General features: G+C 50.4%; 30 protein-coding genes (1 of these 30 only partly in view). 16 read left to right on the plus strand and 14 right to left on the minus strand.

Annotated elements, in window-relative coordinates:
• A protein-coding gene (locus C2M17_RS15665; RefSeq protein ID WP_105201637.1) for a hypothetical protein crosses the window boundary here: on the plus strand, positions 1-1,698 show its 3' portion. The gene continues 183 nt to the left of window position 1, outside the view; 1,698 of the gene's 1,881 nt are visible here — the last part of the coding sequence; its start codon lies off the left edge, out of view; the stop codon is at positions 1,696-1,698.
• Positions 1,699-1,742: 44 nt separating this feature from the next.
• Here C2M17_RS15665 and C2M17_RS15670 read toward each other — a convergent pair whose 3' ends face one another.
• On the minus strand, positions 1,743-2,771 hold the full coding sequence (locus C2M17_RS15670) for an NADP-dependent oxidoreductase (RefSeq protein WP_105201638.1): 1,029 nt from the start codon (positions 2,769-2,771) through the stop codon (positions 1,743-1,745).
• 206 nt (positions 2,772-2,977) lie between these two features.
• Between C2M17_RS15670 and C2M17_RS15675 the strand changes: the two genes are divergently transcribed.
• The 3 genes from C2M17_RS15675 (at position 2,978) to C2M17_RS15685 (ending at position 5,316) form a co-directional block, all read left to right on the plus strand.
• Positions 2,978-3,886 (plus strand): histone deacetylase family protein, encoded by a 909-nt coding sequence (locus tag C2M17_RS15675; protein ID WP_105201639.1) that lies wholly within the window; start codon positions 2,978-2,980, stop codon positions 3,884-3,886.
• Positions 3,887-4,048: 162 nt separating this feature from the next.
• Positions 4,049-4,789 carry a ferredoxin--NADP reductase gene (locus C2M17_RS15680; protein WP_105201640.1) on the plus strand — a complete coding sequence of 247 codons (741 nt, stop codon included), beginning with the start codon at positions 4,049-4,051 and terminating at the stop codon, positions 4,787-4,789.
• 23 nt (positions 4,790-4,812) lie between these two features.
• Entirely contained in the window at positions 4,813-5,316 is a 504-nt protein-coding gene (locus C2M17_RS15685) for a nuclear transport factor 2 family protein (protein WP_158681438.1), read from the plus strand.
• Between the two features lie 75 nt (positions 5,317-5,391).
• Here C2M17_RS15685 and C2M17_RS15690 read toward each other — a convergent pair whose 3' ends face one another.
• The gene (locus tag C2M17_RS15690) at positions 5,392-6,318 is read right to left on the minus strand and encodes a tetratricopeptide repeat protein (RefSeq protein WP_105201642.1); all 927 of its coding nucleotides are present in this window, start codon (positions 6,316-6,318) and stop codon (positions 5,392-5,394) included.
• An 812-nt stretch (positions 6,319-7,130) separates the two neighbouring features.
• Here C2M17_RS15690 and C2M17_RS15695 point away from each other — a divergent pair.
• The 3 genes from C2M17_RS15695 (at position 7,131) to C2M17_RS15705 (ending at position 10,876) form a co-directional block, all read left to right on the plus strand.
• Complete coding sequence (locus C2M17_RS15695; RefSeq protein ID WP_158677880.1) at positions 7,131-9,359, plus strand: bifunctional diguanylate cyclase/phosphodiesterase; 2,229 nt, start codon at positions 7,131-7,133, stop codon at positions 9,357-9,359.
• 21 nt (positions 9,360-9,380) lie between these two features.
• Complete coding sequence (locus C2M17_RS15700; RefSeq protein WP_105201644.1) at positions 9,381-9,677, plus strand: hypothetical protein; 297 nt, start codon at positions 9,381-9,383, stop codon at positions 9,675-9,677.
• Positions 9,678-9,793: 116 nt separating this feature from the next.
• Positions 9,794-10,876: a leucine-rich repeat domain-containing protein gene (locus tag C2M17_RS15705; protein ID WP_158684054.1), complete on the plus strand. Its 1,083-nt coding sequence runs from the start codon at positions 9,794-9,796 to the stop codon at positions 10,874-10,876.
• A gap of 12 nt (positions 10,877-10,888) precedes the next feature.
• Here C2M17_RS15705 and C2M17_RS15710 read toward each other — a convergent pair whose 3' ends face one another.
• Positions 10,889-11,587 carry a Crp/Fnr family transcriptional regulator gene (locus C2M17_RS15710; protein ID WP_158684055.1) on the minus strand — a complete coding sequence of 233 codons (699 nt, stop codon included), beginning with the start codon at positions 11,585-11,587 and terminating at the stop codon, positions 10,889-10,891.
• Positions 11,588-11,814: 227 nt separating this feature from the next.
• Here C2M17_RS15710 and C2M17_RS15715 point away from each other — a divergent pair, with 227 nt between their 5' ends.
• Positions 11,815-13,689: a TonB-dependent receptor gene (locus C2M17_RS15715; RefSeq protein WP_105201647.1), complete on the plus strand. Its 1,875-nt coding sequence runs from the start codon at positions 11,815-11,817 to the stop codon at positions 13,687-13,689.
• Between the two features lie 22 nt (positions 13,690-13,711).
• On the opposite strand, the gene C2M17_RS15720 is transcribed toward C2M17_RS15715, so the two are convergent.
• The 8 genes from C2M17_RS15720 to C2M17_RS15755 all read right to left on the minus strand — a co-directional run bounded on the left by C2M17_RS15720 (position 13,712) and on the right by C2M17_RS15755 (position 27,675).
• Positions 13,712-14,569: a LamG domain-containing protein gene (locus C2M17_RS15720; protein ID WP_105189242.1), complete on the minus strand. Its 858-nt coding sequence runs from the start codon at positions 14,567-14,569 to the stop codon at positions 13,712-13,714.
• Positions 14,559-16,016, minus strand: coding sequence for a sensor histidine kinase (locus C2M17_RS15725; protein ID WP_105201648.1), 1,458 nt, complete (start codon positions 16,014-16,016; stop codon positions 14,559-14,561). Before C2M17_RS15725 ends, C2M17_RS15720 begins: the two co-directional genes overlap by 11 nt.
• A gap of 108 nt (positions 16,017-16,124) precedes the next feature.
• Positions 16,125-16,607 carry a hypothetical protein gene (locus C2M17_RS15730; RefSeq protein ID WP_105201649.1) on the minus strand — a complete coding sequence of 161 codons (483 nt, stop codon included), beginning with the start codon at positions 16,605-16,607 and terminating at the stop codon, positions 16,125-16,127.
• 56 nt (positions 16,608-16,663) lie between these two features.
• Positions 16,664-20,926 (minus strand): carboxypeptidase regulatory-like domain-containing protein, encoded by a 4,263-nt coding sequence (locus tag C2M17_RS15735; protein ID WP_158684056.1) that lies wholly within the window; start codon positions 20,924-20,926, stop codon positions 16,664-16,666.
• Between the two features lie 26 nt (positions 20,927-20,952).
• A complete protein-coding gene (locus C2M17_RS15740) occupies positions 20,953-21,171 on the minus strand; it encodes a hypothetical protein (RefSeq protein WP_105201651.1) in 219 nt (72 codons plus the stop codon).
• A gap of 303 nt (positions 21,172-21,474) precedes the next feature.
• On the minus strand, positions 21,475-22,077 hold the full coding sequence (locus C2M17_RS15745) for a hypothetical protein (RefSeq protein WP_105201652.1): 603 nt from the start codon (positions 22,075-22,077) through the stop codon (positions 21,475-21,477).
• A 58-nt stretch (positions 22,078-22,135) separates the two neighbouring features.
• Entirely contained in the window at positions 22,136-26,761 is a 4,626-nt protein-coding gene (locus tag C2M17_RS15750; RefSeq protein WP_158684057.1) for a carboxypeptidase regulatory-like domain-containing protein, read from the minus strand.
• Positions 26,762-27,060: 299 nt separating this feature from the next.
• The gene (locus tag C2M17_RS15755) at positions 27,061-27,675 is read right to left on the minus strand and encodes a response regulator transcription factor (RefSeq protein ID WP_105201654.1); all 615 of its coding nucleotides are present in this window, start codon (positions 27,673-27,675) and stop codon (positions 27,061-27,063) included.
• 329 nt (positions 27,676-28,004) lie between these two features.
• On the opposite strand from C2M17_RS15755, the gene nirK reads away from it, so the two are divergent.
• From nirK to C2M17_RS15795, 8 genes are all read left to right on the plus strand, one after another.
• Positions 28,005-29,405, plus strand: a complete 1,401-nt coding sequence (gene nirK, locus C2M17_RS15760) for a copper-containing nitrite reductase (protein ID WP_105201655.1) — start codon at positions 28,005-28,007, stop codon at positions 29,403-29,405.
• A gap of 13 nt (positions 29,406-29,418) precedes the next feature.
• Entirely contained in the window at positions 29,419-30,213 is a 795-nt protein-coding gene (locus C2M17_RS15765; RefSeq protein ID WP_105201656.1) for a formylglycine-generating enzyme family protein, read from the plus strand.
• On the plus strand, positions 30,197-30,787 hold the full coding sequence (locus C2M17_RS15770; protein WP_105201657.1) for an SCO family protein: 591 nt from the start codon (positions 30,197-30,199) through the stop codon (positions 30,785-30,787). The genes C2M17_RS15765 and C2M17_RS15770 overlap by 17 nt, the downstream gene beginning before the upstream one ends.
• Positions 30,788-30,969: 182 nt before the next feature.
• The gene (locus C2M17_RS15775; protein WP_105201658.1) at positions 30,970-31,920 is read left to right on the plus strand and encodes an HlyD family secretion protein; all 951 of its coding nucleotides are present in this window, start codon (positions 30,970-30,972) and stop codon (positions 31,918-31,920) included.
• A 13-nt stretch (positions 31,921-31,933) separates the two neighbouring features.
• Positions 31,934-32,860: an ABC transporter ATP-binding protein gene (locus C2M17_RS15780; RefSeq protein ID WP_105201659.1), complete on the plus strand. Its 927-nt coding sequence runs from the start codon at positions 31,934-31,936 to the stop codon at positions 32,858-32,860.
• Positions 32,857-33,969: an ABC transporter permease gene (locus tag C2M17_RS15785; RefSeq protein WP_105201660.1), complete on the plus strand. Its 1,113-nt coding sequence runs from the start codon at positions 32,857-32,859 to the stop codon at positions 33,967-33,969. Before C2M17_RS15780 ends, C2M17_RS15785 begins: the two co-directional genes overlap by 4 nt.
• 140 nt (positions 33,970-34,109) lie before the next feature.
• Entirely contained in the window at positions 34,110-34,814 is a 705-nt protein-coding gene (locus C2M17_RS15790; RefSeq protein WP_105201661.1) for a tellurite resistance TerB family protein, read from the plus strand.
• A gap of 297 nt (positions 34,815-35,111) precedes the next feature.
• Entirely contained in the window at positions 35,112-36,983 is a 1,872-nt protein-coding gene (locus C2M17_RS15795; protein WP_105201662.1) for a S8 family serine peptidase, read from the plus strand.
• Between the two features lie 94 nt (positions 36,984-37,077).
• On the opposite strand, the gene C2M17_RS15800 is transcribed toward C2M17_RS15795, so the two are convergent.
• From C2M17_RS15800 to C2M17_RS15810, 3 genes are all read right to left on the minus strand, one after another.
• Positions 37,078-39,618, minus strand: coding sequence for a TonB-dependent receptor plug domain-containing protein (locus C2M17_RS15800; RefSeq protein ID WP_105201663.1), 2,541 nt, complete (start codon positions 39,616-39,618; stop codon positions 37,078-37,080).
• Between the two features lie 649 nt (positions 39,619-40,267).
• Complete coding sequence (locus C2M17_RS15805) at positions 40,268-41,242, minus strand: transposase (protein ID WP_105201664.1); 975 nt, start codon at positions 41,240-41,242, stop codon at positions 40,268-40,270.
• Positions 41,243-41,497: 255 nt separating this feature from the next.
• Positions 41,498-42,287, minus strand: a 790-nt coding sequence (locus C2M17_RS15810) for an HlyD family efflux transporter periplasmic adaptor subunit (RefSeq protein ID WP_105201230.1), incomplete at its 5' end; no start/stop codon positions are given.

Here is a 42,287-nt window from a genome sequence, read left to right on the forward strand (position 1 = left end):
GCCGATGGCGACACCATCTCGGTTTCGGTAGCAGATAAACCTGCGTGGTTAAACACAGAGGTAGCAAATTCGCAGCTCACTTTAACCTTAGCTCCAGGCTTTTTTGATATTGGCGAACACGCAGTTACTTTACAAGTAAGCGATGGCAAGGCCAGTGTCGATTATCAACTGACATTAACCGTAGGGGATAACCCAGATAAATGGCAAGACATTGCGCTTGGAGATGGGGTACTCGAAGGTTTATGGACTAACCCTGCTAACGGCAGTTCTTTAGCATTCACCGAAAGCAACAACGGGGTTATGACCGATGCCAATGGTGATATCCATCATTTTTCCTATGAAGTGAGTGACACAGGTTTTACTACAGATATAAAAAAATATGCCTGCCTATCATGCACAGAATATGACTGGTTGGAGTTCGAAGTTGTTGCTCAAGAGCAGGATAAGATTCGTGTGGTGCTGAGCACGGGTGAAACAGAAACCGTTATGAATTTAAATAAAACGGTTCACCCTGAGTTACAACCGAGCTATTTCTTCATCGACGAGCCATCAAGCTATTATGGGGTCGGCCAGCTTACGCCAAGCACCAATAAGGCCAGCCTGCCTGTATTCTTTGCAAGAATAAAAGGGAAAGACTTCAATAGCACGACTATCAATACCCAAATAGAAGGTAATCGGCTGGTTATTCCTGCTCTTTCAGAGGATTTTTCGAGGTCATTCTATGATATCGATTATAACTATGTGGAATTATTTTTTACTCATCATATAGACGGTATTAAAGTACTGGCGCAAACGGAGCAAGGCTTAGCCATTGAGTTACTGCACTACAATGATTTAAAGGCAGAATCTCAAGGTGTCAGCTTGCTTAATCCGAATGAGCTAGAAGACGCACTTATGCCGCAGGCGGATGTGCTCATTTATAGCAAGGTAGATAAGATCTCTGCGCCAGCGCTAGCGACTGGTGCTAGTTACTCGGGACGCTTTATTACAGAGGCGACCACAATTGGTGAAGAAGAGTATTTGATTGGTGGTACGGTCCTGACATTGGAGTCGGCGAGCAAGGCTAAAACGCAAATTTACAGCCCTAAAACCAAGCAAAGTGAGGAACGCACTGTCACACTGACTCAAGGCGCGGATATCCTGGCTGTAAATGATGGAACAACGACCACGGAATACAGCTTCTTTAGTAATGGAGAGAGAACCTGGGCAGCTCGGTATTTTGCAGAGTCAGAAAGTTATATTGCCTACCCCTTTATGGAAGTGGATACCAACCTGGCATCGGCTAACACGCTGAGCGATGTTATCGGCATATACCAGCATCAGGATGCATTCACTAGCTTGGATAGCAAAGACACCACTAATTATATGTGGTTGCACAGCGACGGCTTTGGCAATTATAGCGAGCTCTTTAATTATCAGCCAAGCGTGAATGATTTCTACAGTGGACGAGACCTATGGAAGCTTGATGAGCAAGGCAGAATTCAGTTTATCTCAAACTATTATTGCCCTACTGCTACAAACTATGATGAATGTTATACCGAGACGCTGGCGACTCCGGAGGCGGTGTATTTTATGCGTTCGCTACGTCCGCTGCACAGCGAAGGTGGTCAGATCCTCTTTAGTTACAGCTTTGCCGTAAAAAGTGGTGCAAGTGACTACTCATATCAGAGCCTAAGGCTGCTCAATAAAGTTGAGTAAATAGAAGAAAAAAGCCGAGCAGAAGCTCGGCTTTTCTTTGCTGATTAAAGCGGTTCGTTAACTTTAACGACCATTTTACCGAAGTTGCGCCCATTGAGTACGTCGTTCAATCCCGCCGGCGCATTTTCAAGGCCTTCTATCATATGCTCCTTGTACTTGATCTTGCCCTCGCTCACCCACTGTTGCATATCCTTGGCGAACTCGTCATAACGGTGGCCGTAATCATCGTAAATGATAAAGCCTTTTACCGTCACGCGCGTTACCTGCAAAAATGACATCAACTGGTATGAGCGGTCCGGCCCTGCCGGCAGCTCGTCACTATTGTACTGGGAAATATTGCCGCACAAAGGAATGCGGGCGCAGGGGTTTAATAACGGTAATACCGCATCGAACACCTTACCGCCAACGTTTTCAAAATACACATCTATGCCCTTGTCACAGACGGCGGCTAATTGCTCAGCAAAATCATCCGCCTTATGGTCGATACAGGCATCAAAGCCAAGCTCTTCAACCACGTAGCGACATTTTTCTTCGCCACCGGCAATGCCCACCACCTTGGCGCCTTTAATTTTTGCAATCTGACCCACGTTCGAGCCCACCGCACCGCTGGCCGCCGCGACCACCACGGTTTCGCCTGGCTGAGGATTGCCGATATCCAGCAAGCCCATATAGGCGGTAAAGCCGGGCATACCCAAGACACCCAAGGCCCAGGATGGCTTACTGGGATTTTTACCCAGGTTAATCGCCATCTCGCCTGTGCTGATGGCATAGTCCTGCCAGCCGTTAATCGACAGCACCCAGTCACCGACGGCATAACCATCCAGGTTAGACTCCACTACTTGCGCCACCGTGCCACCGAACATCACCCCGCCAAGAGCAACCGGCTCGGCGTAAGACTTGGCATCACTCATGCGCCCACGCATATAAGGGTCGAGCGAGAGATAAACGGTACGCAGCAGCATTTCCCCTTGTTTTGGGCTCGGGATCTCCCCTTGGTGCAAACGAAAGTTTTCGGCTGTGGGTTCCCCGACCGGGCGTGAGTTCAACAGGATTTGACGATTAACTGTATTCATTAATAATTCCTAAACATTTTTGAATGGTTACTCAAGTATAATTGGGATCGTCACTCGGCTTTCAAGACGGCAAAGCGTTGCAAAGTGTAATTCTAGGTAATAAAGCGTTATTAGCCCTAACAAGTCGAGGCGCGCCAGTGAAGAAACCTGGGCAAAGGCGTTCATCATTCGGTAGACTCTTTACAAAAGTCCCGTTGTCGAATCTCATGAGCTTTAACCCGCATTTGCCCCTGGTTTATCACCCAAATTACTCATTCAGCTTTGATCCCAACCATAGGTTCGTAATGAGCAAATTTGCGCGCCTGTATAAGCATGTGAAGGAGTTGGGCTTAGTGCGAAACAACCTGCATCAGCCGGAAATAGGCTATCCGGACGATCTCGCCCTGGTTCACTGCGACACCTATATCGACGATCTGTGGCACAATCGTCTCGATGCCAAGGCCATGCGGCGCATCGGTTTACCCTGGTCACCCAGCTTAATGGCCCGTACCTTTACCGCCCCGCTGGGAACACTGAAAACAGCCCGCCTGGCACTTAAAAATGGGCTTGCCTGTCATCTCGCCGGGGGTACCCATCATGCGCATTATGATTTCGGCTCCGGCTACTGCATGGTCAACGACCTGGCCTTCACCGCCCAAACCCTGATCCAATCGGGCGAGGTGACCAATGTACTTATCTTTGACCTGGATGTACATCAGGGCGATGGCACCGCAGCGCTTTTGCAACATCAGCCCTATGCCTACACCTGTTCAATCCACTGTGAGAAGAACTTCCCGTTTCGGAAATGTGCCAGCGATCTCGACATAGGCCTGGCCAATAATATGGGCGATGAGGAATATTTGGGCATAGTCGATGACACCCTCAGCCATTTATTGCACAGCTTAAACCCGGATTTAGTGCTCTACGATGCCGGCGTCGATATCTGGCAAGAGGATGGCCTGGGCAAGTTGGATATCAGTTGGCAGGGCATAGCACGTCGGGATCACCTGGTTCTCAAACGCTGCCTGGAGCACAATACCCCGGTAGCAACCGTAATAGGCGGTGGCTATGACAAGGATCATGCCCGCTTAGCGGCGCGTCACGGTATCGTTATTGAACAAGCGATGCGTTTTTAAGTGTGGGTACCTTGTCATCACCTCGCCCGTTCCACCCCATGCGTAAGTAATTCAGCGCGATACTGAGGGTTTGGGAGGCATTAACATAATGATTGTTCATTGACTTTATCCCATTGTATTGCCAGATTTAAGTTATTGAAGCTAAAGGCTTTGGAGCAAACAATGGCAAACTGGTTAGAGGCAAAAGTAAAACGGCTGATCTGGTGGAATGAAAAGCTATTTAGTTTAGTGGTTACTGCGGATATTGAACCATTTACGGCCGGACAATACACCAAGCTGGCGCTGCAAATCGGCGATGAGCGCGTAGCAAGAGCTTATTCCTTTGTTAATCCACCGAGCTCAAAGAACCTGGAGTTTTACCTGATCAAGCTGGATGATGGCGCCCTTTCCGCAGCCCTGGCACGCTTAGAGCCCGGTGACAGCGTGCAAATTGCCGCCAAGAGCAATGGCTTTTTCACCCTGGATGAGGTGCCAAGTGCCGAGCAGCTGTGGATGTTAAGCACGGGCACCGCCATCGGCCCGTTTTTATCTATGCTGCAAGAGCAACGGGTATGGCAACAATTTCAACATCTGGTACTGGTACACTGTGTTCGTCACAGCAAGGATCTCAGCTATAAAGAGATGATCCTGGAATTACAGGAGCAATACCCACAATTACACTATGTGCCCGTGGTCACCCGCGAGAGCGAAGCCACGCCACTGAAACAGCGCATTCCGCAACTGATTACAAGTGGCGAACTTTTTGCGCACGTTCAGCTTGAAGCCACCCCGGATGTGGCACAGTTTATGATTTGCGGTAATCCCGACATGGTCAAAGAAACCAGTCAATGTTTAATGGATTTAGGCTACAATCGCAACCGCCGCCGAAGCCCGGGGCAAATAACCGTAGAGCAATACTGGTAGTAACCAAAGGACTAACACCCACTATGAAAACCCATATTGTCGCTATCTTGGCAGCCCTGCTTTGGCAACCGGCACTGGCCAATGACAGCGCAGAACCGCTGAGCGCCCAAGCAAGCGAGCTGGTTGAGAATCAACTCGAGCAGCAAACCGCAAAGCAATTAAGCAAGGCACAACAACAGGCCGTTGCCGTGGTCGATGCCCTGCTGAGCGCTTACAACGACAAGGATATCGATACCTTTATTAGCTATTTTGCCGAAGACATTTCCTTTTATATGTTCCCGGATCAGCTGATGTTTAGTGGCAAGGAACAGTTAATCGCCCGCTATGGCGCCATGTTTAAAAGCCTGCAATGCGTAAAAAGCACACCCATTAAACGCATAGTTCATGGTAAATACGTGATAGATCAGGAGCTTTCCGAGTCATGCTCCAAAGACCCCGAGGTGGTGGATAAGCGTGGCGAAGTGGTTGCCAGCTATGAAATCAATAATGCCAAGGTAACCAAGGTCTTGTTTTTTAGAGGTAAATAACTACCGCTCAGCAAGCACTCTTACAGAAAAAAAGGCGGCCATTGGCCGCCGTTTTTATATTTAAATCTATTTCGATTAGCCGTTAACTATGTCGTTAAAGCTGGCATTATCGTGCAGGCTGGCAAAAGCGCTTTCGTGAAGCAGCTCATTGCGTAGATTTGGCGAGTATTCCAGGGCCATACGTATATCCGCCAGGGCATCGCTGTGCTTATGCAGCAAAGAGTATGCACAGGCGCGCTGCCAATAGGCGTAACCATAGTCTGAGTCGATATCCAAAGCCAGATTACACAACATAATGGCCTGCTGAGTATCGCCTAACTCCAATAAAGCATCCGCCTTGTAGGCGATGGCTTCAACGTCTTCGGGCTTACGGGAAAGGATTTCGTCATAGATTTCCACCTTAGTGCCGTAATCACTTTCAAGATTGGCGCGCATCCACAAGGAGTGGATTTCATTGGTAATGGTGATCTTTTTCTGATTATTGAGTATGGCTTCAGAGCGTTCACGCAACTGACTTTCTAACCCGGCCAGTCGCGATTCATACTCTTCCGTAATCGCTTTTACCCGGGTGTTAACTATATCTTCTACCTTGTTTTTCACATCACGCAATGAATTCCAGCCCACCAATACCAGGATGGATACTGTGGCGGTAATAAGAATAAAGAGGTTATTCATTGTATCTGTGGTGTAGCCAAGGGCGCGGTCGGCGGTGTCCAACTGAGCATGAGCTATTTTTTCCACGTATTCGGCGCGCAATGCCTGCTGATCTTTGCGAACCGCCTGCAGTTCATCGAGAATATAACGTTCGATCAAGGGGCGGTACATGGGCCCATCCAACTGTGAAACCGATTGCTGCGCCTGAGCTTGTTGCTCTTGAGAAAGTCCTTTCGCTTGTTGCTCGGGGAGCGTAACCGGCTCCTGCTCGGCCTGTGCCCACGCATTTTGCGCCGTTGAAACACTCAAAATAACACCAAATAGCAGGTAACTCGCCCATTTCAGCATGCTTAGATCCTTTTTCTCTTATTTTTGCAGCCCCTATGATGCCAGCTTGGCAACGCCTAGGCAAAAAAAAGCCAGCTACAAATGTAGCTGGCTAACCTGCTTAACAACAATAAAGGTTCAAGGAACATTAACAGGAGTGAATGGCCATAGTATTCCTCACACACTGAACCCATACTTAATTTATCTTATTGTTAGTTATATTTTTTTTGCTGCTAGATTCGTCAGTATTTTTAGGCATAATAGGTAACACTTGTGTAACTTTAAAGCAGTGTTCTCGTCAACTTATAAGATTTGGTTAACGCAACAATTGCGGCTCCCTCGGATTGAGCGGCTTTCAAGACAAAAGTTAAAGATACATGGGGACGAGCCCGAGCGTGAATAAACTTTATCCTGGTGAGGCAAGACTCTGATATACAGGGCAAGTCTCCTTAACCTTTTGGATAAGAGCAAATCTGGCAGGATCGACACCAGACACAATTATGTGGCTTTATTGGATAATCGGTTTGCAACTGGGAAAATGTGGGCTTTACTTCCTAATAAGGCCGTTTTCAGCACGGTACACAAGAACACAAGAACACAAGAACACAAATAATAATAACGCGGTTACCAACAGGAAGTGTATATAAACGCGAAATTCACCTAGCTTATAGGGTATTGATAAGGGTAAGGACTTGCCAGATCATGCTGATTTAGGATTATAAATGTTTGATATAAGCAAAATTTACAAAGGTAAGATTTTTTTGTTTGCAGTGGCCATATCGGCTTTATCAACCTTATCTATGATACTGTTTTATAAGCTTTTTGCGCAAAATATGAACAACACCGCCAAGGTGCTTTTTTTGCTCAGCTCACAACTGCTGGTAACCTTCGCCTTGTTGCTGCTGGTGTTCAAGAAGGTTAACAAGCATGCAGGCGTTATCAAGCAGCTACTCAACTCCATTAACGATGTAGTGCTGATCAAGGACTATCAGGGCAACTTCCAGTTTTGCAACGACACCATGGCCAAGCTTTACAACAGCTCGCCGGAGCAAATGCTTGGCAAAGACGACTTTTACTTTATAAACAATAAAGAGCAGGCCGACTTCTTCAAAGAAAATGTTCAGGCCATTATGCGCCGCTTTGAAATAGAAGAAGTGTACGAGTCGACCACAGATGCAAATACCGGAGAAATCCGGCACTTTCACTCCATAAAGGTGCCATTTCGCGACGTTCGTGACCGACTTCATATTGCCGTTATCGCCAAAGACATCACAGAGATCACCCGCTTAAAAGAAGAAGCGGATCGCAACAAAAAGCGCTTAGAGCATGTGTTGGACGTTTCCGAAGAAGGGCTGTGGGAATGGAACGTACAGACCAATCAGGTGCTGCATAATCGCCAGTGGGAACTGATCACCGGCATTGAACATAGCGACAGTTCATTTAAGGAATTTGAGCAATGTATCGTCCCTGAAGACCGTCCCATGGTTGCCAAGGTGCTGAAAACTCTGATGCGCAACCACAAGTCCTACAGCATCGAATTTCGCATGAGAAAGCCCAACGGCGAGGTGATCTGGATATGGGATCGAGGACGTGTGGCCGAATTCGACGACAATAACGAGCCACTGTGGCTGGTAGGCCTGGCACTGGATATTACCGAAGAGAAAAGAAATCAGGATAAGATAGTCAACCTCGCCTATTATGATCAGCTCACCGGTTTACTCAATCGCACACGATTGGAAACAGAGTTAGAAAAAGCAATAAAATCAAACCAGGAAACAGACAGTTATAGTGCATTACTGTTTCTCGATCTGGATCGTTTTAAATTATTAAACGACAGTTTTGGCCACCATATCGGTGATCAGCTACTCAAGGTAGTGGCCGAGCGTCTAAAGCATATCAATCAGGGCCAGGGGATTATTTCCCGCTTTGGTGGCGATGAATTTGTGATTGTCCTTCCCCAGCTCAACAAGGTTCAAGGTGAAGCATTGCGCATCGCAGAACATTATGCCGAACTGGTACTTAAAGAAATTTCCAAATCAATATCCTTGGCCAGCGACATACAAAATATAGATATCGACTACTCGATCACCGGCAGCATTGGCGGTGTGGTGTTTACCGCCGATGATCTGTGCACCATGAAATTGCTGCAGCTGGCAGATATGGCCTTGTATCGCACCAAGGCCAGCGGTGGTCAAAAGGCGATGATCTTCGATACCAATATGCAGGATGAACTGCGTCAGATCAGTGAACTGCAAAAAGCCATGCATGACTCCATCGCCAATCGTGATTTTTGCATTTATCTGCAGCCCAAGTTCGATATGAAAGCCACCCTGATTGGCGCCGAAGCCCTAATTCGCTGGCAGCACCCTACCTTAGGTTTGCTCTCTCCTGATGTATTTATGCACATGGCCGAAGAAAGCAATCTGATCGTGCCCATGGGCGCCATAGTGCTCGAGCGCGCCTGCCAGCAACTTGAGCAATGGCAGCGCCATGACCACAGCAAACACCTGCATATAGCGGTTAATCTTAGCGCTAAAGAGATCTGGCGCGCCCACTTTGTCGAAGACTTTATTAAGGTGGTGCAGCAATACCAGATTGACCACAGCAAGCTGATCGTTGAAGTGACCGAGTCCGTGCTTATTCGTGATATCAATGATGCCACAGACAAGCTCAATAAACTCAGAAAGTTTGGTGTCTCCATCGCCCTTGATGACTTTGGCACCGGCTACTCATCATTGAGTTATTTGCGCTCGCTGCCCATAGATGAAATTAAAATCGACCGCTCCTTTGTGCAAGACATGGTCACAGATGAACATGCCCACCTGGTGGTGAAATCCATTATCGATTTGGCGAATAACTTTAATCTCACCGTGGTCGCTGAAGGTGTTGAAACGCAAGAACATTTTAATTTACTGAAAAGCTACCAGGTCGACTCTTACCAGGGTTACTATTTCAGTAAGCCGATATCTGCAACTGAGCTTGAACGCTTGTTTATCACCTCTGATGCCAAGGTTGAGCAAGGTAACAGCTCACAGCTGGGTTCGGCGATAATAACAGACTAATAAATAAACGGAACTTATGCCATGACCGAATTATCAGCAGCAAGGCAGCACAACGCAGACGATAACTGGCTGGATGCCGAAGTCTGCTACATCGAATTGGAAGGTGGCTTTTTTGGCCTGCTCACCAACGACGGTAAACGCCTGCTGCCATTAAATCTGCCCAAGGCATTCTGCAAACCAGGCGCCAAGGTCAAACTGCGCGGTCACGAGCAGCGCGAGATAATGACCATACAGCAGTGGGGCACCCCCTTTCACCTTACCCAGATTGAATTTATTGACCCAGAGAGCAACGCCAAGCTACATAACCCCCTGATGTAAAAAACGTTGCAAACGCTGACTTGCTCGGCCCAGATGCGCTACAATGGGCCGGCGGCACGCCCCAAGGGCTATGACGCAAGGAACCGAGTTAAGCCACACAGATCATGGATGAAAAAATGAAATCACGCCGATTAAGTAAACCCCTGGTGTTTGTTTTAGTGCCCTTATTGGCCATTGTTTTACCTGGCCTTGTCACCTACACCTATACCCCTTACACGCTAACAATCAAGGATGTCATCCTAGATCGCACCAGTGGCACTTTGGTCAAATACCAGGGCGAATACGGCCCACGCACCCCCTGGTCGGATTATGTTGCAGTACGTATTCCCAGTAATCTCGATGGGGTGAGTATCACCCGCATCGCGCCGTCTGCGTTTGAGCGTATCCGGCTATCCAAGGTCATTATTGCCGATTCGGTCACCCACATCGGCAAGCGCGCCTTTTGGGACAGCAAACTCAGCAGCGTTCGCCTGCCCGCAGCCCTGACACACATTGGCGAAGATGCCTTTAGATTTAATGAGTTAGTAAGCGTAGATTTACCGGACACGCTGAGCAGGATTGACGCCGGGGCGTTCGAGTACAATCAGCTGACCCAGGTTAATCTGCCCGACTCGCTGAGTCATTTGGGGGCGGATGCTTTTCGGGTCAACAAGCTCACTTCGGTCGCTATTCCCGCGGCGGTGACACGAATTGATGAAGGCACCTTTGAGCACAATACCCTCACGGCCATCACCCTGCCAAAAACACTGGAGCATATTCACTATTCCGCGTTTCGCTATAACCGAATTGAAAAGGTAAACGGCAAGATCACACATGGCTTTATTTATGGGGAAGAGTCTAACCGCACCTTGATTGCCTATGGCGGCGAGCGTAAGGCCATTACCCTGGCCGATTCGGTCACCAGCATAGCCCCTCATGTCTTTGATTGCCAACACCTAACGGCCGTCACCCTGCCAGACTCGCTGATCCATATAGGCACCAGCGCCTTTGATAGTAACGAGCTCACCGAGGTGATCCTGCCCGACTCCGTTACCTCGATTGGCAGTTATGCGTTTTGGGGGAATCCTACGGCCGAGATAACTGCTCCGGCAGCGCTGAAAAGTATGGGCACCGACGCGTTAAAAACGCGCCTGCACCCAAGTTGGGACTATATGGATGAGCTCAGAAGAAGTCTATGCATAGTTGATGAGCCAGCCTAACCAATACGCCCTTTACTCATTGGCCAGGGCGTATAACTCATCGATATCACTGATGTAGATCTTTTTACGCTTAACCTCGAGTACGCCCTCTTGCTTTAAGCGGGTGAACTCGCGGCAGACCGCCTCAGAGGACACACCCAGTAAATTAGCAATATCGGCACGACTCATGGGTAACTCAAAACACAGGGTCGGCACCCTTGAGCTGCCCAGGCGCGAGGAAAGGTTCAGCAATAAGGAAGCGACGGCCGACTTAATGCTTTTGGTCGGCAGTTGACGCAGGTGCTGATCGGCGGAAAACTCCTGGCTGATAAGACTTAGCATGGTCAGCAATACATCGGAGTTGGCAACCGAGTCCTGTAGCAGACGAGCAAAAGGAATTTCGCACACTCGCGAGTCCTGCAACGCCGACACCGAATAAAAGTGTTGCTGCTGTGCCAAACCGCCAACGCCAATAACATCGCCGGGAAAATACAGCCCGGTGAGCACTTCCTTGCCCGAGGTCGTTAGTCGATAACTTTTGAATGCACCGGATTGCACCAGGTAAAGCGCTTTAAATTCATCCTCTTGGCGGAACAAGTGCTGCTCGGCGTCAAGGGATTTGCTGCCCTTTACCAGCTCGCTTAGGCGCACCTGAGGTGTCTTCTGAGCGGCCTTGGCCTGCTTGCCTAAGCCCAGCTTAGGTGCCAACAGGTTAAAAATACTTCCTTGCATAGCCAGCTCCAAATTCACAGTGTTCAATGGCATGTTGTGATCAATCATGGGTGCCTCGCTACATTCAATTCGCTGTTCGTGTCTTGCATGCTGCTAATTTAGCCAATTCAATGGGGCGCTCGCTATGCGTAGATGTACCTATGGGGGATCGGAAACTACTTATATTGACGTAAAAGTGAACATGGTAGCGTGCCTTATCAGTTGTTTTTTAGGTCGAGGCCTTGCCCATGAAGTTAATACGCACCGCACTCACCCCTTTAGTTTTATCCGCTCTAGGATTTGTCACTGTGGCTGCCCACGCCGATGGCATGGAGCATATTGAGGTGCTCAGCAGCACCTCGAACTTTTATCAATCCAGTCTGAAGTTAATCGAGGTCCAGCACATCGACCCGCAGCAAGCCCAGGGCTCGCCATTGCAATTGTCAGAATTGCTGGCGCAGGAACCGACCATTTCCCTCAACGGTCAGGGCGGCATGATGCAAATGTACAGCATGCGCGGCTTTTCCCGCTGGCGAGTGCAAACCCTGGTAGAAGGCATTCCCATTTATGGCGATCGTCGCGCCGGCAGCGCCGCCGAGTTTATCGACCCGGCGTTAATTAGACAGGTGCAGGTCATTCCTGGCGCCGCTTCAACCTACTATGGCTCCGGAGCCATGGGCGGTGCCGTGGATATCAAACTGAACCGCGTCGAGGCTCAACAATTGGATGCCCAATGGCAAAGCAATAACCAGGCGCAACATCTGGCCTGGCAAGGGAGCAAGGAAGGCATTTCCTGGGGACTGTCGACCCGCACAGCCGATGAAGGCGAAAGCGCCGATGGCAACAGCATCTACAACGGCTACGAAAATCACAATGTGTTTTTAAGTGCCGACCTTGAGCTTCCCTACCTCACGCGTGCCTGGGTGCTCTATAGCGAAGGCAACAATCTGGGTAAGGCCAGTGCTTCGCCACTGAGCAAGAAACGCACCCTCTACCCACGAAATGATCATCTCTTAGCCAAGGCGGAGTTTGATTTTGACCAGATTTATGCCGATGTCTATGTGCACAATGCCCATCTCGATACCTATATTGAGCGCCCCAACAAGCGCATCAATAGCCTGAGTAATTCATCCTTGGATTATGGGGCGGCACTTTACGGCTATCAATATTTTGGCGATTGGGAGGGCAAATGGCGTTTGTCCTTCGATGCCAGAACCCAGGTGCAAGCCACAGAAAATGAGCTTGATTTAGCCTCGGGCCTAACCAGCAGCGACACCGTGCTGGACGCCAGCCAGTACCAGGGCGCCCTTGTGTACGATGCGACCCGTAGCCTGGATAACATCGACCTGTTGCTTGGTGGCCGCCTCGATTACAGTAAAACCAAGGCACAACAAGGGAGCCGCAACGACACCAATGTCAGTGGCTTTGCCGGTATTAGCTGGGCACTCACGCCCGAATTAGCGGCGAAGTTTATCACCAGTACGGCCTTTCGCCAGCCGGCGTTGACGGAAAGCTATTTTTTTGGTGAACCCCCCCGCGGCCGCGTGGAAGGCAATCTCGACCTTGAGCCGGAGCAAAGCCTGGGCTTTGAAGCCAAGCTATCCTACCAACAATCGGATTTTAATTGGAGCCTTAGCGCCTTTTCCCAGCACATTGACGACTATATCGAGCGCATCGATATCGATGCCGATACGCGTCGCTATATCAATGTTGGCTCCGGGAAAATTAAAGGACTGGCATACAAGGCGGCATTTCAGGTAACCGACAACTTCTCCCTCGGCCTCGGTGGTCAGTGGCTTAACGGCGAGGATGAACAGGGTCGCCCCCTTGCCGACATTGGCGCCGGCGAACATAAACTCACTTCGACCTACCAGGGCGACCGTTGGCAATGGGATCTGGGTGTAACATTACGCAGTGCCAAGGACGAGGTGGGGCCCTCCGAGTTACCCCTGCCCAGCCATACCTTGCTTTCGACCAAGCTGACCTATCAGCTCAATGAACGAACCAAGGTACGTCTGTGGCTCGACAATGCCGGTGATCGCCTCTATCGCGTCAGCGCCGATGACAGTGCACCCTACGCGCCGGGGCGAAACGTGGGCATTGCCATCAGCTACCAGTTTTAAGCGCTATCGGGGCAGTTAGGTGCTAGTTTTCGCCCAACTGCTGTGCCGCCAGCTTGTCTTTATTAAACAATGCGTTGACTTCTTTATCCGTTAAAATTAGTTCCGACATAAAAAAGTCGTCGATAACGCCGGCAAAGGCATGCTTGCCTTGGGTGGCATGTTGCTTGGGGATCCCTCCTAAAAACACATCATTGACGATAGAGCTAACGCTAATGTTGGCGTCTTGGGCGGCATCAAGCTCGCCGTTAATAAACAGCCGCGCTTGTTTACCATTATGCACCACAGCAACGTGCGTCCACTGGCCGTTTACCAGGCGAGTGTTGCTTTTAACCACTGATTTTGGCTGGTATCCGGAGCTTGAGTAGATCAGTAACTCTACGCGTTTGTCTACCACCCTGAGCTTGTTACTTTGTACATCGCCATACCAGCCACCATACAAGGGATAAATTTGCTTGTCTTCCAGGGCCAGGGGCTTGAGCCACATGGCGATACTGATGCCACCATTTTCAAAGGTCACCTCACGCCAACGCGTAGTCGACAGCGGCTTACCAATTTTACAGCAGATATCCACGCCCATATGAGCGTCCTGATGCACCGAGAAGTCTAGACCCTTGCCGGTTTTACCGGCACTGCGCACGGCGCCGTGCAAGGTCCCTGGCCAAAAGCTGGCAAAGTCATCCAGTACTTGGTCGCCCTCGCCCTCAAAGGAATAATAGCTGGAGTGACCGTGTAAATTGACCTGCAACACCTTGGATAATTCGTCTTCAACCTGTGTTTGTTCAACTCGCTGCAGCTGAGAAAACGCTAAGGCCGCTATGATGATAAAAATGGCGCACAGCAGCAGGGTCACTCGCAGCGCAAAGCTCATTTTAAACGTCATAAGCCACCTCCTCGCCAACGGCAGGCAAGGTCAAAGTAAAGTCGCATCCGCCCTGAGCATTGGCCTGATACTTCAAGGTACCATTGTGCGCCTTGGCAATCGCCAAGCTGATTGACAGCCCCACGCCCATACCTTGCTTCTTACTGGTATAAAAGGGTTCAAAAAGATGCTCGACGTCCTCGCCGCTCACCCCCACGCCCTCATCGTGAATGCACAACTCCACCTCATTATTCTCGCTGTTAAGGCAGGTAGAAATAACCACCTGAGCGCCCGGGTGACTGGCCTCAATGGCGTTTTTAATCAGGTTAATGCTCACCTGTTGCAACTGAACCGGATCGCCCTCGACATACAAGGGCGACGGATTGAATTCGAGTACCAGGCTCACCTGGTTACTGTTGGCCGTGGTCTCCACCATGTCGCTCACCTCGCGAAGCATGGTATTCACATCCAGCCGCTGCATATCCATGGCCCGCAATTTCACAAAGTTGCGGATCCGTTGCAGCACCTTGCCACTGCGCAGCGCCTGCTCGGAAATTTTCTTTAAGGTAGTCGCTAACCATTGCTGCAGCTCAGCCTGCTGCTCGGGACGGGCGTTGTCGATACGGCGGGTGGCACTTTGGGCATAACTGGCAATGGCGGTTAGAGGCTGATTGATTTCATGGGTGATGGTGCTGACCATCTCACCCATGCTGTTGAGCCTGTCGAGGTGGGCGATTTGGTCGCGACTGGCCAATAGTTTTTGCTCTGCTTCTTGGCGTCTTTGCAGCTCATCGCCAAGACGTAATTGCATGCCGTTGAGGGCGCTCACCACGGTTTGCAGCTCATCCGGAGCGTTTCTTTCCTTCGCATCTCTATCCAGAACTAAGGGTGGTATAGGCTTATCAAAGGTCAGGTTTTGTGCAAAGTCACTGATTTTACTGAGATGACGGGTGACCAGGTATTGAAACAGATAGAGGATAAAACCGGCCACCAAAAAGGTTTTAATGCCATTACTGATAACAATAAAATACACTCGGTCGGTGAGGCGGCTATATAACTCATCCAGACCCACCACGATTTGCAAAATCCCCAGGGGCGGCTCTTGCTCCCTGCCATGCTGATACAAGACAAAACGTTCATCGATAATTTCATTGGACATCACCTCACCGGCACGCCATTTCACCCTGTCGGTGGTAACAATACTGATACGCTCGATCCCAGGCAGTTTAACCAGTCCATCAAGTTGCAGCTGGAGCAACTGTATATTGCGGTCTTGCACATTGAGGGCAATGCTTTCAAGCTGACTGTCTTTGATTTGATGGATCTCGGCATTGATCTCCGCCACCCCCTGAGTGTATTCCAAGTACAGTTGCAGCGCCGACGATATTAGAGTGATCGCCGAGCTAAACAGGATGATATAGAGGATCAGCCGCCTGACCGTTCTATGCCGGGAAGAAAAGGTACGCATGGTATGAGTCCTCAACTGACTACCCCCCTTAGCCTGCGCCAAGGCGGTGTATTACTCTCTTTACCATACCTTAAATGGCGCAAACAGCCACTATAAACACAGCGACAATTAATTGTTTCCTTTATCCTTTTGGTCCTTTTTCTGCTTGCTGATGGCGTTTTCTACCGGCAGTCGGCCAATGGGCATCACCTTAACGGGCTTGGCGTTTGCGCACTCTTGCTGACGCTCCTCGGCGCTGATATCACGTAGCGATTTTGATTCGCCCTTGGCCGCATTAGCAGCTACTTTAGCCTTGGCAGGCTGTGTTTGGTTCGGCTTTTGTTGCTCAGTCATAGACGTTTTCTGTTCATTGAGTTTGCGCTCCACGGGCAATTGATGCAAAGGGATCACCCTGGTTTCGCCCTCACACTCCGGATTAGAAGCCCCTTGTTCAGGCTGTGCTTCCTTTTCAGGTTTGACATTAGTTGTCACCTTAGGAGGCTTGCTTTGGTTGGTGTCAACTTCGCCGTTATGGGCAAAAACGGGTGCGCTTACATTGAGGGTCATGAACGCAGTCATGCCAATTAATAATCCGGGCTTAAAGGTTTTCATAATAACTGTCTCCTAAAGCAAATAAGGCGCCGAAACTCGGCGCCTTAGGGTTAGTTTTACGCTTTTCTGCGAACCAGAGTTAACGTTGCTAGCATGAACAGTAGGTGGAACAGTGAACCACTGCTGCCCTTCTGCTTGTCGTTATCGGTTATTTTGACCGTGGTAACCACCTCGGCGTTCAATAACGTCTCATCGTCGGCACTGAGCAGGATATTAAACGACTCCATGGTTTCTACCTCGGCGTCATCCACCAGCTTAACGGTGAAGGACTTCGCCTCCCCATCTTGGTCATCCCAGTACAGCATGCCCGACGCAGGTTGATAATCCGCCAGCGCTTTAGCTGTGCCATCAAGACTTTGATAGTTCAGTGCCACGGCGCCATCGCTGCCGCCGGTACGTTGTACCGTCACCACGACTTGATTGTCACCTTCATTAACTTCATAGGCGCTCACCGCAAAGCCAAACTCGCCCAACACGGGTTCGTTCACATTCAGGGTTACGGCAATTTCGTGGGCCGCGTAGGCGGTATCGTCTTGCAGTAACAAGGTGGTCTGGTAGACACCCGGAGCCAAGGCGGCCGCATCGGCACCCAAGGTCAGGGCCTGTTGCTCGCCGACATTTAACGCTCCACCATCTTCGGAGTAGGTGAACCAGCTTGCTTGCGGCTGTGCACACACCTGTTGCTGCCCCGAGGCAAGGCTAAAGGTGCGCGACATTACCAGGTCCATGGCATGCAAGGTGCCATCACAATCGAGGTCTAGACCCGCTTGCGAAAAGCTATTCATACCATCTACACGCGTTGCCCCAACCAGGCTTAGTTCGTTGTGCAAATCAACAACGTACAGATCTAAGATCTGATCGGCCTTGTCACTGCCTACCCCATTCTCGCCATTGGCGCTGACATACAGATGACCAACATTCGGGTTGTAGGCCAAACCAAAGGCAGGTAGACCAAGGTCGTATTCGGCGCTGACGCTGCCATCGAAGTTCACGCGATACAATTTCTGTGCATTGTAGCTACTGACCAGTAACTGATCGGCATGCGGATCATAGGCCAAGCCGCCAACCCCATTACCGTCCAGGTCTGGACACACGCGCTTGCCCGTCAACTGCATGGCGTTAAGGTCAAGCTCATGGATACAGTTTGCATCACTGAAAATGGCCTGCCAAGCGGTGTTGGTGCGGGTGTTGAACGCAAGATCCGCAACCAGATCATCGCCTGCCGCTAGCGGATTCAGGTCGATTACATCGCCGGTTTTCTGGCCCTGTTCGTCTAAACGATAGAGCTTGTTGTCACCGCCGAAGGCTTTGGCACTGTTAACCCAAACGCTGTTGGTCACCTTATCAACCACCATGCCATATGGGCGGGCAATGTTCAAAGCCTGTGCTTGCTGGTTATCGCCCAGGCTTGCCTCACTCGGGTTATCACCACTGGGTGGTGCGACTTCAGCAACCTTGTAGTTAAGCCCATAACTGCCTTCGTTAGCCAAGGTGATATCGCTGGCAACTTTGCGTCCGGCAACCACATCCAGTTCGAGCGCCTGCGCCGAGCTGGTTAGCAGACCTGCATTAAGGGCAACATTAAGCTCGCTGACCTGATCGTTGGCAATACTTACGCTTTGCTCGGCCTGCGCATAGCCGCTAAGGGCGATGCTCATGCTCTGCTCACCGGCGGCATTAAACTGACGATAGAAGCCATCCTGAGCGGTTAATGTAACCTTACCCTGCTGGTTTTGTACCTGAGCTTGCGCTAACGGGGCCTGGGTGTTGGCATCGGTGATCATCCCTGCCAGCAAGCCACCCTCGGCAAAGCCACAGCCTAAACCGAACTCAACATTATCGATTTGCACATACCAGTCATAGGCATTATCAACACTCAGGGTGTAATAACGCCATCTTAGTCTGAAACTCTCAGCGCCATCTAGGTAAGTGCCCAAGTCAACAACGACCTTGCCGATGCTGTCTGTGATCAGATTATGAATGTTCAGCCATTGACCACCGTCAACGCTGATATCAAAATCGAACACCGACTGGGCATACGCCTTAAAGGCCTGCTCATAACTCACGGTTTCAAAGCCTTGCAACGAAGCAACAGAGATAACAGGAGTGATCAACTCGGTATCGTAAAGGTTACGACCGCCGCGGTCGCTGTCCGCCGCCGCCGACATACCGCTGCCAGCGGTTAAGTTAGGACGACTCCATTGCTCACTGGTTTTCCACACCACGCCAGTACCGGCATTATCGACAACGGTCCAATCCGTAGGTGGGAAGTTCACATCTTCAAATTCGACCACAGAGGAGGTGCTGCTATCGGCCTTATTGTAACCGGGAGCGACACACACATCCTTGTTCACCTGCAGGGCAATGTTACCTAGCTCGGTATCGCCATTGGCCTGAGTCGCCACATTTTGAGGATTATAACTGACGGACGATGCCATCAGGTTTACTGGCCATCCGGCGTAACCATCGAGGGTAAATTCACCACTGATGGGGTCGGTGTTGATCACCGTATAAGGCACCAACTCGCCGCTTAGCTGCAAGCTTGCCGGTAATCCCCAACCGTGACCTGAACCATCAACCACCTTACCACTAACGGTTGCCTTGGGTAGGGAAACCAAAGACGCGTCCTTAGTTAACTCACCTTCGCTGGCCACCTGCACCGACCCCAAGTTGGTCATCGGGTGACCATAAGCACGTGCCTTAAATTCATAGCTACCCAGAGGTAAAGACAGTGTATAGACGCCTTGTGCATCGGCTATGGTGCTGTAGTCGCCAAAACGTACTTCGGCGCCTGCCAGTGCTGCATTTGTTTCGCTGTCACGTATCACACCTGTGACCACGCCTTGCGGCTCGGCCTGACATTGATCGAGCTGGAATTTTGCGATGCGTGTTCCCCAAAGGGTTTCGAAATCGGTGTCAGCACCGTACTCACTGGAAAACCAGAAGGTGCAGTCATCGCTTGGGTCGATGGTCATTTGCGCACGCTCGCCCCAGCTGCCGTCGAACGAGTTCACCTGAGGTGCTAAACCTTCGGTGACGCTGCCTTCGCCATAGCCAAGTTGGCCAAGAGGATCACTGGCTAAACGGCCACTGTAACGCATCGCCGGCAACATATCGGCACTGGAAACGCTATAGCCTAGAGCAATGTTGCCCACCGCATCCATGGCCATAGTGCCTAGCCAACGGCTGGCGGCATCGGGCGCATAGGTGCCTTGCTGATGAATAGTGGCTTCACTACCTGGGTTACGCACTTCATACCAGCGCACACCAAAATGCTTATCACCGGTTGCCACCGTGTGGTTTACCACCAGGCTGTCATGATCGCCAAAATTGCGGTAAGCCAAACGGTACATCAGCGCTTGCTGATGAGCGTTTAGGGCGTTATAGCTGTCGCCACCCCAGGAGTCCTGAGCAACACAGGTTTTACCGCAGCTTTGATCGATATCGAAAGGCTCGGTAGCCAAGGTCGCTAACAAGGCAAAGTTACTTTGCTCCGGGTTTTGCCAATCGGCCTCTAAGCCCCACAGCTGCAATGCGTCCGCGGCAACGCCATGAACCTGATCATCGAGCATTTGCATAAAGTAGTTAGGCGAGCCTGCCTGTGGTGCGCGCATGCCATCCATATCCGCCGGTAAGGCGTTGTGCATATGGGCTTGGTCGAAATACAAGGTTTGTGCCGCTAGACCATGGAGCATTTTTTCACGCTCAAAGGCCACAACCGCCATCCCTTGCTTAGACTTGTCGACAGGAGAATATTGTGGCGCGGCCATATAATAGCCATCGCCCCAGACACCGAATTGCGCCTTGTCATACCATTTCGAGTCGGTGGCAATAAAATCGTAAAGATGCCACTCGCCGGTGGGATCGCCACTTTTCGACACCGCCACACATTGGTGCATCTTGGCGCCGTCAAACGCAGTTTGGCTTAGTAACCAGCGATCCGCTAAAACGTCATACAGGACCGCGCCATCGCGGTCTTGTTGCGCTGTCCAACCGACAATAGCCGGTGGCTTGGCATCTGGATCGGCACACACGCCACCAAGCTCCTGCCAAAGCTGTGTAGTTGGCGTACGCCCTTGAACTAATTGGCCGTTCTTATCCCATACCGCATAGGACATGTTGACCACTTGCACTACGTGGTTGGCGCCTACATCTAAACTGGTATCCGGTACGGCGGCATCGCCCCAATCGGCGCCCTGGCCATCCAGGTTAAGACTGGGTTCGGGGATGGCTCGCTCACCCAGCGTAGTTTGTACCAGGGGATCGGAAAATCCATCTAAAGCCATTGAAACCAGGCTTTGTTGTTGTGCGTTATACAATTCGAGCTGATCCTCGAACTGGCCTGTTACTGACTTTGAAAGCGGCGCCTTACCCGCGGTGGCAAGGTTGGGCTCACCGGTTTTAACGCCATGGCTGCATTGCTAGTACTCTGGCTTGTTACATTCTTGACTGACTCACCAACCACTGGAGCCTGCGGCATCTCGGCAAAGGCATGATTACTGCCTATTAGCCCGAGCAAGCCAATAAGCACACAGCTTTGCAATTTTGACTTGTTGAAGTTCATCAAAAGTCTCCTGTTATTTACTTTTATGACTCACGTATTCGCACTGCCGGTAACCAAACTCGAAATTATGCGATCTAGATACGTGTAAATAGCCGTTACATTTGTGCCTTTTGTATACTCATGCCAAAGTACGAAACTATCGTCGGGCTGTAACTGACAATTATCAGTTAACAGGATGTTATTTTTGTTTACTTGTTGTTTTTAACTTAGGGGTATGAATTTGCGGGGGAAAATTCCGGGCCACATCAGCAATTGAAGAGCCCGGAGAACATGGAAAGAGGATGTTTAACGCTCGGCCATCAATTAACGATAGGCCTCCAAGGAAAGGGTCAAGGTGGTGTTGTCCTTAAGTTGCGCCGGCAGTTGCGCCGCCAACAACAAGCCACTGGACAGGGAAGCATGGATTTTTCGCTTTAACAATGGCGAGGCCGACACTAGCAGCTTTTCGCTGCGATGTTCAAATTCATTCAGTTGCACCGTCAGATCCTGCAACTGCTTACGTAGAGCCAGGTAACGAGCCTGTAGGGAAGTATTCCCTCCTGCGGCGGCGGTGCCGAAGTTCGCCAGCAGCGCATTATTGGCATCGGCTAATTGGGTTAGCTGTGTACTTAAGTGGTCGACAAAATAATAACTGCCTTTGTCGAAATCCAGGTTATGTTGACCGCTTGGCTCCAGCGCCGGGGATGTTTGCTGTGCATCACTCACCTGCAGCGCTAATTGCTGCACCTGAGCGTTTAAATCTAAAAAGCGCACAACCAGGCGCTCCTGCTCGCTATTAAAAGCGTGTAACTTATTGATCTTGCTTTTTTTCTCCTGCTTCATCGCTTGCCAACTTTGCGCCTCAACCGGTGCGGAAAGAGCGCCGGCAGCTAGGCAAAAAACACCGATAAGAAGTAATTTATTCATGGTTAACTCCTAAGGGAAATAAGGAGCTCTAGGAGCTCCTTAGTTACAGGGTACTACTTTACGCGTTAGTCTTTAGCGCACGACCGTGGCCGCGTCTAAACAAGGCTAACGTGGCCAGTAGCATTAGTACAAATGGGTGGCTGCTACCGCCGCTGCTCTTAGACTTGGCGTCTTCGATCTCAACCGTTGCCAATACCTGGCTTGAAAGCGTTGCGCCGCCGTCAACCTGGTGCAAACGCACGGAGAAGGACTCACTCTGTTCTTTCTCGCCGTCGTTCATCACGGCAATGGTGATTTCCTTGTCGCCGTCGTCCAGGTCTTGCCAATGTAATTGGCCGCTGGCGCTTTGGTAATCGCTACCGGCAACCGCCGTAGCATCCAAAGTTTCATAGCTTACGCTTAGGGCATTATCGCTGCCGCCTTGACGAGATACGGTCAAAGTCACCGAACCTTGGTTTTCGTTCACGCGATATTGGCTCACGGTAAAGCCCAACTCACCGGGGGTGCGCTCAAGTACGTTGAGGTTAACCAATACATTTTGCGCTAGGTAAGGCGAATCATTGGCCATCAACAATTGTGCCTGATAGAAGCCAGGCTCCATGTCTTTGGCATCAACATCGATTTGTACTTGCTGCATCTGTTCCAGAGCAAGTTGACCCTTGCTTGGCGTCGAGTTTAACCAGTCCACTTCTTTGAATTCGCATACCCCAGTTTCACCAGATTTAATCTGGATCATCTGCTGGCTTTCGATATCCAATACCCACAGGTTGCCGTCGCAATCCAGGCTGATACCAGAGCCACCGCCGTCGGCACGGCCAGGTACTGAATAACCACCGACCACACGGTATTCGTCGCTTACATCCAGCACATAGATATCGATATCCATAGGCGCAAAGCTGTTAGCGGCGACAAACAAGTGATTGGTTGCCGGGTTAAAGGCTAGACCGGCCACAGGCAGACCCACATCGGTCGACTCTAACAAAGTACCATCGCTGGCAAAACGGTGTACCAGACCATCAATAAACGAACCAGAGAAGAATTGGTCGCCATTGGGATCGTACGCCAGGCCACGTTGCGAGCTAGGCAGATCTGGACAAATACGGTTACCGGTAGCGCTTAGGCTGTTGGTATCGAATTCATAGATACAACGGTCGCCACCGACGATGATTTGCCAGAGCTTACCGGTACGCTTATTAAACGCCATGCCGGCATGGGCACCACGGGTGCTTAGCAAGGGGCTCACATCCATGGTTTGATCCGTTTTCGTACCGTCGGTTTTAAAGCGATAGATTTTATCGTCACCACCGAATACACCCAGGTTATTGAGCCATAGATCGCCGGTGCTTTGGTCAAAGGCAACACCATTGGTGGCAACCAGGTCGATCGGCCAGCTTTGTACCAGCTCGGCATTCATTTTCGGTGCATCAGGGAAGATAAATGGCACACGAATATCACGGGTGTTTAAGTCCCATAGATCTTTAGGGCCAAACTTACGGCCACCGATAGCAAACGCAGGACCTACCATGTCTTGGCGCGGCGCCGCATTGATTTCTTCGATATTGAAGTTCAATACATCCGAACCCTTGTTGGCGAGATTCAACGCCGTTGATAGGCTACGGCCACTGGTCACAGACAGCTCCAGAGTTTGCGTATCCACATCCAATTTACCGGCATTAAGCGTGAAGTCCTGCTCTAGCACTTCATTGACCGCCACGCTCAACGTCTCACTTTGTAGCGTATAACCGGCCTGTTTCACCGCTAATTCTACGTCACCCAGATCGGTGAACAGAAGATAGCTACCATCGGCTTTGGTTGAAGTGCTGCGACCTTTGTCCGTACTGACGACCGCATTAGCCACCGGCTCGCCGGTATTGGCATCCAGCACGTGTCCCGATACCAGACCACCTTCAACACTGGCACAGCTTTGGGCTATGGTCACATCATCGACTTGGGCCCAGTTATCGAACTGTTCTCCGTCCCAGATTGTGTGATAACGCCAACGTAAACGGAAACTCTGCGCACCTACCAGGTGTTCGGCCAGGTCATAATCGACGCGGAATTCACGCATGGTATTGCCATAGCTCAGCACCGTATTCCAGGCACCGCCGTCAAGACTGATGTCCATATCCAGCATGGAGCCACCGTAGATGCCACCAACGAAGTCCATTTTGAACTGCAAGCTGGTTACACCGTTCAGATCGCTAACCGCAATCTCAGGCGTGATCAGATCCGAGTCGTAACGACCCCAACCATAACGGTCGTTGTCGATAGCCGCGGCATGACCGCTGCCACCGGTATAGTTAGGACGTGCCCAGTCGGTGCTGGTTTTCCAGATAATTTCATCGCTGCTGGCATTATTTACCACGTTCCAACCGGCCGGCGGGAAGGCCGTGACATCGAAATCTTCAACAATACCCAAAGACTGATAGCCCGGAGCTACACAGGCTTTGCTGTCAACCATCAGGGCAATTTCACCCAGATCATTGGTTTGCAAAGTATCGACTTTCACCTCTTGAGCAACATAGCCCTCGCCCAGTGAAGCAACCTTAATGGCATAAGGCCAGCCTTGATATACTTCAATGCTGAATTCGCCGGTGCTGGAGTCGTTGCTGAAGTTCACATCTTTGGTTAGATCGCCCATCAGGGTTAAAGATGCTGGAATTGGCCAGGCATGACCTGAACCATCGACAACACGACCCACTAGTGTGGTTTTCGGTAGCTCTGACAAGGTGGCATCAACCACTTTTGTGCCATCTTTGACCACATTGATGGCGCTGAAGTCGACCTGCGCATAACCGTAAGCCACCATGGCGACATCATATTCGCCTACCGGGGCCAGAATTTCATAGTAACCAGACTCATCGGTAAAGGTAGTCATGGCACCTACGCTGATCTGCGCTTGCGCTAAAGGTTCCCCGGTACTGCCATACAAGTGACCCTTTAGGGTACCTGTTGGGCCTGCGGTACAGTTAGGGAATTTGAACGAGCCGATACGGGTACGCCAGTCAATGCCGCCCGGGTTGGTGTCGCCGTAATATTCCTGGGTATACCAGAAGGTACAGTCATCAACCGGGTCGATGTTCATAGAGCTGTAGTCACCCCAACGGCCATTGGCACCGAGCTGTGAGCTGCCACCAGCAACTATTTCCTGCTCACCCTGAGCCATCATATTAAGAGGGTCTGAGGCTAAACGACCGGTGTAACGTACTGAAGGATAAGTATTTTCGCCGCTTACGGTATAACCTAGGGCCATATTGCCCATGGCATCCATGGCCACACTGCCCATCCAGCGCGAGTCGCCATCTGGCGCATAACTGCCCTGCTGATGCAGTACGGCTTCGGTGCTCGGATTACGAATTTCATACCAGCGCGGGCTCCAACGAGCGGCACCGGTTTCCGTTGGTGTATAAACCGTGTGGTTCACCACCAAAGATTCATGATCGCCAAAGTTACGATACGCCAGGCGGTTCATAAGACGGTAAGGGATTTTATCCAGGTAGTTTTCGGCTGATACACCCGGCTGCGGAATACAGCCGCCGCTACAGCTGCTGAAATCCATACCGGTCACCGGCACCGCGGCCACCTGCTCAAAGGTTGAGTTTTCTGGGTTTTCCCAGTCTGCTTTAAAGGCCCAGACATGCATTTCGTCGCTGTCGTAACCTTGCGACTCATCGATGGGTTGCAAGAAGTAGTTCGGCGCGCCCTCTGGCGGCGGCGTCATACCATCGAGATCGGACGGTAACATACCACCGAGCACCGGGTGTGGATCGTCGAAATAGATCATTCGCGCCGATTCGCCGCGCAACATTTTATCACGCTCAAAGGCAACGACACCGGCACCACCCCACTGATCTTCACGACCATCAAGGTAGAACTGGTTGACCGACATATAATAGCCATCGGGCCAAACACCGAAGTGCGGATAGTCGTTCATTTTGACTTCACTGATTTTGAAGTCATATAAGTGCCACTCGCCGGTCGGATCCGAGGTTTTGGAGATGGCGATACATTCATGATAATCGCTTGGGTTGATGGCAAACTGACTCACCATCCAACGCTCGGCAAATTGATCGTACAGCACAATGGGGTCGCCATCGTTGTTCGCTGCACAGATACCACCGAGTTCATTCCACAGGGCATTGGTCGGGGTTGGCTCAATCAGCATATTGCCTTGCTTATCCCATACCGCAAACGATACGTTCACCATTTGCACATAGTGATTCGGGCCGACATCACCTACGGTGTCGGGCGGTGCTACGCGATTGACGTTATCGACGCCGTCAAAGCTTAACTGCGGCGCCGGCATGGTATCGCCGGCAAAGTCGGTTTGCACGTTTTTCGCCGCCATAAACGGCTCAAGCATGGATAGATTGCTGTATGCGTCTAATGTGGATGCATGTTTTTGCGATTCGCTGGTTACAAACGGCAGCTCGAAGTTTTGAATCACTTCGCTGGTTTTATGCGACACTTCACCGCTGATGGCATCCATTTTACCGATCTGAAGACGTGCTTTAGCGTCTTTATTGACCGCTGCGGCCAACTGAATTAAAGGGCGAGTTGTGGTGTGTACCACAGCTTCATTGACGATCGGCTGTGCCGATTTTGCATAACTGACCGGGCCAGCAACCAACGTTGCTGCACCCAAGGAGATGCATAAGCTAATTTGTGACTTTTTGAAATTCATCAAAAGCCTCCTCAACATGTGTTTGTCGGTTTCCCTAAGGCGGGGGAAACGCATTTGCCCGACGCGGCAGATGCACACGCGAGCGCTTATTGAGTTTGGTTTTGTATACTTGGCCAGTTCAATTTACAGAAAACACACGAGCGCCAACTGACAAAAGTCAGTTAGCGTTATATTTATGTAAAAAAGATGTGTTATGAAAAGATAAATGGCGCCCTGACCGGCCAGCGTCGGCACCTAAGGGCTGGGACCTAAGGGCTGGGACCTAAGGGCTGGGACCTAAGGGCTGGGATAGGTGAGCGCTAAGAGTCTAGCAGGGTGTTCATTCGTACCAGCTCGGCCAACGAACGCACGGCCATTTTTTTAAACACCCGGGCGCGGTGAATTTCCACCGTGCGCTGGCTCACACCCAGCTCGATGGCCATCACCTTGTTAGCCTTGCCGGCGACCACCAGATCATAAATTTCGCGCTCCCGGTTAGTTAGGGTTGCCAGCCGTTCCTTAATCTCAGCCTGTCCCGCTTGCCCCGCCCTGGCCTCCTTGTCTTTTTTCAAGGCGCCATAAATGCATTCAAGCAAGTCATTGTCTCTAAATGGTTTTTCAATGAGATCAAAGGCACCCTCGCGCATCGCCCGCACCGCCAGCGAAACATCGGCATGGCCGCTGATAAAAATAATGGGAAGCTTGGCATTAATGTCGCTTAAGCGCTTTTGCAACTCCATGCCGTTCATCTCGGGCATACGAATATCAAGCAGCAGGCAGCCGCTCATGTCATCGTTGTAGGCATCGAAAAACTGCTGCGCCGAAGCATAGGTATGGGTGTTTAACTCGACGGATTGCAGCAGCTCGGCAATGGCATCAAGCACCACAGGATCGTCATCAACTACATACACACTTTGGGTTTCGCTACCACTCATAAGCCTTACACCGTGAATATTTATTTAGTTTTTGTGATTATTTTATTAGTGCATATTTTTCCACAAATATCCACCGCCACCGATTTTGACAAACCCAGAAACCACTGCTTCATTCTTTTGTTAAATATGTAACAAAGATGATCTGGATCATGCCAGTTTTTAAGGAGTCGCTAATACTGGTTATGGATAGTTTTTGCAGTGCTCGATTTATCGCTGAGCTGGCACGTCCCATCACATCGCGGGCCTGTATACCTGTGTGTATTCAAGAACAAAATATGCACACAACCAAATACTAGGGTTATAACCCGACAACACACGGAGTAAGGACTATGGGTGTAAAAACACTGTGGATCACTCTGGCTATAACGGCCTATTCCTACCTTGGCACAGCTTCAGCACTCCCCGTTGAAGACGCCGTACTTACTGCCCCCCCGCATGTGCCTCCGGCTATTAGCCGCGATCATAATGCGCGCGTGGTAGTGCACCTGGAAACAATCGAAAAAATCGGCACCATGGCCGATGGCGTAGAATACGTGTACTGGTCTTTTGGCGGTACTGTGCCGGGCAGTTTTATTCGCGTTAAAGAAGGGGATGAGATTGAATTCCATCTTTCCAATCACCCAAGCTCAAAAATGCCGCACAATATCGACCTGCACGCGGTTACCGGGCCAGGGGGTGGCGCAGTTTCATCCTTTACCGCTCCGGGACACACCTCTACTTTTGCGTTTCAGGCTCTGAACCCGGGCTTATACGTGTATCACTGCGCGACGGCACCTGTAGGTATGCACATAGCCAACGGCATGTACGGCCTTATCTTGGTTGAGCCAAAAGATGGCCTGCCTAAGGTGGGCCGTGAATACTATGTGATGCAGGGTGATTTTTACACCAAGGGCAAATACGGTGAAGCCGGCCTGCAACCCTTCGATATGGAAAAAGCCATAGAAGAAAACGCTGACTATGTGGTCTTCAATGGTGCCGTGGGCAGCCTTACAGGGGAAAACTCCTTAACTGCCAAGGTAGGCGAAACCATCCGCCTCTACGTGGGTAATGGCGGTCCTAATCTAGTGTCTTCCTTCCATGTTATCGGTGAGATTTTCGATACCGTGTATATCGAAGGTGGCGACGCCAAAAACCATAATATTCAAACCACCTTGGTACCGGCAGGCGGCTCGGCAATTGTCGATTTTAAAGTACAAGTACCAGGCAATTTGATCATGGTGGATCACTCCATCTTCCGCGCCTTTAACAAGGGTGCCCTGGGCATGATCAATGTCAAAGGTGAAGAAGATAAGGTGGTGTATTCGGGTAAGATCAGCGATGCCATCTATCAACCAGAAGGCTCGGCTATCCAAACCATAGAAGGGGAATACCAGGTCGCCAAAGCGCAAAGCAAAGAGGATAAGATCACCTTCGGTAAGCGTATCTATAACGCCAACTGCGCCGCCTGTCACCAACCCAATGGCCAAGGCATTGCTCAAGCCTTCCCACCGCTGGCTAAGTCCGACTACTTTAACGAAGATCCAACCCGGGGGATCAGCGCCATTGTTCATGGTCTTGAAGGCCCGATTAAAGTCAACGGCGAAAGCTTTAACAGCGTGATGCCGGCCATGCAGCTTGATGACGACGAAATTGTCAATGTTTTAACCTTCATCTTAAACTCTTGGGATAATAAGGGTGGTGAGATCACGGTTGAACAGGTGCAAAAGGTTCGTAAGCAAAAAGCGCATTAAGGTAAGAGCGAATATGCTTAGCACCTCCCTGCTACTGGTATCTGTTTCACTGGCTCTAAGCGGAGCCGGTGAGCAGGTGTTAGTGAGCGGCGGCGATTATCGCCCCCTGTATATGAGCAAAGACAGCCCGATGCAATCGGTCGCCAGTTTTTACCTCGATAAATACCCGGTGACCAATCAGGAATTCTGGCAGTTTACCCAAGACCACCCGAGGTGGCGTAAAGAACGAATGGCGGCGCTTTTTGCCGAGCCTACCTACCTGCAACACTGGCAGGAACGGCAAGGCTCAGTGCCTTTTAGCGCACCTAAGGCTCCCGTCACTCATGTATCCTGGTTTGCTGCCGATGCCTATTGTCGGACCCAGGGAAAACGCCTGCCCAGCGTGGCCGAATGGGAGCTTGCGGCACTGGCTAGCGAGACTCAGGCCGATGGCTCACAAGAGCCTGGATATAAACAAAAGATCTTAACCTGGTACAGCACCCCAAGCCAAGGCGCCCTGGCCGATATCGGCTTGACCGAGAGCAACTTCTGGGGGGTGTACGACCTCCATGGTTTGGTATGGGAATGGACTGAGGACTTTAATTCCTCCTTGGTGACCGGCGAGTCTCGCGCCGACAGCGCCATAGATACCAAACTATTTTGTGCTGCAGGCGTCACTGGCGCCGTTGACCCAGGTGATTATGCCGCCTTTATGCGCTACGGCTTTCGCAGTAGCTTAGAGGCCAAATATACCCTTCCCAATTTAGGTTTTCGCTGCGCTGCCAATGCGGCATCAGCACCCGGAGAAGAAGATGAAAAAATTCACTAGTTTGCTAATAACATCCACATTTTTATTATTTTCCAGCGCTAAAAGCCTGGCCGGCGACCTCGCTGGCGAACTGACTGCTGAGCTACCCGGCGATTCCATTTATCACCTTAATAGCCAGTGGCAAACCCAGGATAATAAGGCCCTTAACATAGCGGCCCTGCAGGGGAAAAAACAGTTGGTCAGCCTGATTTACACCCACTGCCTGCATACCTGCCCGACCATAGTGATGACCATGCAACAGGTGCAGCAATCGCTCCCAGCCGAGCTGCAAAACGAGGTCGGTTTTGTTTTGGTGTCTTTGACTCCGGACTCGGATACCCCAGAGATGCTTAAGTCCTTTGCCGAGCGCCGCAAGCTGGCACCCGATCATTGGACCCTGTTAACGGGCGACTCTCAGGATGTCAGAGCCCTGGCCATGGCACTCAATATCAAATACCAAAAAAGCGATGACAACGAAGTGGCCCACTCTAATCTAATGACGCTATTGGACGAGCAAGGTCGAGTGGTCTTTCAGGAAATTGGCGATGTTGATAAGGCCAAGCCAACCCTGACCCGCATAGTGGACATGCAATAAATTGTAGGTCGGTGCTTCGCGCCGACATCGCCTGCTTAGAGCATATTTGTCGCGATAAAATCCCGACCTACAACCATGGCGACAAAGCAACTTTTTGAAAAATATCCCTTTATAAATTTAAACTAAACTTATATCTAACAGGACGTGATTTACTAATTTGCTCCTAACCTTGGGCGAGCTACATGAAATTAAGATACATCCCGCTTTGGTTCGTTTTGCTAACCAGCTTAATGGCATGCAGCGACAGCGACTCAAATACCGCTTTCGGTATTCTTGAGCGTGACAGGGTGACCTTGCTGGCCACCGCCAATGAGGTGATCACGGCTCAACCCATTGCCGAAGGCGCCGAGGTCAAAGCGGGCGATATCCTGGTTGAATTTAATCAAACAAAGCAATTGGCCACCTTAGATATGGCCAAGGCGCTTGAGCAGCAAGCCCAGATGCAGCTGACAAAATTACTCAATGGCGAAAGAGCAGAAGACATTCGCGCTGCTGAGGCGAACCTGGCCTCGGCAAAGGCTCGCGCCCATGAGGCCGAATTGCAGCTGAAGCGCGCACATGAGCTGGTAGCAAAATCCCTGGCCTCACAAGCGGAGCTGGATAACGCCATTGCCACCCGAGATTCGGCCACAGCGGCTGTCGAGGTAGCACAGCAAAGCCTCAACAAACTGCAAAGCGGTTCTCGGATAGAAGACATTCAACAAGCTCAGTTTGCACTCAAAGCGGCGCAAGCGGATGTGCAGTATAAACAAGCCCAGTTGGCGGATATGACCATCAGGGCCTCTCGCGACGGCATTTTAGACTCACTCCCCTACAACATAGGCGAGCGGGTGAAAGAAAACAGTATAGTGGCAATCATACAGGCCAACAGCACTCCCTATGCCCGGGTGTATGTTCCCGAGCCATACAAGGCGAAAATGGCCGCCGGCACAAAAATAATGGTGCGCATCGATGGGGTGGAAAATGAGGTCGCCGGCATTATTCGCTGGGTGTCCGTGGAACCCGCTTTTACCCCCTATCGCAGCATGAGCGAAGGCGATCGCTCGCGCCTGGTCTATCTGACCGAAATTGACTTACCGACGAGCACCAACGCCCTGCCTGCGGGTATTCCCGTGCAGATAAAGCTGCGCTAGGGGTGCGCTAAGCATGGGCGAATTAGTGATTAAGGCTCATAATGTCACCAAGCAATTTGGTGACCTAAAGGCCATCAACAATATTTCGCTGAATGTGGAAAAAGGCAAAATTTATGGCTTTTTGGGGCCCAATGGCTGCGGCAAATCGACCACTATTCGCGTACTTACCGGGCTGCTCACTCCTTCTGCTGGCCAGGTTGAGGTGTTAGGGCTGAGCATCCCAAAGCAGGCGGACGCATTAAGGCTGCGGATCGGCTATATGACCCAGAAATTCTCGTTATATGAAGATTTAACGGTGGCAGAAAACCTGCTTTTTATGGGGCAAATTTACGGTATCAGTAGAGCCAAACTCAAAAGTCGCACTCAGGAGCAGATGCAAACCTACGGACTGGATAAATTACAAAAACAGATTGTCGGCGGCATGAGCGGCGGGCAAAAGCAGCGTTTATCCTTGGCCTGCGCCACCATTAACAAGCCCGAACTCTTGTTTTTAGATGAACCCACCTCCGCCGTAGACCCGGAAAACCGCCGTAATTTTTGGGAGAAATTATTCGACTTATCCGAGCAAGGCACCACCATCTTGGTCACCACTCACTATATGGACGAAGCGGAGCGTTGCCATCGCTTGGCGATTATGGAATCCGGGGTGATACGGGCCGATGGCTCGCCGGAAGAGTTGATGCGCAATATGGGGGTAAACATAGTTGAGGTTAAAACTACTGGCTTGCGCTCGTTAAAATCTAAACTGATTGCCAATAAACAGGTGCGCTCCGCCGCGCAGTTAGGAGTACGGCTTAGGGTTCTGGTCGATGAGCAAGTCGCAAACCCTATCGCATGGCTTAAATCTCAATTCCCGGAATTACAGCAGGTGGAGCTGACCTTGGCGCGCCCCACCTTAGAAGATGTGTTTGTGAGCGTTACCGGAGCGAGCCGAGCATGATCTCATTTGTCCGTATTCGTGCCGTGATGTTCAAAGAAGTAAAGCAGCTGACGCGCGATCGCCTTACCTTTGCCATGATAGTGATTATTCCCTTAATACAACTGCTGTTGTTTGGTTATGCCATCAATACCGATGTACGTCATATCCCCGTCGCCTTCGTCGACCAAAGCCATAATCAAACCGGACGCTTGCTGCTTGAAACGGTGCGCGCAACCCAGGTAGTTGATTTTACAAAAGCCTTTGAGACCCCAGAAGCGGCAAAAGCCGCCATACAAGCCGGAGAAGTGCGGGCGGTACTCGTCATTCCTCATGATATCAATCAGCGCCTGGCGCAACAGCGGGCCCTTGCGCACTGGCTGGTTGATGGCACCGACAGCGTTATTGGCGGCGCTATCTCCGCCTTGCAGAATATGCCTTTTACGCTCGACCCTAAATCTGCCAATAGCCAACAGGCATTAGTGAGTGCCGGCCATACCTTTGAAATCGCCCTGTACTACAACCCCAGCCGCAGAACTGCGGTGAATATAGTGCCCGGTTTACTTGCCATCATCTTGAGCATGACCATGGTGCTGTTCACCAGCATTGCCATAGTGCGCGAGCGGGAAAGGGGTAATCTGGAGCTGTTAATTAACACCCCGGTACGCCCCCTTGAGCTGATGATAGCCAAGATTGTGCCCTATATTTTCGTCGGCTTAATTCAGGTGGTGATCGTCTTAGGCTTAGGCCACTTTCTGTTTGATGTGCCGATCAATGGCAAGCCTCTGGAGATCTTGTTGAGTTCTCTGCTATTTATTTCTGCCAGTTTGACCTTGGGGCTGTTAATTTCGACCTTTGCCAAAAACCAGTTGCAGGCGATGCAAATGACCCTGTTTGTGTTGTTGCCGTCCATTTTACTTTCGGGGTTTATGTTTCCCTATGAAGGCATGCCCGTTGCGGCACAATGGCTTGCTGAAACCCTGCCCGCAACGCATTTTATTCGCATGATCAGAGCCCTGGTGCTGCGCAGCGCCGAAATCAGCAGTTTATGGCAAGACTCACTCTGGCTTGGTGCCTTTACCATTTTCGGTATTATCGCCGCTGCCAAGCGTTTCACCAAGCGGCTGGATTGATACCATGTGTACCCTAACCTCAACGCCCAAGGATCGCATCTAGACTTGGCTGCCCTTGTAGCGCTTTGTAACAAAACCGCCGTTTTCATTTCAAAAAAATTGGCATATGGTGTGCTCACCACAGAGAAAAGGACGCAGTGATGAAAGAGTTACAAAAATTAGTGGGCAGCCTGAATAAATCAGGGGCGCTCAGTGGCTTCTTAGGCGGCGTGGCCGGTGGCGGATTAACCAGCCTGGCAACAAGCAAAAAAGGCAAGAAGGTGGGTAAAAAGGCGCTTAAATATGGCGCCTTAGCCGCCGTGGGTGGGCTTGCGTGGAAGGCCTACCAGCAATATTCGCAAAAAAGCGAGACCGCCCAACCGGGCCAGGTACACAGGGAATACCCACCGCAATCAGCTCAGGACACGCACTCGGCCAATAGCAGTGGCCGCACTTTTGATTACACCCCGGCACGCATGCCAGAGCAGGCCTTTACCGAGGTGGTCGATGATCACAATGAGTCGGGGCAATTACTGCTTATGCGGGCGATGATAGCCGCCGCCTATGCCGATGGCCATATCGACGAAGCAGAGCGTCAAAAGATTTTTGCCAGCGTGGAAAATATGGCCCTTACGGTCACGGAAAAAGCCATGCTCTTCGATGAGCTGCGAAAGCCCATGACCTTGTCCGAACTAGTAAACACAGTGCCGGATGCAAAAACCGGTATCGAGGTGTATGCCGCCAGCGTCACTGCTATCGACTTGCAACAAGCCGCCTCTACTCATTACCTGGAGGCGCTGGCAAATCAGCTTTGCATTCCCAGGGAATTGGTCGCCAGTATTCATAATCAATTGGAACATAAGTAATACGCCAAGCGAAATGAAACTAGTAAATCGAGCCTCGCCTGCAGGCGGGGCTTTTTTGTCCCTATTCATCCTTAACCCTAAAGTACCAATCACAACATTGAACATTGCCATGACGCAAAAGGCTTCTAGACTTAGGAAGTTAAGCTGGTCTGTGCGGCTGTTCTTAACATCCAAAATTGGCAGCCAATATTTGCATCCCATTTGGTAACTAAGTGCACAGTAACGGGCCTAAGGTCAGGAGATGACCTTGCGGTAACGCCGACAGGAAACATTTAAAAAGTTCAAAGGAGAGAAAAAGTGCAAAGTTTTCATCGTCTTTTGTTATCGCTACTGTTTGTCCTGAGTTATAGCCATGCCCATGCAGCTCCTAGCACCATAGAGGGTGCCGTCGAGGTTCCAGGCCGCTATGACATTCCCGCTTACGCCCCGGATCGGGTGCTGGTGAAATTCAAACCGGGCACCAAGGCTGAAGAGGTTCGCCAGCTAGCGGCCATGGCCGGCGGCTCACCACAAAGAGTCATATCCCCGCTCAGCGTGCATATCATTAAAGTGCCCGCTGGCAGTGTCGGCAAAAGCATCAAGATGTTCAGCAATAACCCCAATGTCCTTTACGCCGAGCCGGATCACTATCGAGTCTTATTGATCCCCGATGAAGGTCAAGATCCACCGCCCACCGGCACCGACAACCAATGGTTTAAAGAGCAATGGGGTCTGAATAATACCGGGCAATTGCTGATGAACCCGCAAACCGGAGTGCAGGACCTAGTTGGCCGAGTGGACGCGGATATAGATGCGCCAGAAGGCTGGGATCTCAGCACCGGCTCCAGCCAGGTGAAAATTGCCATTCTCGATACCGGCGTCGACTGCCGCACCGCCGCTCGCCCCGGTGGGAGCCTTGAATTTATTGCCCCAGGAAAATGCGTCGAAGAAGTCAGTTTTGTCACCGACTACAGCACCACACTCGATGATGTCGCCGCTCACGGCAGCCATGTGGCGGGCATAGCCGCAGCGGCCACCAACAATGACATAGGCATTGCCGGGGTTGGCTGGAACAGCGCCGTGGGTAACCTAAAAACCTGTTTTGAATACACCATAGATCTAATGCCGCCACTGGGCATTTATGTGATAGTCGGCGTCTGCCCTGTGTCTTCGTCTGCAGCGGCGATCACCTACGCTGCCGATAACGGCTATCACGTGATCAATATGAGCTATGCCAGCGATGCCGTAGATGAAAACGGCGAGCCTGCCGGCTTAGGCGGCTGGACACAAACAGAGTCCGATGCCGTCGACTATGCCTGGAGCAGAGGTGCAGTGCTGATCGCTGCAGCGGGTAATGATGGTGTTAACACCCTCACCTATCCGGCGGCCTATGACCCTGTGTTAGCCGTAGGTGCCACGGAGCGAAATGATGACAGGGCTTCATTTTCTAATTTCGGTAACTGGATATCCATGATGGCGCCGGGCGACCATATTATCTCCACGGTTCCCAATGAGCTCTGTGTTTTCTACGCGGAAATACTGGGAACGATTTTTGACCCCGATAACGATGCCTGCCTGGATTGGTATTCCGGCACATCCATGGCCAGCCCCTTTGTTGCCGGCGCGGCGGCTGTGGTCTGGGCGCACTTTTATAGCGATGGCCTGGCCGACCCTGCTAGCTGCGAAGCTGCTCCGGGTGTGCCCTGTAACCAGGCGGTGCGTGAGCGCCTGGAGCAAGGTGCCGATGTCAGTGGAGCCGGAGGCCAGAATATGCAAGCCTGGTCGCTAAACGGACGCTTAAATCTGGCCGGTGCCCTCAATGCCAGCAGCAATCCGCTGCCACCTCTGACGCCGGGAAATTTTGCGGTTCTTGATGGTGGCGATGGCACCGCAGTCATAAGTTGGAATGATGTAAGCGACGAAAGCGGCTATGAGCTGCAACGAGAAAAGGCCCATAAAAAACTAGCGGGTGTGTGGCAATCCACCACTTCTATCGGCCCTGTCAGTGCAGACCAAACCGCCTTGGTGGATAGCAGCGGCGCAGGCACCTTCCGCTATCGTCTACGTGCATTTAATAACAGCGGCGCATCAAGCTGGTCGAACTGGATAGGTGTGGATGTTACCGAAAGCGGCGGGGGCAGCGGTGGCGGCGGCGATAAGCCCTGCCGTGGTAAAAACTGCAGCAACTAGTTGCTACGCAATAGGCGATAAACGCTAGGCGTTAAGCGCAGAAGTGACAGGCACAAAAAAGCACGCTTTCGCGTGCTTTTTAATTCGTTAGCGTTTAGAAGCTAAAGCTTACTTTCGCATAATAGGTCATACCATCAAAGCCATAAGGCACAGCGCGAAGCGGGTATTTAAATGCCTGATTTGAAATAAAATCAAGCACTTCATCTTCACCTAGCTCATCCGGCGTTTCGTCAAACAGGTTGTCGATACCCACAGACAGCATAACCTCATCAGATAGGTGATAACCCACATTTACGTCCACTAGCACGGCCGATTCAACGGTACTGGTGTCTTTAAATGAACCCGTAGGTGATAACTCATCCGGTAGAGGAATATGATCCTGACCGAAGTAACTCACATCGGTTTCACCATAATAGTTAAAACGCAACATGCTGTTGTAATCGCCACGCTCATATTCGAACGTTAAAGTTGCACGCTCGCCCGGTTGGCCATCAGTTAAGAAGCTACGTTGTAGATCATCTAGGGCAATGTTATCAGGGATGCCCTGCGGCGCGTTTACATCGTCGATTTCGGTCTCATTTAAGTTACCGGCGAAGGTCGCAGAGAAAGCACCATCGTATAAATCTGTGTTATACGCGGCGATGATATCCACCCCTTTAGTGGTTGAGTCTACCGAGTTAGAGAAGTAGTTTGCCTGCGCAGCACCTGTGGCGTTAAGGGCTGCCACAGCTTCTGGGCTGAAGGCCACATCTTCGGCAGACATCAAGCTACCTAGAGTAATGCGGTCTTTAATCTCAACGTGATAGAAATCAACGGTAAGCGACAACTCGCTGCTGAAATCCCAAACAAAGCCAAAACTAAGGTTTTCTGAACTCTCAAGCTCCAGGCTATCCACACCCAGAGCAGAAGGGAAATCCGAGCCAGCCGTTGCCGTAAACGACTGCTCTAATTCACCACTGGCACCCAGGTTAGTGGTGTAGGCAGTGTAAGCACTTTGTTGTAGTGACGGCGCTCTAAAGCCCGACGAAATTGCACCTCGAATGGCGAAGTCATCATTTACTTCATAGCGAGTCGCAAGTTTACCTATGATGTCGTCGCCGGCATCGGAGAAATCTTCATAACGCAACGCCGCGCTCACCTGCCAAGCGTCGGTGATCAAGGTTTCGGCATCCGCATACAAGGCATAGCTGTGTCGACTTTCATCGTTTGAGGCTTCAGGACGCAAGCCGTTATAGGCTTGGAAACCACATTCGGCAAACTGATCAGGATCGTTTACCGACGGGTAAGAGGTATCCATATTGGCCAAACCACAAGCATAAGAGGCTTCTTCACCTGGGACGATTTCATAATTCTCTTTACGGTATTCGGCACCAACAGACAGATACACAGGATCTGCGCGGCCGATATCAAGCGTACCATTTAGATCTGCATTAACCGTGGTTTGATCAAAACGGAAACCACCGGAATAACCACCGCGAGGGCCTGCATTGGCTATGATATCCGCATCCGATGCATCCGGGTTATTGAACACATACTCGGCCGCATATGAGGCGTTGATGGTGTTTTTCGAGTGGAAATCATAGGTGTTTTCACCATAAACCGCTGAAACATCATAGCCCCAATCCGGGTTTATCTCGCCGCGAAGGCCAAGAGCGAAGGAAATATCTTCCGCCTCGTTATCAATGCGCGGTAAGAAACCATCGCCGTAAACCTGCACCACGTTTTTGGCGGCCTGATCGAAGTTTCGATAAAAGCCATTACCCAAGGCAGTACGGTTTGAGTAGCCACCGAACGAATACAGCTCGATGTCGTCCATAGGCAGGACCATATTGTAAAACAGTGAGGTAAATTCGCTATCGGCATTACCTTGTCCCCAACGCACGTCGTCAGATAAGGTGCCATACGGCACATCGACCGAGCCACCAATGTCGCGCTCGGCACGGTTGGTGCCATCAGCATCACGATATTCAACTGAGAAGTTGATAAATCCACCGTCATCGCCGATATCAAAACCACGGTTTAGGCCGATGGAAATGGTATCACCATCACCCTCGCCTGTGCTGCCAGCTTGAACGTAACCTGTTGTAACACCAGTTGAATTGTTTAAAGAAAGGTTAATAACACCGGCAATGGCATCTGAGCCATATTGCGCAGCGGCACCATCACGCAAAACTTCAACGCCTTTTAGCGCAATCAATGGAATAGCGTTCATGTCGGTACCCGCCGCACCCGCGCCGACCGTACCATTTAGGCCAAAGATAGACTGGTTATGACGACGCTTACCATTGATCAGCACCAGGGTTTGGTCCGGCTGTAAACCACGAAGAGTCGCGGGACGGAACAAGTCAGAGCCGTCCGACACCTGGGTACGAGAAAAGTTAAACGAAGGCGCAGTAGCCTGTAAGCTTTGACCCAGTTCGGTAAAGCCGCCCTTATTGAGGTCGTCCGAGTCAATCAAATCAACCGGCGATGTAGACTCTGTGGCCGTGCGATTGGCCATGCGCGAGCCCAGTACCGAAATTACTTCAATTTTTTCATCTGCTTTGACTTGTTGTGACTCTTCAGCCTGCACTGAGACCGTAGAAACGGCTAAGCCGACGGCAACTGCCAGCATATTTAATCGATGTGTTGTCATATATGTCCTGTTGATTATCCTGCCTGCTCTTCTTGCTCAATTGACGCACCTGAGGGTGGAGAGGTAGAAGAGTAAGCTAAAGCACTTATTATAATTTCTATGATGGTTATCGCGGCTAACTCAGGTCAACCGATTTAACCTTTAGGAAACATCCTATCAACAAAAACAAAGATTGAAAGAAAAAATAGCTACGACTTAAGTGTGAAAATACAATTATTGAGCTATTTGAAATAGTTATAGACTATTTTATGCACTGCTACGACCAGTTGGAGCTATTTTAGGAGATGAAAAAGCGCGCGCAGCGGTCAAACTCGGGAGTAAACAAGAGGGAGTAAACAAGACACCCACTTTAAAAAATAACAAAGACACCCATCTTAAAAGACATAACCAAGACAGCCATTTTAAAGATAGAGTTTTTGCAACGAAGAAAATAACAAAGACACCCATCTTAAGAGACATAACCAAGACAGCCATTTTAAAGATAGAGTTTTTCCAACGGAATGAGGGGAGATGAATTTTAAAGTGAGTGTTGCCCAGTTCGAACGTTTTTCGACAATTTTCCTTTCATTATTATCATTTTCGTGAATTTTGGACGTGCGTATTGGATACTTTCGGGCTTAGTGAGCGATAAAGGGAAAGGAAGTTGAGTTTAAATAAACAGTGCTTGGCTGTTGCTTAAATCCACACGTCGTTTTCGGTGTTGATGCTGGCAGTAGGTTGTTAATGCTTGCTCCTTACCCACCGCGCCGCGAAAAACCTTGGTGAATGAGGTGGCCAGGGACAGCCAATTTACTGGGCTAATATCGAGTCGTTCAAGTATGGGGGTTGCGTCAGATGCAATATAACCTGGTTTATCCTCGCGTATACATCGCCCCGTCCATTCAACCAGCTCTAAGTAACTGCGTAGCTCAAAAGGCAGGCCTTTCGGCATAGGCTTACGAGGGTGTCCAACAAAACGCATTAAAGTGGAAGGTTGCTTACCCTTCTTTGCTGATTCGATGCGGGCTTTCACGCTCGTATAATCGGATTGTTCGGGTAAGTCGGCGGCCTTGGCGCGAATCGGGTTTAACTCCACATAGGCTAAGCAGGCAATAAGGGCAGCTTCATCAAGAAGCGCTTGAGATTTAAATCGGCCCTCCCAGAATCTGCCGGTGCATTCATCTTCACGATTGGCTTGACGGGCAATCCCTTCATTGAGCACTCGCATAAACCAGCTGATATCACTAAGGCGCTTCCGATAAATCAAGATTCGACCTTGTAGAGCGGCCAATTCGGCCCCATCTAACGACTCCCCTTGCACAAAACGTTGACTGAGCAAGGTGCCTTTAAATAGTTTATGCCAACGCAGCACAATGGCTTTATCCGTTAAGCGCTGGGCTTTGCGCCTATCCACATGCAGCACCACATGGGTATGGTTGCTCATTACCGCGTAGGCACACACATCTATGCAGAAAATACGAGCTAACTTTAATAACTTGCTTTCAACCCAGTCGCGGCGATGTTCATAAGAGCGGCCGGTCAGTGCATCTTCACCACATAAAAAGGCGCGCCGTACACAGCGAGAAATACAGTGATAATAAGGGGTGTCAGCCAGACTGATTTGGTTTTTCCGAGGCGTTGCCATGATTCACTCCTCCTTGAGTAGAACCCTCAAAGTGTAGTCAAGGAGTCCGGAAGTGTGAAACCTTGGAGTGGGTGTCTTAGTTATTTTGCACTCAAAGTGTAGACAATCGGCCTGGAAGTGAAAAATATTGGAGTTGGTGTCTTGCTAATTTGAAATCTTGGAGTAGGTGTCTGGCTAATTCCTACTTGGAGTGGCTGTCAGGCTAATTCGATATCAAGAAGTACCACCAAGGGGGGTACTTCTTGTTTGTGTTACTTAGTTGAGTTTAGCTTTCAGAAGCGGATTTAAGAGGTAACTGAGAACTGTGCGTTTACCTCCTAACACATCCACTTGTGCAATCATGCCGGGCCGGATGGGGTAGCTCTTATCACCTTTAACTAACTGATTCCCTTCGGTAGTAATCAGGATCTGATAAAAGTACGCTTTGCCTTGTGCCGTTTCCTCTTCAATCGTATCCGGACTAATTTGAATTACTTCGCCTTCGAGATCCCCGTAAATCGAAAAGTCATACGCCGTGATTTTCACTTTCGCTGACATTCCAGGTGCTAAAAATGCGATGTCTTCAGGGGCTATTTTCGCTTCAATCAGTAATTGCTCATCAATCGGTAAGACATACATGATAGGCTCACCCGGCTGCACCACACCACCGCGTGTGGTAACCAAAATGTCATTCACCATACCTTTGACGGGCGATGTGATTTGGGTGCGAGTCAACTGATCTTGCCGCTGCACTAAAGACTCGTTCAGGGCATTGAGCTCTGCTTTCTTTTGAGTCAATTCGGTGTAGGCGTCCTGCATGTAATTGTTGCTGACTTCGATGATCTGTCCTTTTAAATCTTCAAGCTCCTTTTCTAACCGGAGCAGCTCCATTTGACTGACCGACTCGGACGCCACCATGGGGCGTAAGATGCCGAGCTGCTCTTCGACAATGTGCATGCGGCGTTGTAAGCCAACGACTTTTTCTTGTTTATTGGTCCGTCGAGAGGCAAATAACGCTTGCTCAAAGATGCGATCTTTCTCATCGATTTTCAGTTCGTTTGGAAAG

The sequence above is a fragment of the Pseudoalteromonas sp. T1lg10 genome, assembly GCF_002964545.1.
GTDB lineage: Bacteria > Pseudomonadota > Gammaproteobacteria > Enterobacterales > Alteromonadaceae > Pseudoalteromonas.

What these genes read in the sequence shown, in the direction of transcription:
- C2M17_RS15670 (WP_105201638.1), bottom strand. Translation starts at nt 2,771, where the DNA reads ATGAATACAGTTAATCGTCAAATCCTGTTGAACTCACGCCCGGTCGGG.
- C2M17_RS15675 (WP_105201639.1), top strand. Translation starts at nt 2,978, where the DNA reads ATGAGCTTTAACCCGCATTTGCCCCTGGTTTATCACCCAAATTACTCA.
- C2M17_RS15680 (WP_105201640.1), top strand. Translation starts at nt 4,049, where the DNA reads ATGGCAAACTGGTTAGAGGCAAAAGTAAAACGGCTGATCTGGTGGAAT.
- C2M17_RS15685 (WP_158681438.1), top strand. Translation starts at nt 4,813, where the DNA reads ATGAAAACCCATATTGTCGCTATCTTGGCAGCCCTGCTTTGGCAACCG.
- C2M17_RS15690 (WP_105201642.1), bottom strand. Translation starts at nt 6,318, where the DNA reads ATGCTGAAATGGGCGAGTTACCTGCTATTTGGTGTTATTTTGAGTGTT.
- C2M17_RS15695 (WP_158677880.1), top strand. Translation starts at nt 7,131, where the DNA reads ATGAACAACACCGCCAAGGTGCTTTTTTTGCTCAGCTCACAACTGCTG.
- C2M17_RS15700 (WP_105201644.1), top strand. Translation starts at nt 9,381, where the DNA reads ATGACCGAATTATCAGCAGCAAGGCAGCACAACGCAGACGATAACTGG.
- C2M17_RS15705 (WP_158684054.1), top strand. Translation starts at nt 9,794, where the DNA reads ATGAAATCACGCCGATTAAGTAAACCCCTGGTGTTTGTTTTAGTGCCC.
- C2M17_RS15710 (WP_158684055.1), bottom strand. Translation starts at nt 11,587, where the DNA reads ATGCAAGGAAGTATTTTTAACCTGTTGGCACCTAAGCTGGGCTTAGGC.
- C2M17_RS15715 (WP_105201647.1), top strand. Translation starts at nt 11,815, where the DNA reads ATGAAGTTAATACGCACCGCACTCACCCCTTTAGTTTTATCCGCTCTA.
- C2M17_RS15720 (WP_105189242.1), bottom strand. Translation starts at nt 14,569, where the DNA reads ATGACGTTTAAAATGAGCTTTGCGCTGCGAGTGACCCTGCTGCTGTGC.
- C2M17_RS15725 (WP_105201648.1), bottom strand. Translation starts at nt 16,016, where the DNA reads ATGCGTACCTTTTCTTCCCGGCATAGAACGGTCAGGCGGCTGATCCTC.
- C2M17_RS15730 (WP_105201649.1), bottom strand. Translation starts at nt 16,607, where the DNA reads ATGAAAACCTTTAAGCCCGGATTATTAATTGGCATGACTGCGTTCATG.
- C2M17_RS15740 (WP_105201651.1), bottom strand. Translation starts at nt 21,171, where the DNA reads ATGAACTTCAACAAGTCAAAATTGCAAAGCTGTGTGCTTATTGGCTTG.
- C2M17_RS15745 (WP_105201652.1), bottom strand. Translation starts at nt 22,077, where the DNA reads ATGAATAAATTACTTCTTATCGGTGTTTTTTGCCTAGCTGCCGGCGCT.
- C2M17_RS15750 (WP_158684057.1), bottom strand. Translation starts at nt 26,761, where the DNA reads ATGAATTTCAAAAAGTCACAAATTAGCTTATGCATCTCCTTGGGTGCA.
- C2M17_RS15755 (WP_105201654.1), bottom strand. Translation starts at nt 27,675, where the DNA reads ATGAGTGGTAGCGAAACCCAAAGTGTGTATGTAGTTGATGACGATCCT.
- nirK (WP_105201655.1), top strand. Translation starts at nt 28,005, where the DNA reads ATGGGTGTAAAAACACTGTGGATCACTCTGGCTATAACGGCCTATTCC.
- C2M17_RS15765 (WP_105201656.1), top strand. Translation starts at nt 29,419, where the DNA reads ATGCTTAGCACCTCCCTGCTACTGGTATCTGTTTCACTGGCTCTAAGC.
- C2M17_RS15770 (WP_105201657.1), top strand. Translation starts at nt 30,197, where the DNA reads ATGAAAAAATTCACTAGTTTGCTAATAACATCCACATTTTTATTATTT.
- C2M17_RS15775 (WP_105201658.1), top strand. Translation starts at nt 30,970, where the DNA reads ATGAAATTAAGATACATCCCGCTTTGGTTCGTTTTGCTAACCAGCTTA.
- C2M17_RS15780 (WP_105201659.1), top strand. Translation starts at nt 31,934, where the DNA reads ATGGGCGAATTAGTGATTAAGGCTCATAATGTCACCAAGCAATTTGGT.
- C2M17_RS15785 (WP_105201660.1), top strand. Translation starts at nt 32,857, where the DNA reads ATGATCTCATTTGTCCGTATTCGTGCCGTGATGTTCAAAGAAGTAAAG.
- C2M17_RS15790 (WP_105201661.1), top strand. Translation starts at nt 34,110, where the DNA reads ATGAAAGAGTTACAAAAATTAGTGGGCAGCCTGAATAAATCAGGGGCG.
- C2M17_RS15800 (WP_105201663.1), bottom strand. Translation starts at nt 39,618, where the DNA reads ATGACAACACATCGATTAAATATGCTGGCAGTTGCCGTCGGCTTAGCC.
- C2M17_RS15805 (WP_105201664.1), bottom strand. Translation starts at nt 41,242, where the DNA reads ATGGCAACGCCTCGGAAAAACCAAATCAGTCTGGCTGACACCCCTTAT.